The organism is Mesorhizobium sp. BR115XR7A, assembly GCF_020165315.1.
Classification (GTDB): domain Bacteria; phylum Pseudomonadota; class Alphaproteobacteria; order Rhizobiales; family Rhizobiaceae; genus Mesorhizobium; species Mesorhizobium australicum.
Genome location: NZ_JAIUHW010000002.1, coordinates 230,687 through 288,357, shown reverse-complemented (window position 1 = coordinate 288,357; position 57,671 = coordinate 230,687). Strand labels below are relative to the sequence as shown.

Sequence of the window (57,671 nt, the reverse complement as noted above, 5' to 3'; positions counted from 1 at the left end):
GATCCGCGATGTCTATAAGTCCTTCGGCGTCGCCGAGATTCTCCATGGCGTCGGCATCGACATAGAAGACGGCGAGTTCGTCACGCTCGTCGGCCCCTCGGGCTGTGGGAAGTCGACGCTGTTGCGCATGATCGCGGGCCTGGAGGGCATCACGCGCGGCGAGATCGCCATTGGTGGGCGCGTTGTCAACGCGGTCGCCCCCAAGGAGCGCGACATTGCCATGGTGTTCCAGAACTACGCGCTCTATCCACATATGACGGTGCGAGAGAATATGGCGTTCTCCCTGATGTTGAAGCGTGTCTCGAAGCAGGAGAGCGATGCCAAGGTTGCGCGTGCCGCGGAAATTCTCAACCTCACGCCGCTTCTGTCGCGCTATCCCCGGCAGCTTTCCGGCGGGCAGCGGCAGCGCGTAGCGATGGGCCGGGCGATCGTTCGCGACCCGCAGGTGTTCTTGTTCGACGAGCCCCTCTCCAATCTGGATGCCAAGCTGCGCGTGCAGATGCGCGCAGAGATCAAGGAACTGCACCAGCGCCTGAAGACCACGACCGTCTATGTCACTCACGACCAGATCGAGGCGATGACGATGGCCGACAAGATCGTCGTCATGCATGACGGCAATGTGGAGCAGATCGGGCGCCCGCTCGATCTTTATGACCGCCCCGACAATCTTTTCGTGGCGATGTTCATCGGCTCTCCAGCCATGAACATGCTGACAGGACGCATTGGCGCCAGCGGCTTTGAAGGCAGCTCCGGCGTCGCCGTACACTTGCCGCAGACGCCGAAAGGCCTGAATGGAGGTCGAGTGGTACTTGGCATCCGGCCAGAGCATCTGCGCCTCTGCGACCAGGGCTTTCCCGTCACCATCTCCGTCATCGAACCGACCGGGTCGGAGTTGCAGATCATCGGCCGCGCGCCTGGCGGCGAAGAGATCGTCGCGAATTTTCGGGAGCGCCACCCGTTCCAGCCGGGCCAAACCGTCAGGCTCGCCGCCGAACCAAGCCTGGTCCATCTCTTTGACGCAGATACGGGCCGCCGGCTTTGAATATGCCGAGGTTAGCCAATCAAACAGGAGGAAATGGCCATGAGATACACCAGAAGAGACGTGATCCGCACCAGCGCCGTTGCTGCGGCGGCCGGAGCAATCGGTAGCCGGCTGCTTGGCACGTCAGCCTTTGCCCAGGATGGGCCGAAATACACGCCCGAAAAGGGCGCCAAGCTCAGGCTCCTTCGCTGGTCACCATTCGTCCAGGGTGATGAGAACGCCTGGCTGGCGCAGACGAAGAAATTCACCGATGCCACCGGTGTCGAGGTGCGCGTCGACAAGGAGAGCTGGGAGGACATTCGTCCCAAAGCGGCGGTCGCCGCCAATGTCGGCTCGGGTCCTGACCTGATGTTCGTCTGGTTCGACGATCCGTTCCAATATCCCGACAAGCTCCTCGATGTGACCGATCTCGGAGATTATCTGGGCAAGAAATATGGCGGCTGGCACGAGGGCCCAAAGAGCTACGCCACCAAGGACGGCAAGTTCATCGGGCTGCCGCTGGCTACCATAGGCAACGCGATCGTCTACCGCGAGAGTTGGGTCAAGGAGGCCGGCTTTTCCGAGTTCCCGAAGGACACCGACAGCTTCCTCGAATTGTGCAAGGCTCTGCAAGCCAAGGGCCACCCAGCCGGCTTCACCCATGGCCACGGCGTCGGCGACGGCAACAACTACGCCCACTGGCTCTTATGGAGCCATGGCGGCAAGATGGTCGACGAGAACAGCAAGGTGGTGATCAACAGTCCCGAGACGCTGAAGGCGATCGAATATGCCCAGGCCCTCTACAAGACCTTCATCCCTGGCACCGAAAGCTGGCTCGACGTCAACAACAATCGTGCCTTCCTGGCCGGCGAGCTGTCGGTCATCGCCAACGGTATCTCGGCCTATGAAACAGCCAGGATCAACAAGGACAAGGATCCCAAGCTGGCTGAAATGGCCAAGGACATCCGCACGGCCAGCTTGCCGATCGGTCCGGTCGGCAAGGCGGTGGAGCTTTACCAGGTCACTTCGGCGGTGATCTTCAACTACACGCCCTATCCCAACGCGGCCAAGGCCTATCTGCAGTTCATGTTCGAGGAACCGCAGATGTCGGAATGGATCAAGGGCTCTTCCGGCTATTGCTGCCAGACCTTGAAGGCCTACGACGACAATCCGATCTGGAAGGCCGATCCAAACTATGCGCCCTATGCCAAGGCGTCAGCGACGCTGCGCAACAACGGCTACGCAGGGCCGCTCGGCTACGCGTCCGCCGCGACCATGGCCGACTATGTGCTGGTCGACATGTTCGCCAAGGCGGTGACTGGTCGGGCGACACCGCAGGAGGCAATGGAAGAGGCCGAAAAGCGCGCCAACAGGTATTACCGGGTGTAGTCTGGACGTCTTCTTCCATTCGCGGGGGAAGACGCTTGTTGTTTTCCAGTCGACCCCAGCAGGCGCCGCGACGTGCCGCCGAAAGGCACGCGCCCGCAAGGAGAGAGCGCGGACCAATGGGCCCGCGCGCCTGTAGTCCACGAAGGTCGAAGGACTGCTGCAACTCGATACCCGCCACAGGAGCCTTTCATGGCCGTGACAACCGCCGCCCCGCCCCGCCCTTCCTTCTTGTCGCGCATTGCCGAAAGCCGTGGCCTGCTCAGCTTTGGCTTTATGCTGCCGACAGTGGTGCTGCTGCTGGTCTTTCTGACCTATCCGCTCGGGCTGGGCGTCTGGCTCGGCTTTACCGACGCCCGCATCGGCAGGCCGGGCGTCTTCATCGGCCTGGAGAATTATGAATACCTCTGGGACGACAGCGTGTTCTGGCTGTCCGTGTTCAACACGCTTCTCTACACGGTGAGCGCGTCTATCCTGAAGTTCGCCCTCGGCCTTTGGCTGGCGTTGCTGCTCAACGAGAACCTGCCGTTCAAATCGTTTTTCCGCGCCGTGGTGCTTCTTCCCTGGGTGGTGCCGACAGTGCTATCGGCGATCGCCTTCTGGTGGATCTACGATTCGCAATTCTCGATCATCTCCTGGGCCCTCAAGCAGATGGGCCTCATCGACCACAACATCAACTTCCTTGGCGATCCGCAAAACGCGCGCGCTTCGGTGATCGCCGCTAATGTCTGGCGCGGCATTCCCTTCGTCGCCATAACGCTGCTTGCCGGCCTGCAGACGATCCCGCAATCACTCTACGAAGCCGCCACGCTGGACGGCGCCGGTCGATGGCAGCTGTTTCGTTATGTCACCTTGCCGCTGCTGACGCCGATCATCGCCATCACGATGACCTTTTCGGTACTGTTCACCTTCACCGATTTCCAGCTCATCTATGTGCTGACGCGCGGCGGCCCGGTGAACGCCACACATCTCATGGCGACGCTTTCTTTCCAACGTGGCATTTCGGGCGGGCAGCTCGGCGAAGGCGCAGCCATCGCCGTGGCGATGATCCCGTTCCTACTAGGCGCGATCCTGTTCAGCTATTTCGGCCTGCAGCGACGCAGATGGCAGCAAGGCGGCGGAGATTGAGATGGCTCTGACCGACCCCAAGGCCAACGCAGCCGGCGGCGACGAAGGTGGCATGAGCTATCTGCAAAGCATGCCGCGTCGCGTGGTCACGATCTATGTCCCGCTGGCCATATTTGTCATCGTGCTGCTCTTTCCCTTTTACTGGATGACGATCACCGCCATCAAACCCAACGCAGAAATGACGAGTTACGATACATCGAGCCCGTTCTGGGTCGTCCACCCGACCTTGCAGAACATCCGCTATCTGCTTTTCGAGACCTCCTATCCCGGCTGGCTGCTCAACACGACGATTATTGCGGTCGCCGCTACCGTGCTGTCGCTTGTCGCCGCGGTGTTGGCTGCGTATGCGATCGAGCGACTGCGTTTTTCCGGCTCGCGCCAGGTCGGGCTGGCCGTGTTCCTCGCCTATCTGGTCCCACCGTCCATCCTGTTCATTCCGCTGTCGGTGATGGTGTTTAATCTCGGGCTTTATGACACGCCCTTTGCCTTGATCCTGACTTATCCGACTTTCCTGGTGCCTTTCTGCACCTGGTTGCTGATGGGCTATTTCCGTTCCATTCCCTTCGAACTGGAGGAGTGCGCCCTCATCGACGGCGCCAGCCGCTGGCAAGTGCTAACCAAGATCGTGCTGCCGCTGTCGGTACCAGGGCTGATCTCGGCGGGTATCTTCGCCTTCACGCTGTCGTGGAATGAGTTCATCTACGCTCTCACCTTCATCCAGTCGTCCGAGAATAAGACCGTGCCGGTGGGCGTGCTGACCGAGCTGGTCCGCTCCGACGTTTACGAATGGGGTTCCCTTATGGCAGGCGCCCTGATCGGCTCGCTGCCGGTGGTGATCCTTTATTCCTTCTTCGTCGAGCACTACGTGTCGTCAATGACCGGCGCGGTCAAAGAGTAGCCCACGGCAGTGACCGGCGGCCATGGCACCTTATCGCGTGCGCCACGGCGCACCGGAAGCATTATATTCGCTTAAACTAACGCTTGCCGTTCGTGGCCCGCCGATTATGGTGAGGTTCCTGAGCCGGCACGGGATATGGACTTGCCTCGTCGATCAGTTCGATCGCATCTGCTTGCTTTGACCGCCGCCGCAGTTGTCCCGGTGTGGCTGTTTGCCGGCTATCTGCTAGGCCAATATGCCCTGCATGAACGATATCGTTTTGAGCAGGATGCCGTGCAAACGGCTCGCCAGGTGTCGCTCGTTGTAGAGGGCGAGCTGGCGAATCTCAAAACCATCCTCGACGGCCTGTCCAAATCCGCCGCGCTCGCCAGTGGCGATCTGCAAGCCTTTCACCGCGAGGCGCTCGATCTTGTCCACGGGACGGACCGGACGATCGTCCTGCGCGATCTTGGCGGCAATCAGCTGATGAACACCGAAATAGGCTACGGTGCCGCCTTGCCGTCAGTCGCACCTATAGCTTCTGTCAAGCGCGAGAAACTCAGCCGTTCCGGTGTTTTCGTCAGCGATGTCTTCAGCGGCAAAGGCTCGGGCGAATACCGCGTAGCTGTTGCCGTTCGGGTGCCCGCCCCGAAGGGGGAGGACCTGCTTCTTACGCTTTCTGTGCCGACTGCCCGGATCCGCGATGTTCTGATGCCGGCGGTCCCGCAAGGATGGACTGTGGGCGTGGGAGATCGCGACGGAAATTACGTTGCACGTTCCAGGTTCCACGACGAATGGACCGGGAAGCGCGGATTGCCCGAATACGTGGAAAAGATAGTCGCGCGCTCGGGCTCATTCACGTCACGCAATTTCGAAGGGGAGACGCTGCTGGCGGGCTACTACAGGTCTCCGGACTCTGATTGGTTTTACACAGCAAACGTGCCGCTTGCAGCAGCGCAGGCGCCGCTCTGGCGCTCGCTTGCGGCGATCTGCGGGATAGGTCTCCTGTCGCTTCTTGTCTCGGTTGCTCTGGCATATTTCGTCGGCAAAGGATTCACCCGGGCCACCGCTGAACTGGCGACACGGGCCGAAGCGCTGGGTCACGGCCGCAGCGTCGAAGCCTTGTCGACCTCGGTTACGGAGTTCGCTGCCATCGCCCAGGCGATGGTGGATGCAGAGCGGGCGATCGCCGAACGGCGCTACGAGCTGGAGGCGGTGTTGGAGACAGCGCCGGCGGCAGTCTGGTTTACCTATGATCCGAAGGCTCTTCAGGTCATCCGCAACCGCTTCGCGGCAGAACTCATGGGCCTGCCGACAGACGCGCACAAAACCTTCGGCAGCCCCGACCTTGTCATCGACACGGTGGCCGTCAAGGACGGGCACATAGTGAGCCGCGAAGACCGCCCTCTTAGCCGCGCCATGCGCGGGCAGCTGACGGATCACGAAGAGTTCGTCTACACGTTGCCGTCAGGTGTCGAGCGCCTTCTACTTTCCAGCGCACGTCCAATTCGCAACCCCAGTGGCGGCATTATTGGCGCCGTTCAAATCAGCCTCGACATAACGGAACGCAAACGCGGCGAGGAGCAGCTCAAATTGCTGACCAATGAGCTGAACCATCGCGTGAAGAATATCCTTGCCGTGGTTCAGTCCATTGCCTCCCAGACACTTCGCAACGCCACAAGCCTGGCTGAAGCAGGACGCACGCTCTCCAGCCGTCTCGTCTCGCTGGCCAAGGCCAACGACCTGCTTATTCAGCAGAACTGGAGTGGCGCCGACGTCAGGGATCTGATTGCCACATCGGTCAGCTCACACGCACCGATCGACCGCTTCGGGATTAGCGGCAAGTCGGTCTGGCTATCACCGAACGTCGCTCTTTCGGCCGCTCTGGCTTTTCATGAGCTTACGACGAATGCGCTCAAGTATGGAGCACTGTCGAACGAAACCGGCACGGTGTCGATTCATTGGAAGCTCGTCGGTCAAAAACAGCATCGCTGGCTCAATTTAGAATGGCGCGAACGGGGAGGTCCGCCCGTCGAACCGATCGAGCGAAAGGGCTTCGGCACGCAGCTCCTCGAGCGCGTGTTTGCGTCCGGCACGTCCGGACGCGTCACTCTGAAGTTCCACAAATCGGGACTGATCTGCACCATGCGAATGAATGCTGCGTCTGAGGTCAATCCCGCGGTGGACAACGGCGACAGCCGCAGAGGCGAAATGTAGAGATCTTCCTAGCGAAGCTCTCCCGGCTGCGCAGGAACGCGAAAGATCAACCCGTCTTTCGCATAGTTCGGTCGGCTGCCCAATCCGACGCATACACGATTGGTAAGGATGGGCCGGATTGAAATTAACGACCGCTTCGAGGCCAAGGTGTGCGGTCTTTCAGGTCGTGGACAAGTCAAACCACCCCGGCAAAGGCGCGAACGGATTAATGAGAGGGGGTCGATCACCGCTCCTCGTCTTCTTCCTGCGCACAGCTGTTCCAATCGAACGTTGCCCATTTCATGCATGTCGGTCGTGCACCGAACCGCCGCGATCACAGGCTTGCGCGCAGTGTGTGCCACCGTCGCCCGGCTCCCTGTCGAACGAACAGCCATTTCCGACTTCGATCTGGTCGCCAGGATTGGTCTTGAAAGCTTGCTCGATGGCGAGGTGCGAACCTAGCCACCCGAAGCGATTCGGTCGGCATCTATAGCGTTTCTTGCAATATGCGAATGTCGGCCTCGATCTTGATAACCACGCTCTTCAAGTAGCCGCGCTCTTGAAGAGCGAAACCATAATGCTTGTCGTCTTCCGGGATTGCTTCCAGGCGAAGGATCGCGGCGATTATGTCATCCCGCACCACGACTAGGCTCTTGATCGGGTCCATGTCACCCCCAATGCTTTGCTTGAGCATATCGGAGTTTTGACCGGATCGCGACGTCGAGATTTTGCCGCCTAAGTTTCGAGGCGTGACATTGACAAGCTGGTTTTGCGATCGCCGACTTCGCTGGTGGCCTGCTTTGCGGTCGCGCTCCTCGCCACGAGGCGCCCGTTGTCCGTCTCCGAGCCACCTTTCGGAACAGGAGCTCTGGGCGAACCCGGAGACGGTCCTTCTCGTCGGTGAAACTGGAGAATACCTCTTTCCGCCCCCTCTTTGAAAAGCGCCCTTGCGTGATGTGATTTGGCGAAGGCGAGCAGCTGGCCAGACGTACCTGATGAATCGGTAAGCCGAAGGTGGCCGGCGCCGGGTGGGAGCTGGGTGGCGTGGTTGGCGCCGGCCGAGCGGAATCAGGTCCGCCGCCAAAGCAATATCGCCCATATCGAGGCCCCCGGCTATTACGTGAACGCGCAAGGCCACGCTATCGCCAACTGGGATGCTAGGGTGGAGCGTTCACCTGCATGCCAGCTAAGCGGCGCTGGCTGCCGACAATTTTTGCCAGTCGAATAGCACACCGACGCCCGCCTCGTCGGGTGCCACTGCTAGCCCGCCATGAAGCACCAAGGGCCTGGTTGTATAGGAGTCGATGTCGAAACTGTGCGCTTCGACCCACCCGGCATTCTCCTGGCCAGCGACGAGGCTGACGTGAAGTTCCTGCATGCCGTGGCTGCACACCGGCACCCCGGCCTTGCGTGAACGGTGAGCGACCCGCAGCCAGCCGGTGACGCCACCGCAATTCGAGGCATCCGGTTGGATATAGGACAGCCTCGACCACGCAAAGGCGTGCTCGAACTCCTCAATCACGTGCAGATTCTCTCCCATCGCGAGCGGCATGCCAGTTGCCTGCGCGATGGTCGCGTAACCTTCATAGTCGTCGGGAATGATAGGCTCCTCGAACCATAATATGTCATAGGGCGCGAAAGCCTTTGCCGCTTCGATCGCGCGCGGAACATCCAACGCGTAGTTCGCATCCACCATCAACGGCGTATCAGGTCCGATACGCTCCCGGACGGCTCTCACGCGGGCCACATCTTCGGCAAGGTTGTCCTTACCTACCTTGATCTTCACTGCCGTGAAGCCTGCCTGGAGATAAGATTCGATGTTGGAAAGGAGCTGATCAAGGGTGAGATTCAGGTCGATGCCGCCGCGATACACCTTCGCAGTTCGGCCTGCTCCGCCTGCCATCTTCCAGAGCGGAAGGCCCGTCCGCAGGCCCTTGAGATCCCATAAAGCTATATCGACCGCCGAAATTGCAAAGGAAGCGATGCCGCCGCGCCCGACATAGTGAATATGCCACAACATGCCGTCGTAGACGGCATCTATGTCAGCGGCGTCGCGCCCAAGCAAAAAGGGCGTCAGATCACGCTCGATGAGGGCGCGGATGGCATGGCCGCCCTTGCCGCCCGTGTAAGTATAGCCGGTACCCTCGCTGCCATCGGTAAGCCTGACAGTCACGGTCACCAGTTCGAAATGGGTGTGGGCGCCATGCTTGGCATCGCTCATCTCTTCGCGCAGTGGCACACGGAACAGCCGTGTCTCGACGCCCTGGATTGCCGTGCTGCTCACATCGGAGTCCTCTTGTGCGTGTGAATTTGGTACGACCATAATTGCATCAGAAATGGCCTAACTGCAACGTTAAAGCCGGGCAGCCGCCATTTTGGTCCGACGAAATATCGTAGCTGCTTGTGCTTTGGTCCGATTTGCGCCTTAATGGAGGTGCGACATGGAGATCAGGCTTGCTGCAGACGGAACAGCATCGGGGAGCGCCGGCGATGGTCGGATCTGCTCGCGCGGCCGACATCATGGTAGCGGGCATCGAGCGCGACATCATTTCCGGAAAGCTTGATGATGGCAGCTATCTGCCGGCTGAGCGGGAACTCATGGCGCTATACGGCGTGGGACGTGGCGTGGTGCGCGAAGCAATCGCCCGGCTGGCAAGCCGGGGGCTAGTCGAAGCGCGCCCCCGCTTTCGCCCGGTGGCCCGTCGTCCGGGGCTCGATACAGCCCTTGGCGCGCTGGAAGGCATGGTCGGCCACTTGTTGGTCGATAAGGCCGGCGTGAAAACCCTGTACGACATGCGCGTCTTCCTGGAAGCGGCCTTGGCTCGCAGTGCCGCGATCAGCGCCCGCAAGGACGATGTCGCAGCGCTCAGGGCGGCACTTGCGGTGAACGAGGCCGCGATACCGGACTCCGAGAACTTCTATGCCACCGATGTGGCGTTTCACGCGGTGCTTTACGACATCGCGCGCAACCCGGTGTTGCCCGCCGTGCATAAGGCGTTTACCGCCTGGCTCTCCCCGCATTGGCTGCGCATGCCGAGATCGCCTGAGCGCAATCGGGTGAATTTCCTCAGCCATCGTGACATCTGTGCCGCGATCATCGAGCGTGACCCCGATGGTGCCGAGCGGGCCCTGCTCAACCATCTTGCCTCGGCATGGGAATATGTCCGCGGAACCTTTGAAACACCTGACGGACAGGAAGGATGACGAGGTCCTACGATCATATTGTCGTGGGCGGCGGAGCGTCGGGCTGCGTTGTAGCGGCCAGACTGGTGAGAGCGGGCCGGCGGGTTCTCTTGCTGGAGGCTGGGCATTCGCACCGCCATCCGCTGCTCGACATGCCGCCCGGCATTTTTAAGATGATCAACGGCTCAAAATTCATGAGCTATCATCGCACCGAACCTCAGGCGCACCTCGACGGCCGCGTCCACGAAATCTCGCAAGGCAACGTGCTGGGTGGCGGTACTTCGGTCAACGCCCAGGTCTACATGCGCGGCCGGCCCGCAGATTATGACGAATGGGATGAATTGCTGCGTGGCAACAATGCCGGTATCCGCTGGAACTGGCAGGCCGTGCTGCCGCATTTCACCGGCATGGAAGGTAACAACCGCCTTGGCGGCGAGTTGCACGGAACCACCGGCCCCCTGCTTGTCTCCGACCCCGGTTATATTGACGATGTTTCGCGCTGGTTCGTGCAGGCGCTGCAAGGGCTGGGACTGCCCTACAACCATGATTTCAACGGAGCTTCGCAGCGCGGCGTAGGCTTCTACCAGTTCACGAACCGCGGTGGAAAACGCAGCAGTGCCGCCTATGCGTTCATCGAGCCTCTATTGCGTGATCCCAGGCTCACCCTGAGACTGAATTGTGCGGTCAGCCGCGTGATGATCGAAAACGAGCGCGCCAGAGGAGTCGCCTATGTGGATTCCTCTGGCACAGAACACACCGCCTATGCCGACGGCGACGTCATCATCTCATCAGGCGCGCTGATTTCGCCGAAACTTCTCATGCTGTCGGGCGTCGGCCCCGCCGATGCGCTTGCGCAGCATGGCATCGCCTGTACAGCCGACTTGCCAGGGGTCGGCGAGAACCTGATCGACCATCCTGAGGTGCCGATCATCGCCACCACCAACGGATCCTATGGCTACTTCAAGCAGGGCCAAGGCTGGCGAATGGTCAGAAACGGTCTGCAGTTCAAGCTTTTCGGCACCGGCACGATCCTGTCTGCTGGGGTCGAGGCGGGAGCTTTCGTCAATCCTGCCGATCCCGAAGGCGAGCCGACGATCCAAGCATTTTGCGTGCCGCACGTGTACCTGGACCGCGACATCCTCACTTTGGTCGCCAATACCTATGGGCTGACCGTAACGACGGTGGTTGTGAAGCCAAAGTCGCGCGGCTTTGTGAAGCTTCGTTCGGCCAATCCAAAGGACATGCCGGTCGTTTCTCCTCATTTGCTCGCACACCCAGAGGACATGAAGGAGATGATCTCGGGCCAGCGCTATTTCCTCAAGGCATTCCGCACGAAACCGCTGGCTGATCGCGTGAAGGCCATAGCCGTGCCGGCAGGCAATGAAGACAGTGACGAGGCTTTAGCGAAGCACTGCAAGCGGTTCGTCAAGACGAACTACCATCCGGCCGGGACCTGTCGGATGGGCCCCGACAGCGATCGGATGGCGGTGCTGGACGCTGCGATGCGCGTGCGCGGGATTGACAATCTGCGGGTCGCGGACATGTCGGCCTGTCCTAACATCAATGCCGGCAACACGGCCGCGCCGGCGATGATGCTGGGCGACCGCTGCGCCGACTTCATCCTGGAGGCGGTATAGCGGCCAAGGAAATCCAAAGGCAAAGCGGGCAGCCGCCAATGCAAGGATGGTGAGGAACATTCACAGTCGTCAAAAACGACAAATCAAGGAGGAAAGAGCATGATCATTACCCGTCGGAAATTGTTAATAGGCTCCGCCGTTGGCGCCGCGGCACTCACACTAGGATCGCGGGCCTTCGCGGCGCTTCCGCCACTTGCCAAAAAGGACAAGTACAAGGTCGGCTTCGCGCAGACGGAAAGCAACAATCCCTGGCGGCTGGCCGAGACCAAGAGCATGCACGACGAGGCCGCGAAGCTCGGCCATCAGTTGGTCTACACCGACGCAGCCGGGTCGTCTGCAAAGCAGGCCGCCGACGTAAACTCGATGATCGCACAAGGCGTCGACGCTATCTTCTTGCCTCCGCGCGAGGACAAACCGCTGGTGCCGGTCGTCCTAGCCGCCCGCGATGCCGGCATCCCGGTCTTCCTGATCGATCGGGACGTCGACCATACGATGGCAAAGCCCGGCGAGGACTATGTCTGCTTCATCGGTTCCGATTTCATCGAGGAGGCAACCCGCATCGGCGAATGGCTGGTCAAGAACGCCAACGGTAAATCGAAGATCATCGAACTCGAAGGCACGACTGGCGCGTCGGCAGCGACCGACCGAAAGAAGGGCTTCGACGATTTCATCGCGAAGCACTCGGAATTCAAGATTTTGGCGTCCCAGTCGGGCGACTTCGCCCGCGACAAGGGCCGCCAGGTGGCCGAGACGCTGCTCCAGGCGCATCCCGACGCCGACATTATTTATGCCCACAACGACGAGATGGCCCTGGGGGCCATTGCCGCCTTGGAAGCTGCCGGCAAGGCCCCGGGCAAGGACGTCCTGATCTTGTCGATCGACGGGGAAAAAGAAGGCGTGCAGGCGATCATCGACGGTAAAATCGGCGCTATTTGCGCATGCAGCCCACTGTTTGGGCCGAAGGCGTTCGCCACCATGGCCGACTACGCCGCCGGCAAGAAAATCCCGCCCTTCATCAAGAACGAAGATCACTTCTTTGACGCCACCAACGCCAAGAAGGATTTCGACATCGCGTTTTGATTGCACTTTCATGGCCTGCCCACATCCGCGGGCGGGCCATTCGGAGCTTGGCCCATGACCGCTCAGCCGGTTGAATCCGCTCGGTTGCTTTTGGATATGCGCGAAATCCAGAAGAAATTTGCCGGCATCCCGGCGCTGACCGAGGCCACGCTTCAGGTCCGTGCGGGTGAAGTCCACGCCCTCATCGGCCAGAACGGGGCGGGGAAATCCACCCTGATCAAGGTGCTTACGGGCTACCATCGCAAGGACGCCGGCGTGGCCCTTTTCCAGGGCCGTCCATTCGAGGCCGGCTCGCCGCACGAGGCGCAGCTCAGTGGCATCAGCACCATCTACCAGGAGGTCAATCTCGTCCCGCTGCGCTCGGTGGCCGAGAATATTTGCCTCGGTCGTGAGAAACGCCGCTACGGCCTCTTGGACTGGTCTGCCATGAACGCGGATGCGGAACGCCTGCTTAGCCGGTTCTCGATCCTCATTGACGTTCGCCGTCCGCTCGGCGATTTCAACACCGCCACCCAGCAGATGGTGGCGATCGCCCGAGCAATCGGCTTTTCGGCCCGGCTCGTCATTATGGACGAGCCGACCTCTTCCCTTGACGAGCGTGAGGTTGCGGTTCTGTTCAACGTGATCCGGCAGTTGAAGGCCGAGGGCGTCTCCGTCATTTTCGTCAGCCACAAGCTCGACGAGCTCTTCGAGGTTTGCGATCGGGTTACGATCATGCGCGATGGCCGGACGGTGCGAAGCGCTGAGATGGAGGACATCAGCAAGCTCGAGCTGGTGGCGGCGATGCTCGGCCGCGATGTCTCCGTGGTCGAGGGTCACGCAACAGCCTTCGGCGAGCGCGATCGCTCCAAGCTAGGCGATGTGTTGTTTTCCGCGCGCGGCCTTGCCGCCGGACAGTCGGTACGCCGTGTAAGCTTCGACGTACGTCGTGGCGAAATTGCAGGCTTTGCGGGCCTGCTTGGCGCCGGCCGCACCGAAACAGCGCGGCTTGTGTTTGGGGCCGACCCCCTCAGCGCCGGTGACATGACGATAGAGAACTCGCCTTACCGCCCTGCCGGCCCGGCCGATGCCGTCGCCGCGGGCATGGGCTTCTGCACCGAGGACCGCAAGGCCGAGGGCATCGTGCCGGAAATGACGGTGGCGGAGAATGTCACACTTGCGCTGCTGCCGAAGATCAGCCGCAACGGTGTCCTGAACGAGACGCGGCAGCGTGAAATCGTCGAGCGGTTCATCCGCGAACTTGGCATCAAATGTTCCGGCCCGAACCAGAGGGTTCGCGAACTCTCCGGCGGAAATCAGCAGAAGGTCCTGCTTGCCCGCTGGTTGGCGATGAATCCGAAGCTGCTTATCCTTGACGAGCCGACGCGCGGCATCGACGTCGGTGCAAAGGGCGAGATCCAGCGTCTCATCCGACGGCTCGCCGATGAGGGATTGGGAGTTTTGATGATCTCCTCTGAACTGGAAGAAGTGATCGAGGGCGCGGACCGCATTTTCGTCTTGCGCGAAGGTATCAGCGTGGCCGAGCTAGAAGGCGATGCCGCCAACGAAAAGGACGTCATCGCAGCCATGGCGCATGGCGGTTCACCGGCGGAGGTGTAAGCGTGACCGAGCTGACGAGACCCTCAACGGCTAGCGACACCGGGACGCGCGGCTTCGATCTGTTCGGCTTTCTGGCACGCTACGGAATGGTGATCGTGCTGGCGCTGCTAATGGCCTTCAATCTTGCCTACACCCAGAACTTCGCGACGATGCAGACGCTCAACGTTAATCTCACGCAGGTCTGTACAATCGTCATCGTTGCGGTCGGAATGACGCTGGTGATCGCAACCGGCGGCATCGACCTCTCGGTCGGCTCGCTGATGTCCATTTCCGGCGCGCTGGCTCCGATGATCTTCATGGGCAAGATCTTTCCGATTGATAATATCTACGTAGCAGTGACGCTGGCTATGAGCGCGTCGATCCTTGTCGCCAGCTTGTTTGGTCTCTTCAACGGCTGGTTGGTCGCCCGCTTTCGCATCCAGCCTATAGTGGCAACGCTGGTGCTGTTCATCGCCGGGCGAGGGATCGCGCAAGTTATGACCAATGGCAACTTGCAGACATTTCGCGTGCCACAATTCCAATGGATTGGGCTTGCCCGCCCCTTCAATATACCTGCTCAGGTCATCATCATGATGATGCTTGTTGCGGGCGCGGCTTGGATCCTGAAACGCACCGTGTTCGGACGTAGTATCCTTGCGGTCGGCGGCAACGAAAAGGCTTCTGAACTCGCGGGCATTGACGTCCCCAAAATCAAGCTGTCCGTCTATGCCATTAGCGGGAGTTGCGCCGGGCTGGCCGGACTCATCGTCATCGCCATCAACTCCTCAAGTGACGCAAATCTTGTCGGGTCGGGCATGGAACTGGATGCCATCGCCGCGGTCGCCGTCGGCGGAACGTTGCTCAGCGGCGGCAAGGCAACCATTATCGGTACCCTGCTCGGCGCGCTCACCATCCAGCTCGTTCGATATACCCTGCTTGCCAACGGGGTGCCCGACGCTGCGGCGCTTGTGGTGAAGGCGATCATCATCGCACTTGCTGTTTGGCTACAGCAGCAGCATCGGACATAAGGCCGTGAACCGCGCCCATCTTGTCCGCATCATCGGCACCTACGGTGTGCTGGTTGCCCTTGCGGGGCTCGTTCTGTTCGGATTCCTGCGCTACGATCGTTTCCTGGGCTTCTTCAACGTCATGAGCGTCATGCGCTATAACTCGATGTTCGCGCTCGTCGCCCTTGGGATGTGCTTCGTCATCATGACCGGCGGCATCGACCTGTCCGTTGGCTCCGTAGCCGCCTTGGGCAGTGTCGCCTCCGCATTGGCAAGTCCTTTTGGGATGCTCCCAGGGCTCGCGGCCGGCGTGGGCGTCGGGCTTGCCGCGGGCCTGATCAATGCCTTCCTCATAACCCGCGGCAAGCTGATGCCATTTATTGCAACCCTCGCCACGATGCTGGCAGCCAGCGGCTCGGCGCTGCTGCTTGCCGGCAATCAAACCGTCTCGGTATCTTACGCCTCAGGGTTCACCAGGATTGGTCAAGGAAATTTCTGGGTGTTTCCTGTCCCGGCGGTGATTGCGGTAACCGCCTATGTGATCGGCTCCGTCTGCTTGAACTATACCAGCGCAGGACGCACGGTGCTGGCAATTGGCGGTGGCGAGGACGCCTCACGCTTGATGGGACTGCGCACTGACCGGGTCAAGTTTCTCGTCTATGCCGCGAGCGGCGGCCTCGCGGGGTTGGCCGGCGTCATCCTTGCCTCGCAATTTGGCGCCGGCCAACCGATCGAGGGCGTCGGCTGGGAACTCTTCGCTATCGCGGCGGTGGTCGTGGGCGGGACGCTGCTCACCGGCGGCTCGGGCTCGGTGTTGACCACGCTTGCTGGCGTCCTCCTGCTGGGCATCCTTTTCAACATCCTGAACTTTGAGAACGGTATGGGCTGGATTTCGCTCTCAGCGTACTGGCAATCCGTAATCCGTGGACTATTCCTGCTTGTCGTCGTCCTTCTTCAAGCGAGGCTGGCGGGAAAGCGTGTTCGGGCGCCGTCGTGACAAGTTCCGCCATCGTGGATCCTCGTGTGGTTGCTAACTTACCCCTCGACCCTCTGAACGCGAGTTGGGGAGCCCGCCCCCCGGACAGGAATTGCCTGTGGGGCCTCACGGCCGTGATCGCGGCTGTGCCTTGTACCCATAACTGGCTTTTGAGCTACCCATCTCTGCTGCGGGTTCCATCGTGCGACACGCCGACCCTCAAGCCAAGAGATCACTTCAGCTCTGACGACCAAGGAAAATTCACATACTCGTTGCGGCTGTCGTAGCAGATATTTCCATACATCTTCAGGTAGTGATCACGGCGTGCTGGATCGGCGTAAACTGAGGCTGGATCCAGCAAGTCGGCATTGTACCACTCAAGGTTGGCGCGTGTCAGTGCAATGGGAAGGATATCCATAGCCTGCGGGATGCTTTTGCCGTCGAGCCAATCGGCCGCAAACTGCCCCATGGCATACCCGAAAACCGGTGATGACAAGGCGATGCTCGCCTTGTAGGGGCTGTCCGCTTTTCTGATTTCAGAAACCGCCTCTGGCTCGCCATCAATTCCGCCGAGAAATTGATCCGGCCTGTCTTTGCCGGCAGCGCGCAATGCTTCCAGCGCGCCCAGCACGACGGCATCGCCGCCAAGCACCACGTCGACATCGGGGTTGGCGACAAGGATCGTTTGCATCGTGGCGAACCCTCCTTCCTTGTTGACCGGCTTCGGTGCGATGTCGGCTACGATTGTCACGCCGGGAATGGCATTCAGGCCATCTCGCATTGCCGTGAACCGAGGGGCCAGGAACTCCATGGTGTCATGGGTCAGCAGAACGACCTTGGCCTTCCCGCCGAGCTTGGCCTTGATGTGCTCGATCGCTGCGTCAGCTAGCACCTTGCCTGTACGATATTGCGGAGCATTGAGCAGCAACGTCGCGGGTGGAGGCACGATCGTGCCGACTAACGCTCCCGACCAGATCGCCTGCTGAAGCGAGGGGCCGAAAGCCACCGGATCCGAAGACGTGCCCACGATGGCGCCAACCCTCGCCGCGACGAGAGAGTGAACCTGGTCTATGGCCTTGCCGACGTCATTTTCAGCCAGAACTCTTCGATACCCCAAGCCGCGATTTACTGCCGCCAGGGATGGCCGTGATCAACCCCCTGCAAAAAGTCCCGGTCGTTTTCCTGTACATAGGCCAAAACCTTGCTCAGGCCGACCGGGGCACTGCATGAGGGTGCATTTGGGTCGAAGACGGGAAACACCGCCCGCCTAGTGATGCCTGGGGCACCTTCCTGGGCGCGCGCCGAAGCAAGCCCGGCCATAGAGGAAATGAGTAGCAGAGCTATCGCTTGGCCGAGCAGCCGGGCAGTCCTCCTCTTTAGACCAAACACCGTTTCTCCTCTCGTCAACGCGCATTCGCTTGACGGTAACTTTCTACTGAGTGGCTCAGCTGTCTACAAAACCGCGGTAGCACGCCGTGGTTTTGTCGAAAACACCAAATGAGCCGCGGTCCCGGGTTGGAGATTGCGATACTCTATCTTGCCGCCAAGGCTGACACCCATGGCATTGATGATCCTGCTGCCCACCCCTGTACCTTTCGGGCAGGCCCTCGGCCCTCCCGATGCCGGCGTCCTCGACCAGCAGCTCCGCTTGTTCGCCCGGCAGTGCTGTGAGCCGTACCTGAATGTCTCCCGCCCCATCGGGGTAGGCATACTTGAACGCGTTTGTAACGAGTTCAGTGACCACCACCCCAAGGTTGATGCAGGCATCTGTCTCGAGTTTGATCGGATCTACCTCGTAGGAGAGCCTTACGCCATGTCCCTGGCTTCGAAGCGACGTTCGCAGGTGATCGAGCAGCCCAGCAAGGTATTCGTCGAGGGCAACCGAGCGGACATCGGAAGAACTGTAGAGCCTCCTGTGCACCAGCGAGATCGCGAAGATGCGGTCCTGGGTTTCGGCCAGTGCATCTTTTGACGCATTATCCCCGACTGCTTTTGACTGGAGAGTTACAAGCGACGAGAGCAGTGCCAGACTGTTCGCGACCCTGTGATTGACTTCCGATAGAAGCACCTCGGCCCGGTCGCGGGCCCTTGCCAGATCTTCAGTTCGGGTGCTGACACGTAGTTCCAAGTCGCTGTTGAGTGCATTGACCTCGTCGCGTGTCTTGCGAAGTTCTCTGGTGTAACGAGCGGCTGCATAGGCAGCCCCGGCAACGACGACGACGATGACAAGCCCGCCGACTGCAGAAACAAGCCGCAGCCATCCGCTGTTGGCACGCTGCTCGGCGACACCGGATGTAAGTCGGTCATCCGCCCGCCCGATAACACCCGAGAAGTACACATTGGCTTCGTCCGTCAGAGCCTTACCTCTGTTCGTTCGGAACAACGCTGAGATCTCTGCATCACGCTGGTCGCGCTTGAGTGCTATCGTCTGATCGAACTCTCCGAACTTGGCGGCAACGATTGCGGTGAGCCGGTGCAGCGTCGATTGGGAGTCGGGATAGGAAGTCAGCAACGTCTGCAGCGCTTCGAGGTGGCGCTGCGCTTGGGCTTTGGCTGTTTGATATGGTCCCAAATAGATTTCGTTGCCGGTGATCACGAAACCGCGTTCGGACGCCTCAGCCGTCTGCATTGCATTTCTCAATTCAACCGCCGCGACCCGGGTGTTTCGCGCTGCGATCGCATCATCGAAGTAGGATTGCGCTCTCTGGCCAAGCCAGAAATTTGTGACCACGATAGCCATGAGCGCAGCAAACCCTATGAGCAGGGAGGCGGACGTTAATCGGACAAGGTTACGGCTGGGAACTGACATCAGCACGTTCCTGCCCGATTTCGGGTCCGTGCGCCATCATGTAGTAACGGCCAATGAGGCGCTCGAGGAGCAAGCGATATCTCCCTCACCACTCGGTGCGCCGCCTGTTCCGGGAGCCCGACAAAAGGATGACGAGGGCAGCATTACCGAGCCACCCTCGCCGATTGGAAGAACAGTAATCGACGTCTGCGCAGTTCACCTCAAGCTCAGTTGCAATTCTTCCGTCAGCACGCGCTCGTTCGGATCGATCGGGCCCAGCTTCCTGACGACCCGGAATCGACCGCGCTCCGCCTGCGCAATGTACATGTTCATGCGAACATGGTGCTGACCGGGAACCATTTCGGCCGGTCCACCTGGTCCCTCGCTGATCCGAGCATGATTGAGCGCCGCGATGACGGCGCCCTGCTCGAGGGTGCCGGATTCCTTCACTGCTGCTTCCCACATCTTGATCGCCCGGTAATGGCCGGTGCAGCCGCTGCCTGCAGTCAACATGGCGCTGCCGGGGAAACGCGCTGTGTAGCGGTTCAAAAGCGCGCGGCCATATGGATCGTCGAGTTCCTGATAGTAGTCGAGGCAGCTGTAGAGGCCCTCGATCTGCTCGGACGGGACGAGGTTGAGAAAGTTCTCGTCAAAATAGGTACAGACGATCCTGCCGCCGCGCTTGCCGAATCCAGCTTTATGCAACTCATCTAGGAACGGCGTCAGCCCCGGCGGAACAATGGTGTTGAACACGACATCGGCACCGCTGACCATGATCTGCTGCACCGTCCGTCGGAAATCGACGGTATCGAGCGGGAAATACTCCTCGCCGACGATCTCGCCGCCATTGGCGCGCACGACCCGGCTTGCCGCCTTATTTAGAATGTGGGGCCAGATATAATCGGCCGACGGCAAATAGAACCTCTTTGCCCCGGTGCTCTTCATCAGCCATGGAATCAGCGGTTCCACCTGCTGCGCCGGCACCGGGCCCGTGCAGAAGATCAAGGGATCGTTTTCTTGTCCCTCATACTGCTCGGTGTAGATGTAGAGCGTTTTGCCCCGGGTGACCGCCTCGCTCTTGATGGCGAGGCGGGTCGAGCTGTAGATGCCGCCAACGACCAAGTCGACCTTGTCGACATCCACAAGTTTGGCGGCGCTTGCCTTGGCCGCGCTGTCGGTGGTCTCGCCATCCTCTATGATGAGCTTCACCGGCCGGCCGAGGAGGCCGCCTTTGGCGTTGATGTCGTCGACAAGCATGGTGGTGAGATTGGCATTGGCGATGCCCATGATGGACAAGGGGCCGGTGAGTTCGGCGATGAGGCCGATCTTAATAGGATTCTGGTTCATCTAATCTCTCCGATATTGTAGGGTTCATCTCCGGGTCTTCGTCGGGCGCGCCGCCGTGCATGGCCGACGGCGCGTAGCGCGAAGGTCAGGCCTCGTAATGGCCCAGCAGCAGTGCCGCCTGCGGCTTGCCGACATGGCCGGCTTCCTGCAGGATCGCGGGAACCTCCGGATCCGACACGAAATTCTTCCAACCCTCGGCGTCCTCGAAGATGGCCCAGATGCGGTCGGCCTCGCTTGGGTCGCGGAACACGGTTGCGCCGTTCGAGCCGTGCAGTCGGCGCTTGTCGGCGCCCTTGGTGGAAAAGATGTGGATGAAGCGGTCGACGTCCGCCACCTTCGTCGTTGCAAGAAGCATTGAATTTCCTCCTGTCGGTCGCGGCCACCATTGGTCCGTCGACAGGATTAGGATGCGCGCGCCGCAGGGGGCGCACATGGGGTGTATTCCCTATGGCTGCGTTTCGCCTGGCCTGACCAGCCCGTGCTCGACCGCGTAGAGCGCCGCGGCCGCAGGGTAGCCACGCCGATCTTGGAATAGACGCTCTGGATATGGTGATCCGCGGTCTTGGGTGAGATAAGCAGCTTGCGCGCGGCCTCCTTCGCGGTCAGGCCGGCGGCGATCAGACGCAGCACCTCGATCTCGCGCGGCGTCATGCCGGCCAGCGAGCGCGGGGCCGGGCGTCGCGACGGCTGTCCGGCGAAGGACAGTACAGCCTCGGCGGCGTCGGGGCAGATACAGCCCTCTCGAACAGAGGTACGCAGCTGCGCCGCCGCCGCCTCGCTGGACAACGCCTTGCGGTGTGGGCGCTCCTCCCGCGAAGTTTGGTACGCTTCGGCGGCGGCCAGGGTCCTCGCCGCCGGAGAGAGGTCGGAGCCGCCAACTTTGCGGTGATAGCCCGAGCCGTCCAGGCGCTCGTGATGGCGAAGCACGAGCCCAGCAATAGCATCGCCCTGAGGACCGAACGAGGCCAGCGCCCGCTCGCCGTAATAGGCGTGCAACTGTGCGGCGTCCCGCTCGCGGACGGATAGCGGCCCGTTCCGCATCCAGGTTGCCACCGGCACCACCAGTTCGCCGATGTCATGGATGCATCCAGACCAGCGCAGTGCGCGGACATCGGGCTCGGGCAGCCCGAGGCGTCGTGCTCCACCCTCGGCCAGTTCCGCCACCATCCGCGAATGACCTTGTGTGAACGGCATGCGCATGTCGATCATGTCGGCAACGGCAAGGAAAGCCTCGTCGCAAGCCGCCTCGTCCAGCGTCACCGGCGGGTCGGGCTCCAGCGCCAGGATCGTCTCGCGGTCGACCGTCGCGCCGATGCCCTCCATCAGCACGGCGGCGTTGGCGGCGACGAGCCGGGCCAGCTCCGCCTCGTAGGCACCATCGCCACGACTGGCGATGGTCTCGGCCATCGCGTCGATGCCGGCCGCGTCGCTGAGCGCAATAGCATCCTGCGCCAAAGTAATCAGGCGCACGGCGGGCAAGACGTCTTCGCCGCTCAGCCCACGCGGTAGGCCCTTGCCATCCCAGCGTTCGTAGATTTGTCCAAGATTGCGCCGGATCTCGTCGGACAGGCCGAGGCGCACGCCGATCCGCTGCGCAACCTCGCAATGGGCGGTGAGTACCGGGCGGGCCACGGCGAGAGCCTGCGACATCGCGGCCTCGATCGCCTTGGCCTGCGCATCGGGGTCGAGATCATAGTAAAGCCGCTTGAAGGCCTGTACGAAGACCCTGCCTAGTTCCGCGCGGTTGCCCATGTCGAGACCGACGAGATCCTGGCGCAACGCAATTTCATCGCCGAAGGTGGCCGACAGAAGGTCCGTGTCGGCATTGCAGCCGACATAGCGCAGCATCGACTGGTGATACGCATTGCGCCGGATCTGCTCCGAAAGGCCGGCAAGCTCGGCGATCCGCATCGCAAGCACGCAGGATTTCAGGGCGAAGTCGCGGGAATGGCCTGTCGCGAGGTCCGATGCATAAGCGAGGACCATCATGAAGTCCGCTCGGCGTATCGAGACTTCTGGCATCGCATACCCCAATCCGCAGATATGCTATCCTAGCGCGCCCCTAACACCAAGGGCAGAAGTCTGAGCCGGATGTGCATGCTGGAGAGGGCGGGGCAGCGACCGTTTGGAGCCCGTCCGCGGCGGTCTGGGTCGTCGTTATCGGGTCAGTGAAATTTGACTTCGAATGTTCCACCCATTGGGTATTTTCATGCGTAACGCCACGGAGGTCTTGACGGACTCGCCGGCAGGTCTAATTTGCGCATTCTCATGTGCCTAGCCCGTCCTTCCCTGTGGCTTGGGTGCATCAACGGCGGTGATTCGGGAAAATCACCGCCGTTTGTATTGGAACCCAAAGAAAACAGGGTTAGCAACCCCTCTCGCCGGTCATGCTGTGCAGCGATTGGTCGGTGTAGAGCGTCGATTTACGGTTGGCATTGCGCAGCAGGATACCGCGCACAACGGCCTTGGTGGCGTGCTGGACGCGAACACGCGGGCTTTGCTACCACGCTCGACCAGACCGACAACGGCGCCCTTCGGCGTCATCTTGCGCTTCAAGCGGGCTGGCCGTTGCGCTGTGGTGAAAGGTAATCGCGGTCCCCGCGCCCCGATGTGGGTTTCGTTCTACGATCTTGCCTTCGCCGTCAAGCGGGCCACGGCTTAACCTTTTCCGACATCGGGTCGCGAATGCCGTGTATAGATGACGCCGAGTAGCTGGGGCGCGGACACGGCTTTCTTGGGAGAGGCATTGAGGTGCCAACCCAGCATCCATTTGTGCGGGCCGATCTCGCTCAAACACCGTTCCGACCCTGATAGGGAATGGCAGGCCATTCGTTGCACTTGTAGACGCCGGGGCGAGCAGATTTGGGGTCAAGCTTGGTGAGGCGCTCCGGTGGCATTGGCGCATCTGGGAAAAACGGACATTGTGGCCAATGAACGGCCACCAAATGGTCGCGAGCCATCTCGGCGGCATGGTCAATTGGGTTGGTCTTGGTGGAACATTGCGAGATAAATGGGGGCCTTGGCGATCGACAAGCACAGGTCTTGCACACCCCACCTGCGGACGGTGTGTTGCCAGCGATGGCATCCACTCGATTCTTGCTGAAATTCCGGCTAGCTTGGGCGGCAGATGACTCAGTTCTGGTCGGTGAATCACAATCAGACCGCCCCTCAAGAGGTTGATGGGCAGCACCTTTGGTCCCCCCAGACCAAGGGCAATGGCGCACGAAGTGAGTTCCACAACAGATTTCGGCCGTGCGACGCCTGGCGACCAATCAATCGGCTATACGGGCAGGATTGCGGAATTCGCCTTCACCGTTCCGATCCAATCGAGTTTGGAGACACCGAAACTTATTGGAATCAAGAGGGATGATTTCTGCCGATCTTTTGGATACCACGCCCCCTTCGATCCCTCCTCAAACTTCAACAGGGAGTCTCGGCCCGCTCCCGCAAGGCGACATTCCCTACCCGGCAAGTTTCGAAGTCAGACAATCGGGAGGCCTGTCTGACAGGCGTTCCACAGAAGCGATACATTTGAGAATGGCGACCTCATTTTTCACAGCCACGATGGTTTCGAAGCGGCGCGTCGCTCACGGTCCCTCAAGTCGAGAATTCTAAGAGACTTTCAACAATGACCCAGCACACAGAAAACGCTCGAATTCTCATGTACAGCCACGACACGTTCGGGCTTGGCCACTTGCAGCGCTGCCGGACCATCGCGCATTCGCTGGTGGAGGATTTCCGCGGACTTCAGGTGCTTATCATTTCGGGTGCGACTATCGCTGGCGCCTTCGACTACAGAGCCCGTGTCGACTTCGTGAAGATCCCCAGCGTCATCAAGTTGCGCAACGGCGAATACACCTCGCTGGAAAAGGATATTGATCTGCATGAGACGCTGAGGATGCGCCAGTCGATCATCCGCCACACAGCTGAGACCTTCCGGCCGGATATCTTCATTGTCGACAAGGAACCGCTCGGCCTGCGCGGTGAGATTGAGGATACTCTGTCCTACCTCAAGACGCGTGGCACCACGCTGGTGCTTGGCCTGCGCGAGGTGATGGATGCGCCGCACCTGCTCGAGGCAGAGTGGGCGCGCAGGGATGTGATGCGCAAGATTGGCCTGTTCTACGACAAGGTCTGGGTCTACGGGCCGCCGGATTTCTACGATCCGCTGACCGGCCTGGATGTGCCGCCGGCTGTCAGGGCAAAGATGAGTTTCGTCGGTTTCCTGCAACGAAGCTTGCAGCGGAACGAGTTGCCCGGCCACCGGCCCGAGGGCGATTATATCCTGGTCACCACCGGCGGCGGCGGCGACGGTGCCGAATTGATTCACGACGTCATCGATGTCTATCAGCAGGATCCGCAACTGCAGCACAGGGCGCTGATCGTGCTTGGGCCTTACATGCCGGCCCGCAAGCGCAACAAGCTGCTCAAAAAGGGGGCCAAGATCCCCTACATCAAGATGATCGAGTTCGACAACCGCATGGAAGACCTGATTGCCGGCGCCAAGGCGGTGGTGGCTATGGGTGGTTACAACACCTATTGCGAGATATTGTCTTTCGACAAGCCGGCGCTAATCGTGCCGCGCATCGAGCCACGTCAGGAACAACTAATTCGCGCTCGGCGCGCAGCCGAACTCGGCCTCATCGAGCTGCTTTTGCCGCACGAAGCCAAGGACTCCCAGCGATTCGCCGATGCACTCGTGGCGCTGCCGGATCGGCCCCGCCCCTCACAGAGTAATCCGCATCTGACGCTAGAAGGGCTGCCTCACATTTCCGAGATTGTCGCGGAATTGCTCGACCGGCGGGCCGGCCATCACCTTTCGGTCGTTGAAGGAACCAACTGACTTGCAACGTCGCAAGATCGTCGTGGTCCTGAAGGGCTATCCGCGGCTGTCGGAAACTTTTATCGCACAGGAACTGCTCGGTCTGGAACGCGCGGGGTTCGATTTGATACTCGTCGCACTCAGGCGGCCCACCGACGCAAAACGGCACCCCGTCCATGACGAGATCAAAGCGCCGGTCCACTACCTGCCGGAATATCTGCATGATGAGCCGCTACGCGTGCTTCGCTCGCTTTGTGCCTATTTGCCGCGGCCGAGCTTCTGGCGCGCGCTCGGTTCGCTGGTAGCCGATATCTCCCGCGACTTTACGCGCAATCGCGCACGCCGCTTCGGGCAAGCGCTCGTGCTGGCGGCCGAATGGCCGGAAGAAGCGGGATGGTTGCATGCGCATTTCGTGCACACGCCGGCATCGGTGACGCGCTACGCCAGCCAGCTTCGTAGCCTGCCCTGGAGCTGCTCAGCCCATGCCAAGGACATCTGGACTTCGGCGGACTGGGATTTGGCTGGCAAACTTTCCTCGGCCCGCTGGACAGTCACCTGCACGAAAACCGGCTTCGATCGTCTGAAAAAACTCGCCAAAGGCAACTCGTCTGTGCATCTGAGCTATCATGGGCTCGACCTTGATCGCTTCGGAAGTTTTGGCGACGCGCGACAACAGTATGACGGCTCGGAGCGCGGCGGAGCGGTTGTCGTTCTGAGTGTCGGACGGGCCGTCGAGAAGAAAGGTTACGATACCTTGCTGGAGGCCCTTGCCCTCTTGCCTGGCGATTTGGCCTGGCGTTTCGAGCATATCGGCGACGGCGAAGAACTGGAACGGCTCAAGGCGCTGGCGCAAAAACTCGGCCTGGATGATCGCGTCGCCTGGAAAGGGGCGCTTGCGCAGGAGCAGGTGCTTGAGCACTACCGCTGCGCCGACATCTTCGCCCTGGCCTGCAGGATCACCACGAATGGGGACCGGGACGGCTTGCCAAATGTTCTTGTCGAGGCAGCTAGCCAGCGGCTCGCATGCGTGTCCACCGATGTTTCTGGTGTGCCGGAGCTTATATCGCCCGATGAAACCGGGCTGCTGGTACCGACAAACAGCCCAATCGCCCTGGCACAGGCGCTGGAGCGCCTGATCCGGGATCCCGTCCTGCGCGCCCGCCTAGGCGACGCCGCAGAGCGGCACGTGCGCGGCAATTTCGATCATACGGCGAGCATTGGACAACTCAAGGAATTGTTCGAGCGCGAGTGGCGGGCCATCGATTGAAGCAGCTCCGTGCCTTCCTCTATGTCCAGCACCTGCTCGGTATCGGACATCTCGCTCGCACCAGCCGCGTCGCGGCGGCTCTGGTCGATGACGGGTTTGACGTAACGATCGTGACCGGCGGAGCGCCGGTCGCAGGGTTTCCGGGACCGGGGGTAAAATCTGTAACCCTGCCACCTGTCACCTCCGGTGATGAAACATTTTCCGGACTTGTCGATCTGCAGGGCATACCCGTCGACGATGATTTCAAGAATCGCCGTTCAGAGATGCTGCTCCAAGCATTCCGGGATTGCAGGCCTGATGTCGTGATTGTCGAGGCGTTTCCATTTGGACGCCGGCAGATGCGATTCGAACTCTTGCCGCTGATCGAGGCGATCAACGCGACGTCGCCCAAACCGCTGCTGGCGACGTCCATCCGTGACATCCTTCAGGAGCGCGTGAAGCCGGGCCGAAATGAGGAAACGGTTGATCTCGTCAATACGCACTTCGACCTTGTTATGGTCCACGGCGACCCGGCTTTTGCAACCGTCGACAAGACATTTCCACTGGCCGGGGCGATCAAGGCCGAGGTCACCTACACGGGGCTCGTTGCCGCGCCGCCCTCGCCCCCGGCCTCCGAGCGCTTCGACGTTCTGGTGTCAGTTGGCGGCGGAGCTGCCGGAAGCAGCCTTGTAAGCTCCACCATCGCAGCGGCGCGGAATGCCAAGAACGGTTGGAAATGGTGTTTGATCACCGGCCCAAACCTGCCGAAAGACCAGTTTGACGCGATCGCACACGACGTCACGCCGGGCCTGTCCATCTTCCGGTTCCGCGAGGATTTCGCGAGCCTGCTGACAGCTGCCCGCCTGTCCGTCTCGCAGGCGGGTTACAACACGGTCTGCGATGTCCTGCGCGCGGGTTGTCGCTCCCTGCTCGTCCCATTTGCAGCCGGCGGTGAAACAGAACAAACGGTTCGCGCCCTGCTGCTTGAAGAACTCGGTCTTGCGACGGTTGTTATGGAAAGGGACCTAACGCCTGAAGGTTTGGCGAAAGCGATCGAAGCTGCGCTTGTGGCACCTGGACCATCCGCGCATCGCCTCAATCTGGACGGCGCCCGTCACTCGGCGCAAATCCTGCGCGACCGGCATCGAACATGGTCCCTAAACAGAGGGGCTGATTTCAAGAAAAGCTCATGATCTACAGACGATGGATCCTAACGCGGTTCATCGTTTCGCGGAAACCTCTGAACCGCTCTACCTCCTTGTTCTGCCGCAAGTCCGAACGGCGAGCCGTTCACATGTTCCTGGAATTTGCTCTAACGCGTGTCGCTTCTGGTGAGCTTCGTGCAAGGCGCTTCAAGGACGTGTATTAATGCCCCAAACCGCTACGCAATTTTGGGCGAAAAGCTAGACAGTTCCAATCAGCATGAAGCGCGTATAATTTTTGGTCGGCAGCTCGCCGGAGAAGCGCACCTCCCGCAGTGCCGCCATTGCTTCGAAGGCTGCCAGCGAAGCCACGCAGTTGACGTGCGTCGGCTCGCTGAAATAATCATTCGATTGCAGCAGAACATTCGTGCCCTGCGGAAGCAGCGCAAGCCAGGCGCGCAGATCGGCTATGTGTTCGCAGCTCGTATTGACGGTCAGGTCGGGACGCCCGGCCGCATAGTCGAGTGCGTACATATCTGCCGTCATGGCCCGGAACCGGTCGCCGGCGTCCCGGTTTAGCGTCAGGGCGACGGGCGCGACTTCGGGATCGATGTCAATGCTGTCGACCGCCGCAATGTCGAAGCGGACATCGTTGAAAAGCATCGCCGACAACACGCCATACCAACCACCCAGAACCCATATGCGCCCGAAGCGCCCGCCGCAGCTGTCGAACAGCCGATCGAGCGCCCACATCTTGCAGGCGACCTGTTTGTGGTTGAACGCGTTGCCCATATCGGCGTTCGGATGCTGGGCGATGACGCGCGCCAGCCCTGCCACGAGAGGTCGGTCGACATAGGCCCCAATTCCGCGCGTGAGGTCCAAGGCTTGCTCGCGCCAGTCCATGCCGGCATTGCGTGGTTGCGTGACATCCATCATATTCGTCTTGTATGGTGGGATTTCGGGCGACACAACGCAATCTTGCCCCCCGCAAGGCCGTTTTGATCCGCGGATTTGATTATGCTGTTAGCCGCTTCGCCATTGCCCGGTGCCGGAGAGAGCCGGCTGCATCTGTCGGGACCATCGGCGTCGTTCGTGCACTGCATCTTCGAGCTTGTCATTGGCGACGCAGAAATTGCCGATACGCCATGCGCCGGTAGCCGCTTCTTCGTCCCGCATCCTTCCAACTAAAGGGTCCACGGTCGCATATGGAACCCAGCCTAGCCCGCTATATCTGGACCCACACGAAAAAGCAGCAGCTTTGGATATTGATGATCGTCGTGCTTTCGATGGTCCCTTATTTCATGTCCTTCGACCTGCCGAAGCTGATCGTCAACGGCCCGATTCAAGGTAAAGGCTTCGACCAAGTGGGCGCGACCCAGCCATTCATGAGGCTGCATTATAGCCTGCCGTTCATTGGCGAGGTCCTGTTCTTCTCCGGTTTTCAGCTCGGCCGCAAGGCGACGCTGTTTGCCCTGAGCCTTGTGTTCCTCCTGCTGGTCGTCATCAACGGCCTATTTAAACTCTACATCAACACCTACAAGGGCCGTCTGGGCGAACGCATGCTGCGGCGTATCCGTTTCGATCTGGTCGATCGTGTGCTGCGGTTTCCGCCGATTTATTTCAAGCGGGTGAAATCGGCCGAAGTGGCGACCATGGTGAAGGACGAGGTGGAGCCGCTGGGCGGCTTTATCGGCGACGCCTTTCTGCAGCCGGTACTGCTCGGCGGTCAGGCGCTGACCGCCATGCTCTTCATCATGGTCCAGAACGTCTGGCTCGGACTGATAGCGGTCGTGATCGTGACGATCCAGATCGTGCTCATCCCGCGAATGCGGCGGCGGCTGCTCGTGCTCGGGCGCCAACGGCAATTGACGGCGCGTGCACTTTCGGGCCGGGTTGGCGAAATTGTCGACGGTATCGGCGCGGTTCACGTCCACGATACATCAAACTACGAGCGCGCCGACATAGCTGCCCGGCTCGGGCTCATATTCAAGATCCGCTTCGATCTTTACCAATGGAAATTCATGGTAAAGTTCCTCAACAATTTTCTCGCGCAGCTCACGCCCTTTCTGTTCTACATGATCGGCGGTTACCTAGCCATTGAGGGTCGGCTGGACGTCGGCCAGCTCGTGGCCGTGATCGGCGCCTACAAGGACCTGCCCGGACCGATGAAGGAACTGATCGACTGGGATCAGGATCGGCAGGATGTCCAGGTCAAATATCAGCAGGTGGTTGAACAGTTCACTGTGGAGGGTCTCATTGCGCCTACAATCGGGGCGTTGGCGATCGACGATCCCGATCCGATGACCGCCCCCCTGTCGGCAATCGGTCTGTCCATAGCAGACGATGGCGGTGCGATCCTTCTCAACCGTGTCTCCCTCCAGGTCAAGCCGGGTGAGACGGTGGCGCTGGTCAGCACTGCAACAGGCGGAGCCGAAGCGCTTGCAGAAGCCTTTGCGCGGCTGAACTGGCCCGACAGCGGAAGGATCGTTTCGGGCACCGACGACCTGCTTGAACTCCCCGAAGCGGTGACCGGACGGCGCATGTCGTATGCCTCGTCGGATGTTTTCCTGTTCCAGGCAAGCCTCCGCGATAACTTGCTCTACGGGTTGAAACATGCGCCGCTGACACCGGTGACTTACGACGGTGCAGCGGCAGACCAACACCGCTGGAACATCGAAGAGGCGCGCCGGTCTGGCAATCCGGATCTTGATATCCGTAGCGACTGGATCAACTATGCTTCCGCCGGCGCCACCGGCCCGCACGACCTCTTTGAAGCCGTGCGCCGGGTGCTCGACGCGGTTGTTCTGTCGCGCGACATTCTGGACCTTGGCTTGCGCTCTTCGGCCGACCTCAAGCGTCACACGGAACTTGCCAAGCGCATCGTCGAACTGCGTGCGGCGTTGCGAACCCGGCTTGAACAGGAAGGGCTGAGCGGACTGGTGGTTCCTTTCGAACCGGGCGCCTACAACAAGGAAGCGACAATCGGCCAGAACCTGCTCTTCGGCGCTGCGGCCGGCCCTGAACTGGCGGATAGGGCGCTGGCTGCCAACCCCTATTTTGCTTCTGTGCTCAATGAAGCCGGTCTCGACCGCACGCTCTACGAAATGGGCATGGAGATCGCCGAACAGGCGATCGAGCTGTTTGCCGACCTGCCAGCCGATCACCAGTTTTTCCAGCAGCTCGCCTTCATGAGCGCCGAGGAGATACCGGCCTACGAAACCTTGCTGCAACGGCTCAAGAACCGTCCCTACGAGGCGGTTTCGGAGACCGACCGCGCCATGATCGTTAGCTTGAGCTTTGCCTATATCGAGCCCCGGCACCGCTTCGGCCTTTTGAGCGATGAGCTGATGAGCAAGATCGTCACTGCCCGCAACCGGTTCTATGAAAACCTGCCGACCGAGCTGCATGACGCGATCGAACGGTACGATCCGGGCAAATACATTGCCGCCGCTACTGTCATGGATAATGTGCTGTTCGGGCGTCTGGGCAACAATCACCCCGACGCGCCGGACCGCATACGCTCCATCCTCTATGACCTTCTTGACGAGCTGGGGCTTTATGGCGAGCTTCTCAATGTCGGCCTGGATTTCAACGTCGGCGCCGGCGGCAGGCGGCTGACCGGTGGACAGCGACAGAAGCTCGACGTTGCCCGAGCGCTGCTCAAGCGTCCCGATTTTCTCATTCTCAACCGGCCGCTGTCGGCGCTCGATCAACGCATGCAAGATAAGGTGTTGCGGAACGTTCTCGAGGAAGCCAGACGCGACGACCATTCGCCGGCAATTGTCTGGGTGGTGACGAATCCGTCCATGGCGATGATGTTCGATCGCGTCATCGTGTTCGACTCGGGTGAATTGGTGGAAGACGGAACACACGAGACACTTTTGGCAGGCGACGGCGTCTTCAAGGAACTGGTGTCGTAGAGCGACGTCCCGGATACGGAACCAATTCCATCTGGGCGCGCGTTGCTCTAATCTGGCAAACGCGAATTTTGAGGTTTGCGACAATGCTGCTCAAGGATGAAGTTGGAATGCTGCAACGCGTTCCCTTGTTTTCTGGCATTGAGTTGACAAAGCTCAAACTGCTTGCGTTCACCTCCGATCGCGTGAGCTACGGCGCGGGCCAGATCCTTTTCCGGCAGGGCGACGAGGGAGATGCCGCCTATGTCATCCTTTCAGGCAAGGCAGATATTCTGGTCGATTCCGACAGAGGGCCGTTAAAAGTAGCCGAAATGGCGCCAAATTCGATTGTTGGCGAGATCGCCATACTGTGCAACAGCTCGCGCACAGCCACCGTCAGAGCGGCAAGTCAGCTGGAAGCCTTGAGAATCCGCAAGGATCATTTCCTGAGACTCATGAAGGAGTCCCCGGAAATGACCATCGAGATATTGCGGGTTCTTGCCGATCGCCTAAGCCACACCACCGCCGATCTGATCGATGCACGAAGTGCCAAATAGCCAATGAGATGCGGTCGACGCTCCCCGTCATTATAGCGCAAGCCTTTGGCTGAGAAGGTCACTGGAGGACATCGGCATACGGAAAACGGTTCACACTTTTCCTGGTGCTAGCGGCAGTTGTTTGGCTACGATGAGCGACGGGACTGCGAAGGGGCTACCATGGACGACGACGTTTTCCTGGTCAGGTTTTGGGGAGTGCGCGGCAGCATCCCGGTATCGGGGCCAGAATTCTCTCGCTATGGCGGCAACACAAGCTGCATTGAAATGCGCTGTGGTAAGCATACGCTTCTGTTCGACGCGGGCTCTGGCCTGCGGCCTGCCGGCGGGGCGCTTCGGACGTTGGGCGTGACCGATTTCGACCTACTTTTCACGCATTGCCACTACGATCACATTATCGGGCTGCCATTCTTTGCGCCGATCTACGACCGGAGCGTCACGGTTACGCTTTGGTCCGGGCACCTTGCCGGGCGCATGACGACCCGGCAGATGGTCGATGCATTCATCCGGCCGCCTTGGTTTCCGGTGAAGCTGGAGGCCTGCAAGGCAAGCCTCGACTGCCGCGACTTCGTGCCCGGAGACGTGCTTCGGCCCCGCGAAGGGGTGGTGGTCCGGACGGGCAGTCTTGTTCACCCAGGCGGCTGCATCGGCTACCGGGTCGAATGGGGTGGCCGTGTGGTGTCGGTGATCACCGACACTGAGCACGAGCCCGACAAACTCGATCCCGCAGTGCTCGGCCTGATCCAAGATGCCGACCTCGTCATCTACGATTGCACCTACACCGATGAGGAAATGGAACGCCGCCGCGGTAACGGGCACTCGACATGGCAACAGGGGATCAAACTCTGTGGCGCCGCCGGTGCGCGAGGGCTTGCGCTGTTTCATCACGATGCGACACGCACCGACGAGGAACTGGATGAGATCGAGAAACTGGCCAAAGACAGGTTTACCGGCGCATTTGCGGCGCGGGATGGGCAGACCCTCGAATTTCCAGTCTCCTTGCCCAAAAAGCGGTGAGCGAGCTATCTTCCCTTACCTGCGCAGCGCCCGATCAATGTCCTGATTGGAAGCCATACGCAGGAGTCAATCTGTGCAGTGACCGTGAACAGCCGTTCAAGGAAAAGCCAGGCCGATTCATCGTGTACGAGATGATGAGTGAGCAGGCCGACCGGTTCGTCGTCGAATGCATCCTGCAAGCGCGCGACGATTGCCTGGATCAATAGACCGTGGTCGCGGCAGCCGCGCGTGCCATGCCAATCCATGATGTCGACATTGCAGTTGATGACCGCCAGTGAAGCCGGGTCCGGGGGCCCGAAGACCGACAATGCCGCAAATCCTATCGATCCAAGGTCGGATACCAGGCCGGCGTCGATCCTGTTCCAGGGGGGCACGAGCATCGGGACGGTTCGCGCGCCGTGCAGGCCCGTTAGGTGCGACAGCCCGCCAGCCAGTTCTTCAAGAACGGCCTCCCCTGGCCGATGGGCGCCGAGCTCCTGCTTTTTGTGACCCTCGGGAGCATGATTTCGATGCACCCAGCCATGCATGGCCACTGTGGCATGCGGCGCCTCGTCTAGCCGGGCAGCAAGCTTCTCATCCGTGAGGGCCGGAATGACGGCCAGAGTGACCGGAACGGTGAACTCACCCGTGAGGTCGAGCAGCCGATCAAGCGCCGGCGTCGGATCCACGGCATCATCGTCGCGCAGCCAGAACTCTGCCTTGCGACCGGCCCGTTGCCGGCCCGCCAATTCTTCCACCAAGGGCTGCCAGACTCGATCGCAGGATGTCATGAAACCGAGACCTTCGAAAGAAGTTCGACCAGGCGCGCCGCTGCAATGCCGAGGGAACGTTCTTCAAGGATGAAACGTCTGGCTTCTGCAGCCATGATGGTTCTCTCGTCTTTACGGGCCAGAAGCCTTTCAATGGCAGAAGCGAAGGCGGCCACATCTCGCGGCGGGGTGAGAAACCCGGTCTGGCCGTCTCGCACGACTTCCGGCACGCCGGCGATGTCCTGAGCCACCACCGGAAGACCGGCGGCTTGTGCTTCAAGATAGGCAACGCCATAGGCCTCCCCGTAACCCGGCCAGACGTAAATTCCTCCCCCATAGAGGACATCCGGCACGGCGGCTGGATCGATCGCGCCGAGCCATTCGATACGCTCGGGGGCGAAGCCGGCGAATTGCGCCTTGACCTCGTCACGGGCAGGCCCGTCGCCGACGACCGACATCGTCCAGGGCAAATGGCCAATCTGACCCAGCGCTTGCGCCAGCATGCGATAGCTTTCGACTTTGTCGCCCTGGCGCATCATGGCAACAGCAACGAGGCGCGTCGGGCAACCTCGTGCCGGCAGTTCATGGAAGACCGATGTGTCGATGAAGGGTGACAGCATATCAACCGCGACCTCAGGTATCGCATCTGCCAGTCCCTGACGATCTCTTTGCGTGAAGCAGATGTTCAGCGCCGCCTGTTGGACCGCTTGGACGACCAGCGCTTGTGTATCAGCCCACAAACCGGCATTGCGGCGCCTCGAATAGGAAGCTTCCGCTGTCACATATGGGACAGCAAAGGTCGACGCCAGCCCGGGCCCGATCAGGTCGGGCGCCTTGTAATAAGGATGATAGCAGAACCATAGATCGGGCTTGCCATCACGATCCCAAACCCGCGTCAGCCGCGCGGCTTCCTCTTTGGCCTCTATCTTGAGCGCATCGAAACGTTCCGGCTCCGGTTCGCGTAGATAGAAGCGCAATTCGGATGCCAGTTCGACGCTGTGTCCTCCATGCTCCAGCGCCTTGACCAGCGTGCGTGCCATCTGGCGGTCGCCGGAGGCAACGGAATGATTGGGTGACTTCAGCGGCGCGTAGAAGGCAATTCGCATTGCGCGACCCTATCATCGGAAAGCATGCGCAAGTCAAATTCCAAGCACCATCGACTGCACCTCCAAGCAGTGGAATGTGCTATCTGATACTTATGGAAACAGCTGCCGCCTCGGACCCGTTTGTCGCTTCTTTGCCGGTCTTCGCAAAATTCGAAAGCGTTGCCGACATCGACAACTATCGGCCCCTCCCCGATGGTTGGGCGCTGGCCACCGCCGACATTGTCGGCTCGACCAAGGCGATCGAGACGGGACGCTATAAAACGGTCAATATGGCCGGCGCCAGTGTCATTTCGGCCCTCCTCAACGCGCTGGGTCGGCAAGACCTTCCCTTTGTCTTCGGCGGCGATGGGGCGCTCGTCGCCTTTCCCGGCTCTGCGATAGAGCCCACCCGCAAGGCGCTGGCGGCTGTCCAGAGATGGGTGGCGGACGAACTGGACCTAGGCCTGCGTGCCGCAATCGTGCCGATAAAGGATATTCGAGCGCAAGGCCTCGACGTTCGCGTGGCAAGGTTCCAAGCATCAGATGCGGTTTTCTATACCATGTTCGCCGGCGGTGGCGGCAGTTGGGCGGAAGCCGAGATGAAAGCGGGGCGCTACCGCATCGATCCTGCTCCGGCTGGCGCACGGCCGGACCTGACCGGCCTGTCTTGCCGCTGGAACCCGATCGGAACCCGTCATGGCGAAATCGTCTCGATCATAGCCACTCCGGGGTCGTCGCGCGATCTGCGCGGTTTTCAGTTTCTGGCGTCCGACATCATCGCCATTGCCAGCAGACAGGAACGCGATGGCCACCCGGTGCCGGTGAATGGGCCGAGTTACAGCTTGCTGCCCGCCGGCCTCGATATCGAGGCGCGAGCCACGGCGCCGGTGGGACGGCGCTGGCTGTCGAAGCTGTGGATAGTGTTCCTGATGGCTCTTACGGCCGTCACCGATAGGTATGGCTGGACCATCGGCGGTTTCGATCCGAAGATCTACAAACGCGACGTGGCCAGCAATTCGGATTTCCGGAAATTCGATGACGGCTTGAAGATGACCATCGACGTTGACGCTGATGTGTTGCAACGGATAGAGAACCGGCTGAAACAGGCGGAAGAGGCCGGCATCTGCAATTATGGCCTGCACCGCCAGAAATCGGCCTTGATGACATGCCTCGTCGCCTCGCCGCTGCACCGCGATCATGTTCATTTCATAGACGGTGCGGCTGGCGGCTATGCCATGGCTGCTGCAGACCTGAAGGCAAAGTTGCCGGTCGGATGACGGCTTGCGAGAATCCACTTTCCGCAATATGCCTCGGCCGTGGCTCTGTGGGACTGGTAAGCCGCGCCTGGCTCCGGCCATCCTGTCAACTAACGGGAAAGCAGATTTGGACGCTTCACGATCTTCGGCATATGACCGTCTGCTGAACCGTATCTCGGCGCACACCGCGCATGTCGGCGTGATCGGATTGGGCTATGTCGGGTTGCCGCTCGCGATTGCGGTCGCACGCGCCGGCTTCCCGGTTTTCGGCTTCGACATTGAAGCCCAGAAGGTCGAGAGCCTGAACAACGGCCAATCCTACATTGAGGCGGTGACGTCGACAGCCCTTGCCGGCCACGTGGCGAGTGGACGGTTCCGCGCCACGGCGGATTTTGCCGAACTGTCGACCTGCGACATCATCATCATCTGCGTTCCGACACCGCTGACAAAAAACCGTGAGCCGGACCTCTCCTTTATCAGGAACACGACTGGCATCATCGCAAAGCATCTGCGTCTCGGCCACCTCGTCGTGCTGGAATCTACCACCTATCCCGGCACCACCGACGATGTGATCAAGCCCATACTGGAAGAAACCGGCTTGCAGTCGAAGATAGACTTCTTCCTCGGCTTCTCGCCCGAACGCGAGGATCCCGGCAACCGCAACTTTGAAGTCGCGACGATTCCCAAGGTCGTGGCAGGTGACGGCATTGAAGCGGCGACGCTCGTGCAGGCTTTCTACCAAGGGGTCGTCAAAACCGTCGTTCCGGTTTCCAGCACGGCAACCGCCGAGGCAGTCAAGCTGACGGAAAACATCTTCCGGTCAGTCAACATAGCCCTCGTCAACGAATTGAAGGTCGTGCTCGGCGCGATGGGCATCGACATATGGGAGGTGGTCGAGGCGGCAAAGAGCAAGCCCTTCGGCTACATGCCTTTTTATCCAGGCCCCGGATTGGGCGGGCACTGTGTTCCAATCGATCCCTTCTACCTGACGTGGAAGGCGCGCGAATACGAACTGCCGACCCGCTTCATCGAGCTGGCGGCAGAGATCAACACTGCTATGCCGCGTCACGTGGTCGATGAACTGGCCAAAGCACTGGACCGGCGCTGCGGCAAGGCGCTCAGCCGCTCGCGCATTCTCATCATCGGGCTCGCCTACAAGAAGAATGTGCCCGACATCCGCGAAAGCCCCTCATTGCGGCTCATCGAACTTATCGAGGAATGGGGCGGCAAGGCGGAATTCCACGATCCGCATGTTCCCGAGATCCCGACCACACGGGAGCATATGGCCCTCAGGGGGCGCCGCTCGCTCGAGTTGACCGAGGCGGTGGTGAACGATTTCGATGCTGTCGTCGTTGCAACCGACCATGACGCGATCGACTATAAGGCTGTCGCTGATCACGCCCTTCTGATCGTCGACACACGCAATGTTTTTGGCCGTCTCGGGCTGCTCCGAGAGACGGTGGTGAAGGCCTGACAAGCGCCCTGGTGGCGACTTTGCCGATGTCAGGAACGTGATTGCACTCCGGCCGCAGCTTCGCCACATAAGGCCGCAAGGCATGAATGCAGTTAAGCTGTACCTTGGTTGCAACGACAGTCATTCGGGAATTCCTTCGCCTTTGCCGCCGCACGCGACCGTTGACTTGGGGGTATCTTTGGGTCGCTGGCGGACTGTGTTATGGCGGATCGCAGTCGACGGGTTTCGAGGTGGTATGAGCATGGCGCGAGCAGAAATTTCCACAATTCTCATGGATAAGGTTGCCGACTGGCTTACTCAGTCGGCGCTGGCAGGCAACGAGCTGGAAACACTGGTAAAGGGGTTTTGCGAGCGGCTGGCTGCTGCCGGCCTGCCGTTGAAGCGGGTGCATTTGAGCTTTTCGATGCTTCATCCGCTCTATGACGCGCTTGGCTTCACCTGGCTTCGCGGCCAAGGCATGGAAGTGGAAGGCTTCCGCAAAAAGGACGGCGTTCATTCCGACACGTTCCTGACCAGCCCATACTACCATCTGCTCAGCAACAAGCTCGACCATCTGCGGCGTCGTCTCGACCCGTCGGTCCCGTCGGAATTTCCTGTCTTCGATGAACTCAGGCTTATGGGCGTGACCGATTACATGGCTTTCGTCCATCCCTTCAACGGCAATACCAGTCAGGGCATGATCGGGTCCTGGTCGACCGACAGTGCTTCAGGTTTCAGCGACAGCATGATTTCGGCGCTGCTGCGCATCCAAAACCATCTCGCCATCGCAACCAAAATGGCGGTGCTCACCAAGCTGGCCGACAACATGATGACCACTTATCTCGGCGGTGACGCCGGCAGACGCGTGCTGGACGGCCAGATCAAGCGCGGCGAGGGCGATACAATCCGGGCCGCACTGGTCATGGCCGACATGCGCGGGTCGACACGGCTTGCCGAAACGTCGGGCCGCGAAATCTACATCGATACGCTGAACCAATTTTTCGACGCCATTGCCGCACCTTTCAATCGCAAAGGCGGGCAGATCATGAGTTTCATAGGTGATGGCTTCATTGCCGTCTATCCTTGCGAAAGGCATCGCTCGCAGTCCGAGATCGCCTGCCAGGCTGCTCTGGCGGCAGCGCACAAGGCCACTGCGCGCATGATGGAGCTCAATCTGCGAAGAAAGGAAAAAGGGTTGTCCGACATAAAATTTGGCATCGGCCTGCATGTCGGCAACGTGATGTTCGGCAATGTCGGGCTTACCGACCGGCTCACATTCTCCGTGTTTGGCTCGGCTGTAAACGAGGTCCAGCGTCTCCAGACCCTGACCAAGAAATACCCGCACCGCGTTCTCGCCAGCAAGGACTTCGCCAGCTATTGCGGCGCCAACAGCTGGCTGACGCTCGGCAGCGAGGAACTGGCGGGGCTCAAGCAGAAGCTGACGGTGCTTTCACCAGATCTGTCGGGCGCTCTCGCGCTCGATGAAGAGAGTGCGCTGGAGGCGATCTACGACCGGAGATCGGAGGCAGAGCAGGTCATGCTGCTTCATCGCGATGCCGCACGGCTGTCGCCGGGCGACCCGAGGAAGCTCCAGTAGCCCGGCCCAATCTGATCCGAACACCTTGTTATGTCGGTCGCCCGGTTCGCCGCTGGCAACCCTTTCGAATCCAAGTTGCTCTAAGCCTGCAATACGCTAGTCTCACTTTCTGGTTTGCCGCCCGGCAGGCCGGCAAAGTGGGCTGGTGAGAATGAATTCGGGCGTTGATCTGCTGCGGGTCGAAGATGTTGGCATCTCTTTTGCCATTATCGGGGGACCCTTGCATGCAGTCAGGCGGGCAAATCTTCGCGTCCTTCCCGGCAAGGTTACCGCGCTTGTCGGCGAGTCCGGTTCCGGAAAATCAGTTCTCAGCCAGGCAGTGATGGGCATTTTGCCGAACACAGCCCATGTTCGTGGCCGTATCCTGTTTTCCGATCCTGAAAAGCCCGGCACGACACAGGATATCCTGCAGATGCCGCGCGATGGACCCGAAATCCGGGCGTTGAGAGGCAGCCGCATCGGCAAGATCTTTCAGGAGCCGATGACATCGCTTTCGCCGCTGCACACGATCGGCAACCAGGTCAGCGAATCGCTGCAGATCCATACGCCCATGGCTCGGGCAGAGCGCAAGGCGCGGACCGAGGAAATGCTCAGCCTTGTCGGCTTTCCCAATCCCAAGCGCGCCTATGACATGTATCCATTTGAACTTTCGGGAGGATTGCGTCAGCGCGCCATGATCGCCATGGCGCTTATCTGCCGGCCCGCCCTGTTGATCGCCGACGAGCCGACGACGGCGTTGGACGTCACCATCCAGGCGCAAATCCTGCAACTGCTGCGCGAGCTTCAGAGCAAGCTGAATATGGCGATGCTGCTGATCACCCACGATCTGGGCGTGGTCGCCAATGTCGCCGACGAGGTGGTCGTCATTTACCATGGCGAGATCATGGAAGCGGGACCTGTCGAGGCGATATTCCGCCGGCCAGGTCACCCTTACCTGAAGGGCCTGATGGCAGCCGTTCCGCATTTCGACCTGAAGCCTGGTGAACGGCTAAAGGCGCTGCGCGAGGTGCCGGTGAATGTCGAGAACCTGCTTGGCAAACAGACGGCGCCGGCATCGAAGGGGCCGCACGACATCCTGCTATCGGTCAGGGAGCTGAAAAAAACCTTCACCATCCGCAAGTCGGGATGGTTCGGCGGGGATCATCAAACGTCTGTTCGCGCCGTGGACGGCGTGAGCTTCGATATCATCCGGGGTGAGTGCCTGGGTCTGGTCGGCGAAAGCGGATCCGGCAAAACCACCGTCAGCAAGATGCTCATGCGAGCTGTCACGCCTAGCGGCGGCTCTGTGCTTTTCAATGGCCGCGATGGACCGATCGACGTGTTGGGAGGCGACAGGGGCGCCCTGCGCCTGCTGCGCGCGAAAATCCAGATGGTATTTCAGGATCCGGTTTCATCGCTTTCACCTCGCATGACGGTGGAGAACATCTTGAGCGAGCCGTTGGAAATCCATCAACGAGGTAATGCCGCGTCCCGACTAGCCACGGTGAAGAGCCTTATGCAGGCAATCGGGCTCGATCCGCGCTTCATCAAGCGCTATCCGCACAGTTTCTCCGGTGGGCAGCGTCAGCGTATCGGCATCGCGCGCGCGTTGGCGCTGGGGCCTGAACTGCTGATTTGCGACGAGCCGGTTTCGGCGCTCGATGTCTCTGTCCAGGCGCAGATTCTGAACCTCCTGAAGGACCTGCAGAAGGAACTGGGCCTGACTTACCTATTCATATCCCACAACCTAGCGGTGGTGGACTACATGGCAGACCGCATCGCGGTGATGTGCGGGGGGCGTATCGTCGAGCTTGCGCCGCGCGAAATTCTGCTTAGGAAACCGGTCCATCCCTACACGCGCTCACTGGTCGCCGCAGTACCGTTTCCCGATCTCGACAGGCCAATGGATTTCAAGACGCTGAAGCTCAGCGGTGCTTCCGACAAGAGCGCATGGGGACCGCAATTCCGCGACGAGGGCGACGAGGATGTGCTGTCGCCGCTCGACCTTGGCGGCGGCCACCTCGTGCTGGCCCGACGTTCGGCCAATGTCAGCGAGCTACGATCTTGATCAGCCGGCGCACTGCCCTTGGGCTCATGGCTTCGGCATTTGTGCCGGGCACGTTACGCGCAGGCGATCTGGAGCCGGAGTTTCTTCAGCCGCAGCTCACGGCCAGGGCGCTGCCGGCACTCGCCGAACGCCTGCCCAAGAGCCCGCGCGTATTGAATCTGGCTGCGATGGGCCGGCAACCCGGCCAGTATGGCGGCACGCTGCGCACGATCATCGGCAGCCAGAAAGATATCCGGATAATGACGATCTATGGGTATGCTCGCCTGGTCGGCTATGACGAAAAGCTGAACATGCAACCCGACATCCTCGAAAGTTTCGACGTCGCGCATGATCGTGTCTTCACATTCAAGCTGCGGGAGGGACATAAATGGTCTGACGGCAGCCTGTTGACGTCGGAAGATTTCCGCTATTGCTGGGAAGATGTCTGGCTGAACGATGAGCTGTCGCCAGGCGGGCTTGCTCCGGGCCTGGTGGCAGATGGCAAGCCGCCACGCTTCGAGATCGTCGACCCGTTGACGGTCCGCTACAGTTGGGAGGCGCCAAATCCCGACTTCCTGCCCAAGCTCGCTGCTGCCTCGCCGCTATCGCTTGTTCTGCCGGCCGCCTATCTCAAGCAGTTCCACAAGAAATACCAAGATCCGTTCCGGCTCGCCGGCCTAATGACGGAGAACCGGGTCCAGAAATGGACGCTCCTGCATATCCGCATGTCGCGGCAGTATCGCCCGGAGAACCCGGAGTTGCCGACGCTCGATCCCTGGCAGAACCGGACCAAGCCGCCGGCTGAGCAGTTCATTTTCGAGCGAAATCCGTTCTTTCATAGAATAGACGAGAATGGCAGGCAGTTACCCTATGTTGACCGGTTTGTCTTGAATGTCAGCTCATCGGCGATCATTTCCGCCAAGACCGGTGCGGGTGAGAGCGACCTGCAATGCATGGGCATCGACTTCGCCGATTACTCTTTCCTGAAGGATACGGAGAAGCGTTACCCGGTGAAGATGCATCTGTGGAGACGCACACAGGGTTCCCGGCTGGCGCTGCTGCCCAATCTGAATTGTGCCGACAAGGTATGGCGCAGCCTTTTTCGTGACGTGCGCGTGCGCCGCGCCCTTTCCCTCGCTGTGGACAGGCGCGAGATCAATTTGGCAGTATTCTACGGATTAGCGCGGGAAAGTGCCGATACGGTCCTGCCGGAGAGCCCGCTCTACCGGCCGGAATTCGCGAAGGCCTGGGTCGCCCATGATCCCGACCAAGCCAACGCGCTGCTCGACGAGGTCGGGCTTCAAAAACGCGACGATGATGGCCTGCGTGTACTTCCGGATGGACGCCCGGCGCAGATCATAGTGGAAACGGCCGGCGAAAGCACGCTGGAAACCGACGCGCTCGAACTCATCACCGATCACTGGCGTCAGATCGGCATCGCCCTGTTCGTCCGCACTTCGCAGCGCGACATCTTCCGCAGCCGCGCGCTAGGCGGCCAGATCATGATGTCGATGTGGTCGGGCATCGACAATGGCGTGCCGACCTCCGACATGAATCCGTACCAGTTGGCCCCCACCATCGACGACCAGCTGCAATGGCCGCTGTGGGGCGCTCACTACCTGTCTCGTGGCACGCTCGGCGAGGCGCCCGATCTTCCGCCTGTGGTCGAGTTGATGGCTCTGCTCAAGCGCTGGAACGCATCGACCGAGGCCGCGGAGCGCGCCGAGATCTGGAATTCAATGCTGTCGATCTATACCGATCAGGTGTTTTCGATCGGCACGGTGAACGGAACGCATCAGCCGGTTCTGGCGTCCTCACGGCTGCGCAATCTGCCTGACAAGGCCCTCTACGGCTATGACCCGACCGCCTATTTCGGTGTCTACATGCCCGATACATTCTGGCTTGGAGAGTCCTGAGCGTGTTTCGATATATTGTCTGGCGCATTGCTGTGATGGTTCCAACGCTGCTGATCATATCGGCCCTGGTGTTCACGATCATCGAGCTCCCCCCAGGCGACTATTTCGACAGTTACATTTCCGAGCTTCGGGCCCAGGGCGAAGCGGTAGATTCCGACCGCATCCAAATGATGCGGAAGGAATATGGTTTCGACCAGCCGCCGGTCATTCGCTACTTCTACTGGGTCGGCGGGATGCTGCACGGCGATTTCGGCTATTCCTTCGAATATGAGCTGCCGGTTCGCGACGTCGTCGGGGACCGAATGTGGCTGACCGTGCTGGTTTCCTTCGTCACGATCATCTTCACCTGGCTCATCGCCTTTCCGATCGGCATGTACTCCGCCACTCATCAATACAGTTGGGGCGACTACGGCCTTACTCTGTTCGGGCTTCTCGGCCTGGCCATTCCGAATTTCATGCTGGCGCTGATCCTGATGTATTTCGCCAATATCTGGTTCGGCACCTCCATCGGTCATCTCATGGACCCGCAATATCTCAGTGAGCCAATGAGTTGGGCCAAGGCGAAGTCGATCCTCGCCCATCTGTGGATCCCGGTCTTGATCATCGGCACCGGCGGCACGGCAAGTATGATCCGGCGGCTGCGCGCCAATCTGCTCGATGAGCTTCACAAGCAATATGTCGTGACCGCGCGCGCCAAAGGCCTTCATCCCTTCAGGGCGCTCGTCAAATATCCGCTGCGTATGGCGCTAAATTTCTTCATTTCCGACATCGGCTCTATCCTGCCGGCCATCATCTCCGGTGCCGAAATCACCGCGATAGTGCTGTCTTTGGAAACGACGGGGCCGATGCTGATCAGAGCGCTGCAAAGCCAGGATATGTATCTGGCAGGGTCTTTCCTGATGTTCCTTGCCTTTCTGACCGTGATCGGTGTCCTGATTTCCGACCTGGCGCTGGCGCTGCTTGATCCACGAATTCGTTTGCAGGGCGGCAGCACCAAATGAACAAGCAATCGCCCCTGCCCGCTCCGGGTGCCCCACTGCAACACTATGTTTCCATCGCGCCCTTTGACCTGCAATCGGTCGAGGCGATGACGGCCGAGCAGTCGAAGGTCTTTCAGGCGTCGCAGTTGCGGCTGATGTGGTGGAAATTCCGACGGCACCGGCTTGCTCTTGTATCCGGCATATTTCTGGCAGCGCTCTATTTCGGGATACTGATCTGCGAATTCATAGCGCCCTACAATCTGCACACGCGCAACATGGACTACATTTATTCGCCGCCGCAGCGGGTACACCTGTTCCACAACGGCCAGCTTGTCGGGCCCTTCGTCTATGGTCGCCAGATGACGCTGGATATGGACACACTCAAGCGCAACTACATCGACGAACAGGATGACGTTCAGCGGATTCGCTTCTTCTGCAAAGGCGACAGGTACCGGTTCTGGGGCCTCCTCGAAGGTGACAGGCATTTCTTCTGTCCTGCCGAAAATGGCCAGCTCTTTCTGGCCGGCACGGACAGGCTGGGGCGCGACGTGCTCTCGCGTATCATCTATGGCGCACGCATTTCACTAACAATCGGCCTGGTCGGCATCAGTTTCAGCTTCCTGCTTGGCATTGTCATAGGCGGACTGGCTGGGTATCACGGCGGTATCTTCGACCTGATCGTTCAACGGATAATCGAAGTTCTGCAATCGATCCCCAGCATTCCGCTATGGCTGGCTCTGGCGGCGATCATGCCGATAACTTGGAGCCCAATCCTGATCTATTTCGGCATCACCGTCATCCTCGGGCTGCTCCACTGGACCGGACTGGCGCGGGCCGTGCGTTCAAAGCTTCTGGCCTTGCGCGAGGAGGATTACGTTCTGGCGGCACAATTGATGGGCGCCAGCAGCAGCCGCATTATCCGGCGGCACCTCATCCCCGGCTTCATGTCGCATCTGATCGCGACCGCCACGATCTCCATACCCGGCATGATCCTGGGCGAGACGGCGCTGAGCTTCCTTGGGCTGGGCTTGAGGCCACCGACAACCAGCTGGGGCATCCTGCTAACCGAGGCGCGCAGCGTCAGCGTGATCGCGTTCTATCCATGGCTACTTTTGCCGATGCTCCCGGTCGTTCTCGTCATCTTGGCGTTCAACTTCCTCGGCGACGGCCTGCGGGACGCCGCAGACCCCTACAAGTGAGATCGCTATTCAGGCGGCACGCTGTGCCGCCTGTTCCACCCGTTATGATCCCTGCGGCCGTACTTGTTGCAGTGTTCATCGTCCGCCCTTATATGTGCCGACACTCAATCGAGCTTAGCGCGTCGCCTTGGGGATGCACTCGTGAACAGGTCGTGTCGCGGGCATAGCCGATCTCTTGATCTGGTTCAGGATACAAAAAGCATATGAGTCGTCTCGAGAATTTCATCAGCAGGATGACAGCACAGCGTGACATTCTCGATCACGTCTGCCCCGAGGTGGCGAGGATGGAAGGGCTGGTGCTCGAGCTCGGCCTCGGCAATGGCCGGACCTTCCACCATCTGCGCGAGCGCCTGCCCGGGCGCCGGATCGTGGTGTTCGACCGCGAAGTCGGCGCACACGCCAGCTCAATTCCCGAAGCTGAAAACCTCGTGCTCGGCGAAATACGCGAAACCGGCCGCAAGTTCATTGGCATCGAGGCCGCCCTTGTTCATGCCGACATCGGGACCGGCTATGATGATCGCGATGCAGTGACCGCTACCTGGCTTCCCGATCTGATTGCGAGCCTGCTTCGCGTTGGCGGCTTCGCCGTCAGCGGCACGCCGCTCGATCACCCGCTGCTGCAACGCCTTCCGGCGCCGACGTCGGAGCCTGCCGATCGTTATTTCCTCTGCAAGCGCTTGTGAGCGGCCGAGAGCGCTCTACCATAACGCTGCTCCAGCTCTTTGTTTTAACACAGTTCCCAAGCGAGAGCGCTACGCCCGCCTTTCCCCCCGGAAACGTTTCGCACTCATCCTGCAATTCCTCAGGGGATTGTATACACCGCGATCTCCCGCTCAATGCCGCGCAGCGAGACTTCGTGAGGCACGGGCGTCAGCGCGTTCCTGTGCAACAGATCGGCGGTGAGATTGTCGTCGATCACCGCGCGGGTGGCGAAGATCGCCTGTGCGTTGGCCAGGTTCTGGACCCGTGAAGCAATGTTGACTGTCTGGCCAAAATAGTCCTGCCGCTCGTTCATGGACACGGCGATGCAAGGGCCGGCATGGACTCCGATCTTGAGCAGCAGGTCCTCGCGCCCGCTTTTTCCATTGAGCCCACGCATGGCATCGCGCATCCTGAGCGCCGCGGCCACCGCACGATCAGGCGTCGCGAAGGTCGCCATCACCGCATCACCGATCGTCTTCACCACCGCGCCCGCCTCCGCCGCGACGATCTCGTGCAGCACCTGGAAATGCTCGCGCACCAGATCGAAGGCTGACAGATCGCCGACCCGCTCGTAAAGCTCGGTCGATCCGCGCAGGTCGGTGAACAGGAAGGTCAGGCTGGTGATCTTCAGCCGCTGGTTGATATCGAGCGTGTCCGTGCGATAGAGATCGCGAAACGTCTGGTTGGTGAGCAAGCGCTTGGCGGTCAGGAAGGGCCGGCGCTTGCCCAGGAAATCGTGCAATGCGTGGCCGGCGATGAAGACCGTCGGCAGCACGCGGGTTTCGGTCCTGTTTTCCAGGGAAATGCGCAAAGGGCCTGGTTGCATCTCCAACGTCTGGTTCTGGACATGGTCGCGGTCGAAAACCAAGGAGAGGCTTCGGCGCTCTTTTGTTGGTTCGCCCTTAGCGTCGATGAACTGCGCTGAATGCGTGACCGGCTCGAACACGATGACGAATTCAGGCGGAAGCTGTATGGGCAGAACCGCCTTTTCACCGGGCGCAAGCTCGATATCCTCCAGCGAGAATGCTTCCATCTTCTCCGCCAAATCTTCTTCCGGCAGGTCGGCGCCGGACGCCAAGTAGATCTGGCGGAAATATTCCACCAACGGCAGTTCGTGTGGAGTGTGGGCGGCAATCTTGCGTATGCGTGGACTGACGGTGAATGTCACCTCGACCATCTCGTCGAGGGTTGGCGAATAGCCCTCGGAGCAAAGCGCGCAGGTGTATTCGTCCTTTTGCATGGTTTTCAGCGTGGCGTTGGTGTCGAGCACGCCGCCGCAGCCCGGGCATAGAACATTCCAGGAAATGTCGAAGATGCCCACCCGCGCCGCATGGAGAAAGGCGCTGATGGTGCGTTCCTCGTCGAGCCCATTCTTGCTGGCGAAGGCCAGCCCATTGATGCGGCAAAGCTCGCGGTCCTTGCCCTCGGCGATGGTTCGCCGGATCGCATCGATTGCCTGCGGTTCGACATCGGTCGATTGCCGCAGAAGTGAGAACAGATCCTGAGCTTCGGTCATGGTGCAGGCTCCGGAAAATTGCGCCCCGAGGCGTATTGGCCGGACCGGGCTTCGGTCCGCGCACCCCATCTTACGTCGAAAGGGATCGAACGGCCATTCGAATGGATAGATCTGATGACAGCTCAATTTGCATGCGGCGGATTTTCACCGGCCGCAAGCGGCACTATGATGGGTGCATGGGGCATTCATCTTTGGGGCTTTCTCCCGTGCCGACATCCAACAACCCGCCACTTCCCGCGTCGCTACGGCTTTTCTCGGCTGGGGTCATTATTGTCCTCATCGTCGGCGCCGGCCTGTTTTTCGCGCCTGCGCTGGTCAAGCCGCGCTGGCCCTGGCCCGTCACGCCGTTCAGTGCCCGCTTTCTCGGCGGCTTCTACACCGCCGAAATGGCGGTGATGGCGGCGCTCTTATTCTGGAATCGCTGGTCGCCGGGCAGGCTCGTGCTGGTCATGGCGTTCATCTTCACCCTCATAGTGTCGGCGGTTTCGTTGATCAATCTCGGCTATTTCGACTTCGAGCGAAAAGCGGCCTGGCTCTGGTTTCTGGTCTATCTTGGTTCGGCCGCCGTATCGGGGCTGTTCCTGTGGCGGGCCAGGGCCCGTCAGCCAGCAAGTGGCGTGACCCCAAGCCCGGCATGGCGCAGCTACATGTTGGCGGAAATGGCGGTCCTTGGGCTCTATGGCTTGGGCATGTTGCTGTTTCCCGCTATGGTCAGCAGCACCTGGCCATGGCCGGTCGATCCCTTCCACGCCCAGGTCTATAGCGCCATCTTCCTCGCCGGCGCTGGCGGCACCTACCTTATTTGGAAAAGCGCGCCGCGCGAAGAATTTCTGGTGCTAGGCCTGGCGCAATTTCTGGTAGGCCTGCTTTCCATCCTTGGCCTCGTCATCACCGACGGCGCGGTGCACCGGATCGACTGGACGGCGGCCGCTACATTGAGCTGGCTCGCCCTTTTCGGCTGGATCGGCATCAGCGGCGCCTTAAAACTCTACACCGGCCTTCGGTATTTTGGTTTGCATTCGACAGCATAGGCGGCAAAGACGGCTGGATTTTCAGGTGACGTCCGGTGCATCGTGAGGGGCCGATACATTTCGCCAGGAAGCCATGACCAGCACGACCTCGCCATCCGAGAAGATCCAGCCGCAGCTCCGGGCCGTCCGGCGAAGCGATGCGGAGGCGCTTTGCGCGATCTTCAACATGCCGGGCTTCCGCTGGGGCACGTTCAGGATGCCCTTCGAGACGGTGGACCAGGTTGAGCGGCGCATCGCCAAGTCCGGCCAGGAAGACACCTGGATCGTCGCCGAATTGGACGGCAAGGTCGTCGGCCATGGCAGCCTGGTCGTGCAAAGCTCGCCGCGCCGTTCACATATCGGCGAAATCAATATCGGCCTAGACGACGGCTTTGTCGGCAAAGGTATCGGCTCTGCCATCCTTAGCGCGCTGCTTGACGTGGCCGACAACTGGCGCGCCCTGAAGCGGGTCGAATTGAGCGTCTATGCCGACAACGAACCGGCCATCCACCTCTACACCAGCCACGGCTTCGAGGTCGAAGGCCGGCATGTGAAGGCCGGTTTTACCGACGGCCAGTACCGCGACCTCCTGAGTATGGCCCGGCTGCGGTTCTAAAATCCGCTTTTATCAACGCTGCTGGCGACACGAGCGCGGTCGACAGCAGGTATCCTCGGAGTGCCGGGACCGCGACAACACGCAATCGGAGGCTCATTGCATCGTCCCCGACAACCTAGTTTATGGCGTTGACGTAGACAATTCGTGCCGGATCCGGGTAGTGGGTCAGTTTGAAATTCAAGTATGTCAGCACGTCATTTGCCGAACGCCAGAACCTCACCATGCGGATGCACATGCGCCGCTTTACGGGGCTAACCAATGGCTTTTCCAAAACGGTTGAGGCTCACGCCAACGCGGTCGGGCTGCATTTTATGTATTACAATTTTGTGCGCATCCATGCCACTTTGCGCGTGACGCCTGCGATGGCCGCTCGCGTGACTGACCAGCTTTGGGAGATTAGCGACATAGTTGCGCTTATCGAGGCGAACGAAGCCGAGAAGCCAATGGTTCGCGGCCCGTACGCGCCCCGCATGAACATTGTGGTTCCATTACTGTCTATCGTCGGCCCGATCTATTTCGCCATTCGGGGCTTTCCCGTTGAATTCGTTTTCGTGTGGGCCGCTATTTGGACGGGGCTTCGCGCCATCGCTACTTGGAAACCGATTTTCGCTGCTATCAAAGGCGACTGCGACCAGCCACCGTCATGGCTCGACCGGCATCCTTCCGTCACTTTGGTCGGAGTCTTTGCAGCTACACTGGCAATGGTCGACGCGACGCATGTAGCAGTCTACTATTGGACGATCTGGCGGTTGATTTCAAACTGACCCACTACCCGGATCCGCTCTCACTTGGCGTTTGCCCCGCAAGCGGCTAGACGGGACCGATGACCGACGGCTTTGATCCAACCCCTGCGCCTCCGGCGGAAATTCTGGCTGTACTGTCGCTGCTCTGCCCGGAAGTCGTGCGTGACATCGAGCAGAACTGGAATGCTCCCGTTTCCGACTACGCCCGCCATCTGTGGCGGCCGGTGGCAAGGCCAGTATCAAGCCCGGGGATCGCTGCCCGCTCGATCCTGCGCGAAGTCTTGCATCAGCGCCTCGGTGTAATTATGCAGCCTCAGCAGATCGGCAAGGCCCTCGATGAGTTTGAGTACAGACCGGTGATTCAGTCCGGTCTGCACTGCCTGCTTCTGATGGACCGGACCACCTTCGATGCCCTCCTGTTTGCCTGGCTCGGCGCGGTCGAAACCGGGCTGTCAGCCTTCGTCGGCTTCATGGGAACGACGATGACCATGGAGACAATTGGCCGGGAGGGGCCCGGGTGGCTCGATGTCGGTGACGACAAGGTCAACCTGTTTGGCATGGGGCGCCACAAGCTGTGCCGCAAAAGCGCCTGCGCAGCCGGTCCCGTCTCCCTCAACAAGCGCGCGCTCGAAGCGGTGGGCGATGAGACGGATGCCAGCCGCTGGCTAGGTACACTGCTTGCCCGCCAGGATAAGGTCTTTGGAACCGCCGCCGATGCCATGACAGCGCTGAACGAGGATCTGGTCGCCAACTGGGATCGCTCCGGCATGGCCCTGCCGGTTTTCATCGATGATCGCCTCGCCGCGGCTGCCATGGCGCGGCATCTACAATATGACGGCGGTCTTCTTTCCAGGCTGCTCATCGAACCCGCAAGACGTCGGCGTCTCGAACATGCCTTGCAAGAGGCCGCATCGGGCCCATTCGGCAGGTTCCTCCCCAATGCCACGGACTATTTCTGGGGCATCCGCGAGGAGCGCGTGCGCAAGCTCGTTCTTGAGGACGGGACCCTGATCGAGCTTGATAAGCCGCATGGTCTGTCCATCCCCTTCGAGCGGCCGCATCTCAAGCAGGCGCTGCTTGACGGCGTGCTGCTGCCGAACTTGTTCCTGACGTTCCTGGTTCTCGCCATCTTGCCGCGGGTGCGGGTTGTCGGCGGCCTGAGACAGATTGGCTATGTAGCGCTTTTCCACTCGATCCTCCTAGCTGCGTTGGACGAAACCGCACCGGAAGAGCGTGATCTGGCTGCGGAGCTGCAGGTAAGGGAAAATGCTTGGGGCACCCGGGTCATCGATGAAAAGATTTCGGTCCGCGAGCAGCTTGCCGGCCTACCGGAAGGGGCGCTCTTCGCGGACCTGCTCCGGCAATACCGTTCGCGGACATTTGCCGAGGCCACCGACAACCTGAAGCTCGTCCGCGAAAACGCGCGATGGCGCAAGATCGGCCAAGCCTACAGCGTCTGATCCGGACGCCTGGCCTCACTTGTCATTGCTCAATACCGGCCTTGCGGAGCCCCTCCACCATGAGTTCGAAATCGGCAGGGTTCTTGTAGGGCAGGATTTTGCGACGGTATTCCAGCGAATAGTCGGGATTGACGCGAAGCACGTCCCGCCATGCCGCTTGGGCCTCGGCGAAACGGCCCAGCTGGCCGTAGCTGGCGGCCAGAAGCGCCCGCGATACGTCGGTGACAGCGTTGCGAGCCAGCCGTTGCAGCAAGAGGTCAGCGGCCTCTTCGTACCTTCCAAGTTGAAACAAGGCCAAAGCTTGAAAGTGGAGAAGCACATCCGGGAAATATGGATTCAAGAATTTCCCCCGGGCAAAACTCTCGAGGGCGTCTTCGGATCTGCCCGAATAGTACAACGCCTCGCCGAGGGCAACGTGCGCTTCGGCGAAGTTCGGATTGAGGACGAGCGCGCGCTCGGCCTCGTCGACGGCCCCATCGTGTCGCCGTGTGTACAGCTTGACAATAGCAAGCGCCCAGTGCGCCCAGGGATCGCTGCCATCCAGCATTACCGCTCGCGTTGCGGCCTCGTCCGCTTGCGCCATCGATTCGGGCGGCGACGCACCCCAGCGGTTCAGGTAATCGATGCCGTGGGTAAGGGCCAGGAATGCGTGGGCAGAGGCAAATTTCGGGTCCAGTTCGATGGCACGTTGCAAGAGGTCGCGAGCCGCGACGTTCGTCTCCCTCGTCAGCCGGTGCCACAGCTCCCTGCCCCGCAGGAAATAGTCATACGCCTCCGTATTGCGCGGGTACTCGGGCGCCAGCCGCTGCCGATCGCCCGCGGTCAGATTAAGCGACAGCGCGCCGACGATCTGTTGCGTCACGTCGTCCTGCACGGCGAATATGTCGGTCAGGTCGCGATCGAACCGCTCCGCCCAAAGATGGCCGCCCGAAGTTGCGTCGATGAGCTGCGCGGTGATGCGCACCCGGTTCCCTGACTTGCGTACGCTACCCTCAAGAACATACCGCACGCCGAGTTTCGTGCCCACCTCCTGCACATGGACGTTCTGGCCCTTGAAGGTGAACGACGAATTGCGTGCGATGACGAAGAGCTGCGACAGTTTGGACAGGGCAGTGATGATATCCTCGGAGATGCCGTCGGCGAAGTAGTCCTGTTCGGCGTCACCGCTCATGTTGGCGAACGGCAGCACGGCGATCGACAGCTTCGGCGGCACTGCCGTAGCCGGCCGGCTAGTTGCGCTTTCCGGGATCGCGGTCCCAGCGCTGCCAACTTGTAGCGAATAGACCCGGATCGGCTCGGCGATGTTCTTGAGCTGTGTGCTGCCGAGATCGCTCACGGAGAGGTCGAGCCTGGCCTTGACCTGGCGATAGGCATCCTCGGACAGGCAGATGGCGCCGGCCGCCGCGAGTCCCTCCAAACGCGACGCGATGTTGACGCCGTCGCCCATCAGGTCGCCGTCGCTTTCTTCGACCACATCTCCCAGATGGATGCCGATCCTGAACTCAATACGGCGGTCTTGCGGCACGCCGGCATTGCGCTCAACCATACCATTCTGAACCTCTATGGCGCAGCGCACGGCATCCACCACACTGCGGAACTCAACCAGGGCCCCATCGCCAGTGCGCTTGATCACCCGGCCGTGGTGCACTGCGATGATCGGATCGATCAGGTCGCTGCGCAGTGCCCGCAACCTCGCCAATGTACGATCTTCGTCCGCGCTCGCGAGCCGGCTATATCCGACCACATCCGCAGCTAGAATTGCGGCTAGCTTACGATTCTCGCTCAAGGGTCCGTCTCCTTATCTTCACGATAGCAGGAAGACCGAACCAAGAGGGAACTTTTGCAACCGACAGCCACGCAGAACCGAATTGGCTGCGCGCGCTGTCACAGGCCCACCCGATCGCCCGATGCCCATTTGCGCTGCCACTTGCCCATCCACCGCTATGGGTTCATGCTTGTGAATACACCGGCCGGGAAATGCGTAGGGAGAACACGCCGTCGCGGCCCCTAGTGAGGTCTGGCTCGATGGACTGCGCAGGCTGCGGTTTCGAGGTTGAGGGCGGTTACGCTTTCTGTCCGAGGTGTGGCAAGCGCCAGCCCGTGCCATGCGCCAGTTGCGGTTATCTCTGCGCATCTGATTTCGGGTTCTGTCCGAAATGTGGGGCAAGCGTCGGTGCGCCGGCAAAAGCCGTCGAACGGCTTGCTCCGACACCAAGCCGAACCATTGTGCCGCCCTCTCGAACTCCGTCGCTGCTTGCGAACACTGATAGCGACGAAGGGCTGCAGCCCATCTCTGACGCCGATCGCCGCACGGTAACCGTCCTCTTTGCCGACCTTTGCGGCTTCACGACACTCAGCGAGCAGCTCGACCCTGAGGTCATGCAAACGCTGCAGAACGAGCTGTTCAAGGAATTGACGGCGGCGGTGCAAAATTTTGGTGGGTTCGTCGACAAATTCATCGGCGATGCACTGCTCGCTTTGTTCGGTGCGCCGGTCGCGCATGAGGACGATCCGGAACGCGCGCTTCGCGCCGCTCTCGACATGATCGCCCGGACGGCGCGGCTCGGCGAAAGCACCCCCCATTCCGGCTCGCCTCTATTACTTCATATTGGCATAAACACTGGCCCCGTCGTTACTGGACGATTAGGCATCGGCATCGCCAAATCCTATTCGGTGACCGGCGACACGGTGAATACAGCACAACGCCTGCAATCGCTGGCCGCACCGGGAGAAGTGCTGGTAGGCGAACTCACTCACAGGCTGACCCGGCATGCCTTCTCTTACGAGTCGATGGGTGATGTCGTGCTTCGCGGCAAGGCCGGCAGTGTGCTCGTCCATCGATTGGATGCACCGCTTGCGGAGCCGCGTGCAGCGCGTGGGCTCGAGGCGCTCGGCCTCAACGCGCCTATGATAGGTCGCGGTGCGGAGCTCAACAGAATGCTGGCGAGCCTTGACCAGGCGTGCGGCGGCACGGCCCAGCTTGTCCGTCTCGTCGGAGAAGCCGGTATCGGGAAGTCGCGGCTGGTGAAGGAGTTCGTCGCCCGTGTCGGCGACGAGGACCGTTTTCGCAACGTCGCCGTGCGACAGACCACGTGCTCACCACTGGGCGAACAATCATTTGGCGCCCTGGGCGCAGTGGTGCGCAGTGCTGCCGGGATGATGCAAAACGACGATGGGGACGATATGAGGGGGAAGCTCTCAGGCTTGCTTGCCGATCTCGGCCTGCAGGGCGAGGAGGCGAAGCGGCTGATGCCTTTGCTCTACCATGTGGTTGGGCTTGGCGACCCGGATGCCACCTTGCAGCATGTCGAACCCGAGCAGCTACGGCGGCAAATCTTCTACGCGGTCCGCACCATCATCGAACGGCGGCTTGCGTTGTCGCCGCTGTTGATTGTCATCGAAGATCTGCACTGGGCCGACGCCGTTTCGCTCGAGGCACTACGTTTCGTGATGGACAGGTTGGAACGCACGCGATTAATGGTGCTGGTCACGCATCGCTCGGCACCGGAGAGCGGCCAGCTCGACTCAGGTCGGGTCAGTCACACGGCGCTCAGGCTTTCGCCGCTCAATGGCGATGAAGGGCGCAGCCTGCTGGTGGCGCTTTTCGGCGAGAGCTGGGTAAGCACCGCAGCAGGGCTCGTCGATCAGATCCTGGACCGAGCGGGTGGCAACCCTCTTTTTGTAGAGGAGATTGTTCGCGGCCTTGTTGATCGCGGTGTACTGGTGCGCGAGGGGCAGCGATGGCGGACCGTAGCAGGCGAAGTCGCAACCGACATTCCCGCCACTATCCAGGCAATGTTGCTTGCTCGCGTCGACCGGCTGCCACAAGAGGTGCGCCGGTTGGCCCAGGAAGCCGCGGTAATCGGCGCGCGCTTCGATGCCACCCTTCTGAAGACCGTGACAGCCGACCCCGCCCGGCTAGAAGCAGGCTGCGAACTGCTTTGCGATGCGGAAATCATCGAGGAAGTTGCCGGATCAGGCTCCGTCTCGTCGCAAAGCTACCGCTTTACGCAAACCTTGCTGCAGGACGTGATCTACCAGAATCTGCTCCGGCAACGCCGGACCGAAATCCACGGGCGGATAGGTGCTGCATTGGAGCAACTGTGCGGCGATAATCCGGAACGGCTCGAGGACTTGACCGTGCTCGGTCACCAGTTCGCACTGAGCGCCGAGTGGGAGAAGGGCGCGCATTACCTGCAGGCGGCCGGCGATCGTGCCCGCATGATATACGCCAACGACGACGCCCTTCGTTTCTACGAGCGAGCACTGACTGCGTTGGAGGCGACCGGGCAAACACCGCTCAAACTGACAATTGCCGAGCGCATTGCCGATTTGAGCGGCTCGGCGGGCCGCCGCGAGATCGCGCACCACCACTACGAGGCGGCGTTGCAGGCATATCGTGAGTCGGCTGATCGCGTAGCCTCTGCGCGCGTTTTGCGTAAAATCGGTCGGCTGCTCTGGGACGTCGGCAAGCGGGACAAAGCAGAATTCCGCTACGCTGCAGCGGCAGCGCTCCTCGAAGGAGCGGATGCTCCGGTCGAGCAGGCGCATCTCTGGCAAGAACGTGGCCGACAGGCGTTCCGTAGCGGAGATCACGCTCTCGCGGCAAAATGGGCAGACGCGGCGTTGGATTGCGTACGCACTCGCACCACGGAGCATGTCTCCGAGGTGGGGCGTAATGCCACTCTCGTGACCGCCGAGGCACTCAATACCAAGGCTGTCGCACTGGCTCGCCTTGGGCGAAACCGTGAAGCCGTGCGTCAGGTCGAGCATAGCATTGAATTGGCCGAAGCCGCCGGTCTGCTGGGAGCGGCCTGTCGCGGCTACACCAATCTAGGCGTGCTTTACACGATCATCGATCCCGCACAGGCGATGGAGGTCTGTCGGCGCGGTCTTGACGTCGCGCGCCATATTGGGGATTTGGGCTTCCAGGCGCGCCTTCTCGCCAATCTGGCGGTCGCGTGTTGTACTTTCACGGATCGCTGTCCAACAGAGGGCGTGCCTGCTGCCGAGAAAGCCATCGAGATCGACCGCGCACTCGACCAGCGAGAGCACCTGCCGGTGCCGTTGCTTGTGCTTGGGCAAATCCACCAGTGCAACGGCCGTCCGGAACTGGCCCTTGGCTTGTTCCACGAAGCACTGGAGGTAGCGCGCGAAACGGGCGAACCCCAACTGCTGTTTCCGTGCTATGATGGTCTGGCAACGCTTAATCTCGACCTCGACAATCTTGCCGAGGCCGAACGCTACTTTTCCTTGGCGCAGGGTATCTGCGCCCAGCACGGGCTCGACCCGGAAGCGCTTGTGGTGCTGCCCTTTCTCGATTAGCCGGGGTTGGAGGTTGGAAATGTCCGCGCGTAGTGACTTGGTACCGCTTCAACTGGGCGACCGTGCGCCGAACTTGGTCCTCGACGCCATTACCCAGGATGGCAAGATCGCGCTTGACGACTTTCGCGGACAAAAACCGGTGCTGGTTGGTCTGTTTCGAGGTCTGCATTGTGCGTTTTGCCGGCGCCATATCGCCGCTCAGGCGCGGCTTGATCCGGAGCTGCGCGAAAAGGGCGTGGAGAGCCTGACCGTGGTTAACACACCGATCGAACGGGCGCGTCTTTATTTCCGCTACCACCCGATGCCGACTCTGCTTGCGGCCTCGGATCCTGAACGCGCTTCGCATCGTGCTTTTGGGCTGCCCAATCTCGAATTCACCCAAAACGAGACCAACTGGCCGTACAAGGTTTCGATCGCAGCGGCGAAGGATATGCTGGTCGACATGCCAAGCGAGTTGCCCGGTCCAATGGATCCTTTTGCGGCCACCGAAATCCTCAACAAGAGCGATAATTATGAAGTGACCGAAGCCGACGAGCAGATGATGGCGACGGGACACGGACAGCTGATAGGCCAGTTCCTACTGGACCGGCAAGGGATTGTCCGCTGGAGCTTCACGGAGGTGCCAGAAGGTGGGCGATACATGTTTGGGGCGCCCAACCCGCAAGAGCTGATGTCAGCCGTGTCCCAAGTCGCCCAATAAGTTTTTCGGGAGACTGCATTGCTGCCATCTGCAATGCGGACAAGAAGGCCACTATCGGTCAAAACTTCGCGTTACAGCTTGGGGCTTGAGATGAATGGGCCCAGGATCGGCACTGCTGCGCGGCAATCAGGCCGGGAGCCGCCACATTCGCACACGACCGGTACCACGCAATTCCGTTTCCTCGAGTGGGTCGCAAGCAAAATTTGGTCCAAGCATTTGGCGAGTTGCATCCGAAATGCGGATTTCATCGGGCTCCGCGGAGGTTTGAATACGCGAGGCGAGATTAACCGTCTCGCCCCACAGGTCATAGGCGAACCGCCTCTTGCCTATGACGCCGGCGACAATGGGCCCTGAGTGAATTCCAATTCTGAGTCTCAGCGGTTCTCCTGCGAAGCGTTCGCGCTTGACCGCCTTACGCAGCTCAAGTGCATAGCGCGCGAGTGCCTTCGCATGATCG

General features: G+C 60.4%; 43 protein-coding genes and 1 pseudogene (2 of these 44 running past the window's edge). 31 read left to right on the top strand and 13 right to left on the bottom strand.

The annotated features are described in order from the left end of the window. The 5 genes from LB557_RS05465 to LB557_RS05445 all read left to right on the top strand — a co-directional run. On the top strand, nucleotides 1-1,042 hold the 3' portion of the coding sequence (locus LB557_RS05465) for an ABC transporter ATP-binding protein (protein ID WP_140619096.1). Its footprint begins 14 nt before the window's first position; 1,042 of the gene's 1,056 nt are visible here — the last part of the coding sequence; its start codon lies off the left edge, out of view; it ends in the stop codon at nucleotides 1,040-1,042. A gap of 39 nt (nucleotides 1,043-1,081) precedes the next feature. After that, a complete protein-coding gene (locus LB557_RS05460) occupies nucleotides 1,082-2,410 on the top strand; it encodes an ABC transporter substrate-binding protein (RefSeq protein ID WP_140619094.1) in 1,329 nt (442 codons plus the stop codon). A gap of 273 nt (nucleotides 2,411-2,683) precedes the next feature. Beyond that, nucleotides 2,684-3,535, top strand: coding sequence for a carbohydrate ABC transporter permease (locus LB557_RS05455; RefSeq protein ID WP_411908769.1), 852 nt, complete (start codon nucleotides 2,684-2,686; stop codon nucleotides 3,533-3,535). Nucleotide 3,536: 1 nt separating this feature from the next. Then, nucleotides 3,537-4,433: a carbohydrate ABC transporter permease gene (locus tag LB557_RS05450; protein ID WP_140619090.1), complete on the top strand. Its 897-nt coding sequence runs from the start codon at nucleotides 3,537-3,539 to the stop codon at nucleotides 4,431-4,433. Between the two features lie 135 nt (nucleotides 4,434-4,568). Then, the gene (locus LB557_RS05445; protein WP_224641806.1) at nucleotides 4,569-6,629 is read left to right on the top strand and encodes a sensor histidine kinase; all 2,061 of its coding nucleotides are present in this window, start codon (nucleotides 4,569-4,571) and stop codon (nucleotides 6,627-6,629) included. 466 nt (nucleotides 6,630-7,095) lie between these two features. On the opposite strand, the gene LB557_RS05440 is transcribed toward LB557_RS05445, so the two are convergent. Together LB557_RS05440 and LB557_RS05435 are read right to left on the bottom strand one after the other, a co-directional pair. Beyond that, on the bottom strand, nucleotides 7,096-7,275 hold the full coding sequence (locus LB557_RS05440) for a hypothetical protein (RefSeq protein WP_140619086.1): 180 nt from the start codon (nucleotides 7,273-7,275) through the stop codon (nucleotides 7,096-7,098). A 519-nt stretch (nucleotides 7,276-7,794) separates the two neighbouring features. After that, nucleotides 7,795-8,892, bottom strand: a complete 1,098-nt coding sequence (locus LB557_RS05435; RefSeq protein WP_140619085.1) for a mandelate racemase/muconate lactonizing enzyme family protein — start codon at nucleotides 8,890-8,892, stop codon at nucleotides 7,795-7,797. Nucleotides 8,893-9,062: 170 nt separating this feature from the next. Between LB557_RS05435 and LB557_RS05430 the strand changes: the two genes are divergently transcribed. The 6 genes from LB557_RS05430 to LB557_RS05405 all read left to right on the top strand — a co-directional run bounded on the left by LB557_RS05430 (nucleotide 9,063) and on the right by LB557_RS05405 (nucleotide 16,090). After that, entirely contained in the window at nucleotides 9,063-9,812 is a 750-nt protein-coding gene (locus LB557_RS05430; RefSeq protein ID WP_224641807.1) for an FCD domain-containing protein, read from the top strand. Continuing rightward, nucleotides 9,809-11,428, top strand: a complete 1,620-nt coding sequence (locus LB557_RS05425; RefSeq protein ID WP_224641808.1) for a GMC family oxidoreductase — start codon at nucleotides 9,809-9,811, stop codon at nucleotides 11,426-11,428. The genes LB557_RS05430 and LB557_RS05425 overlap by 4 nt, the downstream gene beginning before the upstream one ends. A 99-nt stretch (nucleotides 11,429-11,527) precedes the next feature. After that, complete coding sequence (locus LB557_RS05420) at nucleotides 11,528-12,508, top strand: ABC transporter substrate-binding protein (protein ID WP_140619081.1); 981 nt, start codon at nucleotides 11,528-11,530, stop codon at nucleotides 12,506-12,508. Nucleotides 12,509-12,562: 54 nt separating this feature from the next. Beyond that, nucleotides 12,563-14,107: a sugar ABC transporter ATP-binding protein gene (locus LB557_RS05415; RefSeq protein WP_224643668.1), complete on the top strand. Its 1,545-nt coding sequence runs from the start codon at nucleotides 12,563-12,565 to the stop codon at nucleotides 14,105-14,107. 11 nt (nucleotides 14,108-14,118) lie between these two features. After that, a complete protein-coding gene (locus LB557_RS05410; protein ID WP_411970530.1) occupies nucleotides 14,119-15,114 on the top strand; it encodes an ABC transporter permease in 996 nt (331 codons plus the stop codon). Between the two features lie 4 nt (nucleotides 15,115-15,118). Then, on the top strand, nucleotides 15,119-16,090 hold the full coding sequence (locus LB557_RS05405) for an ABC transporter permease (RefSeq protein ID WP_140619075.1): 972 nt from the start codon (nucleotides 15,119-15,121) through the stop codon (nucleotides 16,088-16,090). 211 nt (nucleotides 16,091-16,301) lie between these two features. Here the strand turns inward: LB557_RS05405 and LB557_RS05400 are convergent, their stop codons facing one another. The 5 genes from LB557_RS05400 to LB557_RS05380 all read right to left on the bottom strand — a co-directional run bounded on the left by LB557_RS05400 (nucleotide 16,302) and on the right by LB557_RS05380 (nucleotide 22,115). Next, nucleotides 16,302-17,186 carry a sugar ABC transporter substrate-binding protein gene (locus LB557_RS05400; RefSeq protein ID WP_224643670.1) on the bottom strand — a complete coding sequence of 295 codons (885 nt, stop codon included), beginning with the start codon at nucleotides 17,184-17,186 and terminating at the stop codon, nucleotides 16,302-16,304. Nucleotides 17,187-17,513: 327 nt separating this feature from the next. Then, nucleotides 17,514-18,878 (bottom strand): sensor histidine kinase, encoded by a 1,365-nt coding sequence (locus LB557_RS05395; RefSeq protein ID WP_224643671.1) that lies wholly within the window; start codon nucleotides 18,876-18,878, stop codon nucleotides 17,514-17,516. A 195-nt stretch (nucleotides 18,879-19,073) separates the two neighbouring features. Next, nucleotides 19,074-20,204, bottom strand: coding sequence for a substrate-binding protein (locus tag LB557_RS05390; protein WP_140722230.1), 1,131 nt, complete (start codon nucleotides 20,202-20,204; stop codon nucleotides 19,074-19,076). Between the two features lie 85 nt (nucleotides 20,205-20,289). Then, nucleotides 20,290-20,559 (bottom strand): hypothetical protein, encoded by a 270-nt coding sequence (locus LB557_RS05385; protein WP_224643672.1) that lies wholly within the window; start codon nucleotides 20,557-20,559, stop codon nucleotides 20,290-20,292. A 47-nt stretch (nucleotides 20,560-20,606) separates the two neighbouring features. Further along, a complete protein-coding gene (locus tag LB557_RS05380; protein WP_224643673.1) occupies nucleotides 20,607-22,115 on the bottom strand; it encodes an HD domain-containing phosphohydrolase in 1,509 nt (502 codons plus the stop codon). A 1,717-nt stretch (nucleotides 22,116-23,832) separates the two neighbouring features. Here LB557_RS05380 and LB557_RS05375 point away from each other — a divergent pair. Genes LB557_RS05375 through LB557_RS05365 form a run of 3 tightly spaced genes read left to right on the top strand, consistent with a single transcriptional unit; the run spans nucleotide 23,833 to nucleotide 27,465 of the window. After that, on the top strand, nucleotides 23,833-25,047 hold the full coding sequence (locus LB557_RS05375; protein WP_140619064.1) for a glycosyltransferase family protein: 1,215 nt from the start codon (nucleotides 23,833-23,835) through the stop codon (nucleotides 25,045-25,047). A gap of 1 nt (nucleotide 25,048) precedes the next feature. Further along, nucleotides 25,049-26,293, top strand: coding sequence for a glycosyltransferase family 4 protein (locus tag LB557_RS05370; protein WP_224643674.1), 1,245 nt, complete (start codon nucleotides 25,049-25,051; stop codon nucleotides 26,291-26,293). After that, nucleotides 26,290-27,465, top strand: coding sequence for a glycosyltransferase family protein (locus LB557_RS05365; RefSeq protein WP_224643675.1), 1,176 nt, complete (start codon nucleotides 26,290-26,292; stop codon nucleotides 27,463-27,465). Before LB557_RS05370 ends, LB557_RS05365 begins: the two co-directional genes overlap by 4 nt. A gap of 210 nt (nucleotides 27,466-27,675) precedes the next feature. On the opposite strand, the gene LB557_RS05360 is transcribed toward LB557_RS05365, so the two are convergent. Next, nucleotides 27,676-28,350, bottom strand: a complete 675-nt coding sequence (locus tag LB557_RS05360; protein ID WP_411969415.1) for a class I SAM-dependent methyltransferase — start codon at nucleotides 28,348-28,350, stop codon at nucleotides 27,676-27,678. Between the two features lie 269 nt (nucleotides 28,351-28,619). Between LB557_RS05360 and LB557_RS05355 the strand changes: the two genes are divergently transcribed. From LB557_RS05355 to LB557_RS05345, 3 genes are all read left to right on the top strand, one after another. Beyond that, the gene (locus tag LB557_RS05355; RefSeq protein ID WP_224643676.1) at nucleotides 28,620-31,334 is read left to right on the top strand and encodes an ABC transporter transmembrane domain-containing protein; all 2,715 of its coding nucleotides are present in this window, start codon (nucleotides 28,620-28,622) and stop codon (nucleotides 31,332-31,334) included. Between the two features lie 83 nt (nucleotides 31,335-31,417). Continuing rightward, a complete protein-coding gene (locus tag LB557_RS05350; protein ID WP_140661343.1) occupies nucleotides 31,418-31,867 on the top strand; it encodes a cyclic nucleotide-binding domain-containing protein in 450 nt (149 codons plus the stop codon). A gap of 159 nt (nucleotides 31,868-32,026) precedes the next feature. Further along, the gene (locus LB557_RS05345; RefSeq protein ID WP_224643677.1) at nucleotides 32,027-32,881 is read left to right on the top strand and encodes an MBL fold metallo-hydrolase; all 855 of its coding nucleotides are present in this window, start codon (nucleotides 32,027-32,029) and stop codon (nucleotides 32,879-32,881) included. A 5-nt stretch (nucleotides 32,882-32,886) separates the two neighbouring features. Here LB557_RS05345 and LB557_RS05340 read toward each other — a convergent pair whose 3' ends face one another. Together LB557_RS05340 and LB557_RS05335 are read right to left on the bottom strand one after the other, a co-directional pair. Beyond that, on the bottom strand, nucleotides 32,887-33,651 hold the full coding sequence (locus LB557_RS05340) for a polysaccharide deacetylase family protein (RefSeq protein WP_140619051.1): 765 nt from the start codon (nucleotides 33,649-33,651) through the stop codon (nucleotides 32,887-32,889). Then, on the bottom strand, nucleotides 33,648-34,736 hold the full coding sequence (locus tag LB557_RS05335; RefSeq protein WP_224643678.1) for a glycosyltransferase family 4 protein: 1,089 nt from the start codon (nucleotides 34,734-34,736) through the stop codon (nucleotides 33,648-33,650). Before LB557_RS05335 ends, LB557_RS05340 begins: the two co-directional genes overlap by 4 nt. Nucleotides 34,737-34,828: 92 nt before the next feature. Here LB557_RS05335 and LB557_RS05330 point away from each other — a divergent pair, with 92 nt between their 5' ends. From LB557_RS05330 to LB557_RS05295, 8 genes are all read left to right on the top strand, one after another. Beyond that, nucleotides 34,829-35,992, top strand: coding sequence for a DUF3095 domain-containing protein (locus LB557_RS05330; protein ID WP_224643679.1), 1,164 nt, complete (start codon nucleotides 34,829-34,831; stop codon nucleotides 35,990-35,992). 106 nt (nucleotides 35,993-36,098) lie between these two features. After that, on the top strand, nucleotides 36,099-37,445 hold the full coding sequence (locus LB557_RS05325) for a nucleotide sugar dehydrogenase (protein WP_224643680.1): 1,347 nt from the start codon (nucleotides 36,099-36,101) through the stop codon (nucleotides 37,443-37,445). A 235-nt stretch (nucleotides 37,446-37,680) separates the two neighbouring features. Further along, nucleotides 37,681-39,021 carry an adenylate/guanylate cyclase domain-containing protein gene (locus tag LB557_RS05320; RefSeq protein ID WP_140619044.1) on the top strand — a complete coding sequence of 447 codons (1,341 nt, stop codon included), beginning with the start codon at nucleotides 37,681-37,683 and terminating at the stop codon, nucleotides 39,019-39,021. A gap of 151 nt (nucleotides 39,022-39,172) precedes the next feature. Further along, complete coding sequence (locus LB557_RS05315; RefSeq protein ID WP_224713023.1) at nucleotides 39,173-41,068, top strand: ABC transporter ATP-binding protein; 1,896 nt, start codon at nucleotides 39,173-39,175, stop codon at nucleotides 41,066-41,068. Between the two features lie 26 nt (nucleotides 41,069-41,094). Next, nucleotides 41,095-42,963 (top strand): ABC transporter substrate-binding protein, encoded by a 1,869-nt coding sequence (locus LB557_RS05310; RefSeq protein WP_411970522.1) that lies wholly within the window; start codon nucleotides 41,095-41,097, stop codon nucleotides 42,961-42,963. A 2-nt stretch (nucleotides 42,964-42,965) separates the two neighbouring features. Beyond that, nucleotides 42,966-43,964, top strand: a complete 999-nt coding sequence (locus tag LB557_RS05305) for an ABC transporter permease (protein ID WP_140619040.1) — start codon at nucleotides 42,966-42,968, stop codon at nucleotides 43,962-43,964. Beyond that, on the top strand, nucleotides 43,961-45,142 hold the full coding sequence (locus tag LB557_RS05300; RefSeq protein ID WP_140661348.1) for an ABC transporter permease: 1,182 nt from the start codon (nucleotides 43,961-43,963) through the stop codon (nucleotides 45,140-45,142). The genes LB557_RS05305 and LB557_RS05300 overlap by 4 nt, the downstream gene beginning before the upstream one ends. A 203-nt stretch (nucleotides 45,143-45,345) precedes the next feature. Beyond that, nucleotides 45,346-45,825 (top strand): class I SAM-dependent methyltransferase, encoded by a 480-nt coding sequence (locus LB557_RS05295; protein ID WP_224643683.1) that lies wholly within the window; start codon nucleotides 45,346-45,348, stop codon nucleotides 45,823-45,825. A 119-nt stretch (nucleotides 45,826-45,944) separates the two neighbouring features. Here LB557_RS05295 and LB557_RS05290 read toward each other — a convergent pair whose 3' ends face one another. Next, nucleotides 45,945-47,360 carry an adenylate/guanylate cyclase domain-containing protein gene (locus LB557_RS05290; RefSeq protein ID WP_224713022.1) on the bottom strand — a complete coding sequence of 472 codons (1,416 nt, stop codon included), beginning with the start codon at nucleotides 47,358-47,360 and terminating at the stop codon, nucleotides 45,945-45,947. Between the two features lie 101 nt (nucleotides 47,361-47,461). Between LB557_RS05290 and LB557_RS05285 the strand changes: the two genes are divergently transcribed. The 4 genes and pseudogenes from LB557_RS05285 to LB557_RS05270 all read left to right on the top strand — a co-directional run bounded on the left by LB557_RS05285 (nucleotide 47,462) and on the right by LB557_RS05270 (nucleotide 51,189). Then, nucleotides 47,462-48,391, top strand: a complete 930-nt coding sequence (locus LB557_RS05285; protein WP_224641722.1) for a hypothetical protein — start codon at nucleotides 47,462-47,464, stop codon at nucleotides 48,389-48,391. 73 nt (nucleotides 48,392-48,464) lie between these two features. Continuing rightward, nucleotides 48,465-48,986 carry a GNAT family N-acetyltransferase gene (locus tag LB557_RS05280; RefSeq protein ID WP_224641724.1) on the top strand — a complete coding sequence of 174 codons (522 nt, stop codon included), beginning with the start codon at nucleotides 48,465-48,467 and terminating at the stop codon, nucleotides 48,984-48,986. A gap of 179 nt (nucleotides 48,987-49,165) precedes the next feature. Continuing rightward, nucleotides 49,166-49,408: pseudogene (locus LB557_RS05275) on the top strand (IS1 family transposase); the annotation flags it as partial. 401 nt (nucleotides 49,409-49,809) lie between these two features. Beyond that, nucleotides 49,810-51,189 (top strand): hypothetical protein, encoded by a 1,380-nt coding sequence (locus tag LB557_RS05270; RefSeq protein WP_224641726.1) that lies wholly within the window; start codon nucleotides 49,810-49,812, stop codon nucleotides 51,187-51,189. A gap of 22 nt (nucleotides 51,190-51,211) precedes the next feature. Here the strand turns inward: LB557_RS05270 and LB557_RS05265 are convergent, their stop codons facing one another. Beyond that, a complete protein-coding gene (locus LB557_RS05265; RefSeq protein WP_140619028.1) occupies nucleotides 51,212-52,975 on the bottom strand; it encodes an adenylate/guanylate cyclase domain-containing protein in 1,764 nt (587 codons plus the stop codon). A 239-nt stretch (nucleotides 52,976-53,214) separates the two neighbouring features. On the opposite strand from LB557_RS05265, the gene LB557_RS05260 reads away from it, so the two are divergent. Together LB557_RS05260 and LB557_RS05255 are read left to right on the top strand one after the other, a co-directional pair. Then, entirely contained in the window at nucleotides 53,215-56,514 is a 3,300-nt protein-coding gene (locus LB557_RS05260) for an ATP-binding protein (RefSeq protein ID WP_224641727.1), read from the top strand. Nucleotides 56,515-56,533: 19 nt separating this feature from the next. Next, entirely contained in the window at nucleotides 56,534-57,214 is a 681-nt protein-coding gene (locus LB557_RS05255) for a redoxin domain-containing protein (protein ID WP_140619026.1), read from the top strand. Nucleotides 57,215-57,340: 126 nt separating this feature from the next. Here the strand turns inward: LB557_RS05255 and LB557_RS05250 are convergent, their stop codons facing one another. Beyond that, nucleotides 57,341-57,671, bottom strand: partial view of an adenylate/guanylate cyclase domain-containing protein gene (locus LB557_RS05250; protein WP_224641728.1) — the 3' end only. The gene runs 740 nt beyond the window's last position; the window shows 331 of its 1,071 coding nt (coding positions 741-1,071); its start codon lies off the right edge, out of view; it ends in the stop codon at nucleotides 57,341-57,343.

What these genes read in the sequence shown, in the direction of transcription:
- LB557_RS05290 (WP_224713022.1), bottom strand. Translation starts at nt 47,360, where the DNA reads ATGACCGAAGCTCAGGATCTGTTCTCACTTCTGCGGCAATCGACCGAT.
- LB557_RS05280 (WP_224641724.1), top strand. Translation starts at nt 48,465, where the DNA reads ATGACCAGCACGACCTCGCCATCCGAGAAGATCCAGCCGCAGCTCCGG.
- LB557_RS05440 (WP_140619086.1), bottom strand. Translation starts at nt 7,275, where the DNA reads ATGGACCCGATCAAGAGCCTAGTCGTGGTGCGGGATGACATAATCGCC.
- LB557_RS05415 (WP_224643668.1), top strand. Translation starts at nt 12,563, where the DNA reads ATGACCGCTCAGCCGGTTGAATCCGCTCGGTTGCTTTTGGATATGCGC.
- LB557_RS05355 (WP_224643676.1), top strand. Translation starts at nt 28,620, where the DNA reads ATGGAACCCAGCCTAGCCCGCTATATCTGGACCCACACGAAAAAGCAG.
- LB557_RS05335 (WP_224643678.1), bottom strand. Translation starts at nt 34,736, where the DNA reads ATGCGAATTGCCTTCTACGCGCCGCTGAAGTCACCCAATCATTCCGTT.
- LB557_RS05270 (WP_224641726.1), top strand. Translation starts at nt 49,810, where the DNA reads ATGACCGACGGCTTTGATCCAACCCCTGCGCCTCCGGCGGAAATTCTG.
- LB557_RS05295 (WP_224643683.1), top strand. Translation starts at nt 45,346, where the DNA reads ATGAGTCGTCTCGAGAATTTCATCAGCAGGATGACAGCACAGCGTGAC.
- LB557_RS05330 (WP_224643679.1), top strand. Translation starts at nt 34,829, where the DNA reads ATGGAAACAGCTGCCGCCTCGGACCCGTTTGTCGCTTCTTTGCCGGTC.
- LB557_RS05385 (WP_224643672.1), bottom strand. Translation starts at nt 20,559, where the DNA reads ATGCTTCTTGCAACGACGAAGGTGGCGGACGTCGACCGCTTCATCCAC.
- LB557_RS05390 (WP_140722230.1), bottom strand. Translation starts at nt 20,204, where the DNA reads ATGAACCAGAATCCTATTAAGATCGGCCTCATCGCCGAACTCACCGGC.
- LB557_RS05395 (WP_224643671.1), bottom strand. Translation starts at nt 18,878, where the DNA reads ATGTCAGTTCCCAGCCGTAACCTTGTCCGATTAACGTCCGCCTCCCTG.
- LB557_RS05285 (WP_224641722.1), top strand. Translation starts at nt 47,462, where the DNA reads ATGGATAGATCTGATGACAGCTCAATTTGCATGCGGCGGATTTTCACC.
- LB557_RS05340 (WP_140619051.1), bottom strand. Translation starts at nt 33,651, where the DNA reads ATGACATCCTGCGATCGAGTCTGGCAGCCCTTGGTGGAAGAATTGGCG.
- LB557_RS05350 (WP_140661343.1), top strand. Translation starts at nt 31,418, where the DNA reads ATGCTGCTCAAGGATGAAGTTGGAATGCTGCAACGCGTTCCCTTGTTT.
- LB557_RS05445 (WP_224641806.1), top strand. Translation starts at nt 4,569, where the DNA reads ATGGACTTGCCTCGTCGATCAGTTCGATCGCATCTGCTTGCTTTGACC.
- LB557_RS05380 (WP_224643673.1), bottom strand. Translation starts at nt 22,115, where the DNA reads ATGCGGATCGCCGAGCTTGCCGGCCTTTCGGAGCAGATCCGGCGCAAT.
- LB557_RS05450 (WP_140619090.1), top strand. Translation starts at nt 3,537, where the DNA reads ATGGCTCTGACCGACCCCAAGGCCAACGCAGCCGGCGGCGACGAAGGT.
- LB557_RS05300 (WP_140661348.1), top strand. Translation starts at nt 43,961, where the DNA reads ATGAACAAGCAATCGCCCCTGCCCGCTCCGGGTGCCCCACTGCAACAC.
- LB557_RS05310 (WP_411970522.1), top strand. Translation starts at nt 41,095, where the DNA reads ATGGCTTCGGCATTTGTGCCGGGCACGTTACGCGCAGGCGATCTGGAG.
- LB557_RS05260 (WP_224641727.1), top strand. Translation starts at nt 53,215, where the DNA reads ATGGACTGCGCAGGCTGCGGTTTCGAGGTTGAGGGCGGTTACGCTTTC.
- LB557_RS05455 (WP_411908769.1), top strand. Translation starts at nt 2,684, where the DNA reads ATGCTGCCGACAGTGGTGCTGCTGCTGGTCTTTCTGACCTATCCGCTC.
- LB557_RS05320 (WP_140619044.1), top strand. Translation starts at nt 37,681, where the DNA reads ATGAGCATGGCGCGAGCAGAAATTTCCACAATTCTCATGGATAAGGTT.
- LB557_RS05460 (WP_140619094.1), top strand. Translation starts at nt 1,082, where the DNA reads ATGAGATACACCAGAAGAGACGTGATCCGCACCAGCGCCGTTGCTGCG.
- LB557_RS05375 (WP_140619064.1), top strand. Translation starts at nt 23,833, where the DNA reads ATGACCCAGCACACAGAAAACGCTCGAATTCTCATGTACAGCCACGAC.
- LB557_RS05315 (WP_224713023.1), top strand. Translation starts at nt 39,173, where the DNA reads ATGAATTCGGGCGTTGATCTGCTGCGGGTCGAAGATGTTGGCATCTCT.
- LB557_RS05345 (WP_224643677.1), top strand. Translation starts at nt 32,027, where the DNA reads ATGGACGACGACGTTTTCCTGGTCAGGTTTTGGGGAGTGCGCGGCAGC.
- LB557_RS05360 (WP_411969415.1), bottom strand. Translation starts at nt 28,350, where the DNA reads ATGATGGATGTCACGCAACCACGCAATGCCGGCATGGACTGGCGCGAG.
- LB557_RS05255 (WP_140619026.1), top strand. Translation starts at nt 56,534, where the DNA reads ATGTCCGCGCGTAGTGACTTGGTACCGCTTCAACTGGGCGACCGTGCG.
- LB557_RS05420 (WP_140619081.1), top strand. Translation starts at nt 11,528, where the DNA reads ATGATCATTACCCGTCGGAAATTGTTAATAGGCTCCGCCGTTGGCGCC.
- LB557_RS05425 (WP_224641808.1), top strand. Translation starts at nt 9,809, where the DNA reads ATGACGAGGTCCTACGATCATATTGTCGTGGGCGGCGGAGCGTCGGGC.